The sequence below is a fragment of the Streptomyces sp. NPDC048659 genome (genome assembly GCF_040650575.1).
In the GTDB taxonomy this organism is placed as follows: Bacteria; Actinomycetota; Actinomycetes; order Streptomycetales; family Streptomycetaceae; genus Streptomyces.
Map to the genome: position 1 here is coordinate 1 of NZ_JBEZHM010000023.1, position 57,238 is coordinate 57,238.

A 57,238-nucleotide genomic window follows, 5' to 3' on the forward strand; every position below is an offset into this window, starting at 1 on the left:
GCCACCCGGTACGACAAAACCGCCCAGTCCTACGAAGCCGCCGTCACCCTCGCCTCACTCCTGATGTGGACGTGACATTTGACGACAGGACCTAGCCCGCGCGGTCCGCCTGGTCCGCCTGGTCCCCCCGGCCCTCCCGGTCCTCCCGGTCCTCCTGGCCCTCCGGGAGAACCGGCCCCGGCCCGCTCCCCAGCAGCCGCTCCGCGCGGTACGGCGAGGTGTCCAGCTTCGCGAGGACGCCGACGCTCGCGATGTTGGGGAGGATCAACTGGTAGAGCCGGGCGATCTCCTCGGAGAGGCCGCGGTCGTCCGGCAGGGCCTCGGTGACCAGTTGGACGCCGGTCCAGGCGCCGACGGTGAGGCGGGCGATCTCGGCCGGGACGGCGTGCGGCAGCAGTTCGCCGCGCGCCCCCGCCTCGACGAGGAGGTCCTGGCCCAGGTCGATCCAGTCCGGCCAGCGGGTGCCGAACAGGCTGCGGGCCTTGGGGTCGACGGAGAGCTGGACGGCGGCGCGCAGCATCGGCTCGCGGGGCAGCCGGTGGGCCAGCAGCAGGCCCAGGTCCACCCACTCCTGGAGTTTGTACGTCTGCGGAAGGATTCCCTCGCGGGTGACGGCGCGGGCCAGCACGCCGTGCGCCATCGACTCCTTGGTGGGGAAGTGGAAGTACAGGGCGCCCCGGGTGAGTCCGGTGCGCTCGACGAGGGCCGCGATGGTGGCGGCCTCGTAGCCGACCTCGTTGAAGAGGCTCGCCATGGATTCGAGGATGGACTCCCGCGTGCGGATCGCCCGCTCCTGCCGCGCCACTCGGCCGCCCCCTCCAACTCTTCCGCTGTCTCTTCCGCTGACTCCCGCTCACAAAGGCTCGGTATGTTATCAAGCGTTCGCTCGATGTTCGCACGCGCCTGCGGAACGGATACGCGTGCGGGTGCAGATTCGGGTGCGAATACGGATACAGAGACGGGTGCGGCGCCGGCGGCGGGGGATCCGCCGGCGCCGCGTCCCGCGCGGTCCGTCACTGGTTGACGAAACCGCCGTCCACCGGCAGCACCGTCCCGGTCAGGAACGGGCACCGGTCGCTGAGCAGCCAGGCCGCCGCGGCGGCGATCTCCTCGGGCGCCGCCGTACGGCCCTGCGGGGTCATCGCGTTCACCGTGCTCTCCAGGCCGGGGTTGCGCCGGAACCAGTCCTCGGTGATCTCGCTGCGGGTGGTGCCCGGGGCGACGGCGTTGACCCGGATGCCCTGCTGGGCGTATTCGTCCGCCGCGGCCCGGGTGAGGCCGACGACGGCGTGCTTGGCCGCGATGTAGGGCGCGGCGGCCGGGATGGCCACGAGCCCCGCGACGCTGCTGTTGTTGACGATCGCGCCGCCGCCGTGCCGGAGCATGGCGGCGATCTCGGGCCGCAGGCAGTTCCAGATCCCGCGCACGTTGACGTCCATCACCGTGTCGTAGACCTCGTCGGACATCAGGTGCAGGGGCGTTCGGTCGCCGCCGATCCCGGCGTTGTTGAAGGCCGCGTCGAGCCGCCCGTGGCGGGTCTCGGCGAAGTCGACGGCCCGGGCCGCGTCCTCGGCGCGCGTGACGTCGCAGACGACGTACGCGGCTTCGGCGCCCTTGGCCCGTATCTCCTCGACGAGCGCGGCGAGCCGGTCCTCCCGGCGCGCGGCGAGGACCACCGCCGCGCCCTCCTGGGCGAACACCCGCGCGGCGGCGGCACCGATGCCGCTGCTCGCGCCGGTGACGAGGACGCTCTTCCCGGCCAGGAGACCGGAGCGGTCCGAGTGGGCGGAGGGGACGGAGAGAGAGGAGAGGGCGGAGGGAGCGGTGTGGATGGTGTGGGCGGAGTGTGAAGGTGTGGTCATGCCCGGGTGCCTACCCCGCCCACGGCCTCACTCAGTCCCCACGGTCTCACTCAGTCCCCTCAGTCCCTCCAGTCCCCCCAGTCCCCCTCAGCCCCCCAAGCCCCCCAGCCCCCGCAGGTCCCGCGCGTACTTGGCGACCAGCGGGCGGCCCAGGCTGGGTATGTCCTCGTGGCCGGCCACGGCGCCCGCGCGGACGACGGCGCGGAAGCGGTCGGAGGGGATGACGGAGCCCGGTACGGACTCCTCGGGCGCCCGGAAGCCGTGCAGGATCTGGAGGGCCGTGTACTGCCGCTGGGCCTCCGGCAGGGCGCGCATGGCCGCCTCGAAGCGCACGTACCAGTCGGCGTGGTCCTCGATCCGCTCGACCCGGTGCCCCTCCTCGGCCAGCCAGTCGACGATCCGGTCCAGGGAGACCCCGTCGTCGTTGGGGTTGACCAGGCTGAAGGTGCGGTAGCCGGAGGCGTCCTCGCCCGCTCCGCCGGCGCCGAGGGCGACCACGGCGGCGGCGGTGAAGTCGACGGGCAGGCCGTCGTAGTGGGCCCGCCCGCCGTCCGCGCGGTAGAAGCTGCGCGGCGCGATCCCGGTGGCGAGGACGCTGAACAGCAGGCGGCTGAACATGTCGGGGACGTTGAGCTGTCCCCCGTACCGGCTGTGCGCGAGGATCATGTTGGAGCGGAAGGTCGTGACGGGCAGCCCGCACAGGTCGTGGGCCTCGCGGAGCAGGACCTCGCCCGCCCACTTGCTGGTCGCGTAGCCGCCCGCGTAGCCGCCGTCCACCGCCATCTCCGGGAGCGCGGCGCGCACGTCGGCGGTCTCGTCCAGGGCGGGTTCGCCGGGGCGCGCGGTGGCGACGGCGACGCTGGAGATGTACGTGAAGGGCTTCACGCGGCGGGTGAGCGCGAGCTGGATCAGCTCGGCGGTGCCGACCACGTTGGCCTCGAAGAGCTGCGGGTAGGGCAGCACGTGGTTGACGAGGGCGCCCGCGTGCACGACGGCGTCCACCTCGTCGGCGAGCCGGTCCCAGGTGGCCTCGTCCAGGCCGAGGCGCGGCTCGGCCATGTCGCCCGCCACCACCTCCAGGTGCCCCTCGGCCAGCTCCCCGTAGGTGCGTACGAGCTCGGGGTCGCCGCTGTCGAAGGCGGCGTCGAGCCGGCGGCGGGCCGCGGCGGCGTCCTTGCCGCGGACGAGGGCGATGAGGCGCCCGCCCTCGGGGGCGAGCCGTTCCAGCCACTGGAGGGCGAGGAAGCGTCCCAGGTAGCCGCTGGCGCCGGTGAGGAGCACGGTCCGCGGCGCGCCCTCGGGGCGGGGCAGGTCGCGGGCGCCGTCGAGGACGCGGGCGTCGAGGAAGGCGTCGAGGGTGAGGTCCTTGGCGTGGACGTCGGTGCTGTCCTCGCCGTGCACGGAGGCGAAGGTGGGGCGCTCGGCGGTGGCGCCGCGGCGGGCCTCGATGTGCTCGGCGAGGTGCCGCAGGTCGTAGGCGGGGCTGATCAGCATGTCGACGGGGACCCGGACGCCGAAGGTGTCCTGGAGCAGCTTGGAGAACTGCACGGCGGTCAGCGAGTCGCCGCCCAGGTCGCGGAAGTGCGCGGCGGGGTCGACCTCGGCGAGCGAGCCCGCGATGAGGGCGCGGACGGCGCGCTGGAGGGTCTCCAGGACGGGCCGGTCGGCGCCGGCGGCGCGGATGTCGGCGAGTTCGGCGTCCTCGCGGGCGGCGGTGTCGGCGTAGAGCGCTTCGAGCGGCTCGCCGTACCGCTCGACGAGCCGGGGCCAGAGCAGCTTGCGGTGGTCCGAGAGGAGACCGTTGGCCTGGCTGAAGGGTTCCGTCTCGATGAGGACGTCGCGGGGGATCTCGTACGAGTTGAGGCCGGTCTCCTTGGCGAGTTCCTGGAAGGACTCGGCGAGCCGCTGCCGCAACTCGGGCGCGTCGGGGCCGAATTCGGCTAGCGCCTCGGGGGTGGGGACGACGACTGCGAGCAGATAGGAGCGCTCGCTGTTGCCGTAGACGAAGATCTGGCGGACCAGCGGGCCCGCGGCGAACACGGCCTCCAGGCGGGCGGTGGCCACGAACTCGCCCTGGGAGAGCTTGAGGACGCTCTTGCGGCGGTCCACGATGGCGATCCGGTCGGGGCCGAGTTCGGCGGCGATGTCTCCGGTGCGGTAGTAGCCGTCCTCGTCGAAGAGTTCGGCGGAGAGCTCGGGCTGCTTGTAGTAGCCGGGGATGATGACGTCGGTCTTCAGGAGCAGTTCGCCGCGCGGGTGGGGCGTGTCGGTGCGGAAGTAGCCGAGTTCGGGGACGTCGGCGAGCTTGTAGTCGGTGACCGGCGGGCGCAGCAGCACCCCGTCGACGGAGACTCCGGCGGCCTCGGTGGAGCCGTAGACGTTGTGGAGTTCCAGGCCGAGCAGGGACTCGGTGAAGGCGGTGAGTTCGGCGGAGAGCGGGGCGGAGCTGCTGCTGGCCCAGGTGACCCGGCCGCCCAGGACGTTCTCGCGCAGGTCGGCGCGGACCTCGGCCTCGGCGGCGGCACGGTCGGCTCCGGCGGCGGTGCGGCGCTCGACGTCGGCGCGGAAGCGCTGGTGGAGCATCTCGCACACGCGCGGGACGAGGGAGAGTTCGGTGGGCCGGGCGAGGGCCACGTCCTCGAAGAAGGTGGACAGGTCGCTGCTGGCGGTGAAGTAGCTGGTGCCGCCGCGGGCCATGGTGGCCTTGAGGGAGGAGTGGCCGGCGACGTGGCTCATCGGCGCGTAGTGGAAGGTGACGGCGTACGACTCGTCGAAGAGCTTCGACCAGGCGCCGCCCCACATCGCGGCGGCCAGCCGCTCGGTGTACATGGCGCCCTTGGGGGTGCCGGTGCTGCCGGAGGTGTAGATGAGCATGGCGAGCGGGTCCTCGCCCTCGACACCCTCGTACAGGGGGGCGTCGGGCAGGGCGGTGCCGCGCTCGACGAGGGTGGTCAGCAGGTCGACGGTGACGTCGGGCCGGGTCTCGGCCAGGCGGGCGCGGGCCGTGTCCAGGGCCTCGCGGTGGGTGTCGGCGCCGGGGTGGGCGTCGAAGACGACGAGGCGGCGGACGGACTCGCTCGTGCTCACCAACTCGACGGCGACATCGAGCCGTTCCAGGCTGGCGGCGAGGGTGAAGGGCTCGGTCTCGGCCACGATGGAGCGCAGCTGCGCGGGCGCGGAGCTGGTCTGCAGCGGTACGGAGACGGCGCCGAGGTGGATGCAGGCGAGGTCGAGGGTCGTGTAGTCGCGGCTGGTGAAGCCGAGCAGGGCGACCCGGTCGCCGGCGCCCAGCGGGTGCTCGGGGTGGTGGTGCCACTCGCCGGCCACGGCGCGCACCCGGGCCCACAGTTCGCGGTAGCTGGTGGTCTCGTAGCGGGGCAGCAGCCGGATGGAGACCCGTCCCGTCCCGGCGTCCGTCGCGAGTTCCTTGACGCGCTCGCCGATGGCGGGCCGGTCCGCGTGGCGCTGCATGACAGCCGCCACCACTTGCGCAAGTCGCATTCTGGTTCTCCGCGTCACGTGATCAGGTCGATTCGGGGAATCGGGGGGATCAAGGGGATCAAGGGGATCAGGGATATCGGGGGCAATCAGGGAATGGCCGATCGGACGGCAGGCGGGCGCGCGCCAGTATTCCGGCGGGAATACCGGCGGCCTCGGGGGCCGCCGTACGAATGGCGCCGTGCCGTTCCGTCCGTCACTCGATGCTAGACACAACGGTTCGGGCGTCCCGAGAATCGGCCGACTATCTGTCAGGTCAGCCACGGGTATGGCCGTTGGGTGCCGCCTTCCCATTGCGGACGTGGTAAGAGTGGAGCGGCGCACGGGAAGTGCGTCCCCGATTCCGCCGCGACCGGGTGCCCGTGGGGTGCCCGGCGGACCGCGCGCGGGTCGCTTTTCCCTCACCGCTCCCCTTCTTCTCCCGGAGTGCGCATCGTCATGCAGGATCGTGCCGCGAAAACACGCCGACTATTGATCCGCTCCGCCGCCGAGGTCTTCGACCGGGGCGGATTCGCGGGTTCTTCCATCGGGCAGATCTGCGCCCTGGCCGGGGTCAGCCAGGGCGCGCTGCACTTCCATTTCCGCAATAAGCAGGCGCTCGGCGAGGCGGTCCAGTCGGCCGCCGTCGAGATCCTGCTGTGCGTCACCGGCCAGGTCCCTTCCTGGCATCCGGCGCCGCTCCAGCTGCTGGTCGACACCTCGCACGCGCTGGCCCGGCGGGTCGCCGGGGACCTGGTGCTGCGGGCGGGCTTCGGCCTGGGCCACGACCCGGGCTGGGCGGGCGCGGCGAGCCCCTGGCGGCACTGGCGGGACTGGGTGCGCGGGGTGCTGCAGCTGGCCCGGCGGCAGGGCAGCCTCGCGCCGGGGGTGGACCTCGACGACGCGGTGGCCGCGATCACGGCGGTGATGGCGGGGGTGGAGGGCCTGGAGCGGGACCGGGCCGCCGCCCGGCCCGCGCAGTCGGTGACCCCGTTCTGGCGGCTGGTGCTGCCGCAGTTGGCCGCGGACGGCGTACGGGGCCGGATCGACGCGGCGGGCGGCGCGCGGATCGACCCGGCGGGCGACGCGGCGGGCGGGCCGCCCCGCGCGGGCGGCGACTCACCGTCGGCGCGCCGCCGGCACGACGGGCGGCCCGAGGGCCGTCACGACGGGCGGTACGACGGGCGGCACGCGCCGCACGCCTGTGGCGCGATGACCGACGGTGAGCTGTGCGGGGTGCCCGTGCCCTACAGGGAGCTGAGCGGTTCGGCCTGGTAGGCGCGGTGCAGCAGCGCCAGGAAGTCGGGCGCGTCGGGCAGTTCGGCGGTGCCGATCCGGGTGACCGGGACGCCCGGCGTCCAGGAGTTCATGACGGCGGCCCCGGCGAGTCCGGGCAGGTCGGCGGGGGTGAGCTCGCGGGTCCGCTGGGGGACGCCCAGCAGGTCGAGCTGCCGCCGGACGACGCTCATGGTGATGCCGTCGAGCATCGCCGCCTCGGGCCACAGCACGGTGTCGCCGTCCCAGAAGGCGAGGTTCCAGATGGACGCCTCGCTGAGCCGGCCGCGGCGGTCGGTGAAGGCGACGTCGTCGTGGCCCTGGTCCGCCGCCTGGCGCAGGAAGTAGGTCTTGGCGGGTTCGCCGACGTGCTTGACGGACGGCAGGAACCGCTCGTGCTCGACCACCGCGAGGGACAGCGGGCCTTCGGGGCCGGTCGCGGGCGGGCCGGTGCGGATGAGGAGTTCGGGCCGCTCCTCGGGTCCGGCGACGGTGAACTCGCCGGACGGCAGGTAGGCCGTGGCGGTCAGCGAGACGTCGGCGGGCGCCTGGTCGAGGGCGGCGCGCAGCAGGGCCCGCACCCGCTCGTCGGGCAGGGCCCGCCCGAAGAGCGCGAGCGAGCCGTGCCGCAGGCGCGCCAGATGCAGGTCGAGGGCGCGGATCCGGCCGCCGCGGACCTGGGCGGCGGTGAAGTGGGCGTAGCCGGCGAAGGCGAGCGGCGCGAGATCCGGAGCGTCGGCTTCCTGGTCGTTGCGCCTGGTCGTGGTGGGGTTCGACTGGGTGGTCGTCATGCCGTGCCCAACGACGCGGCCCCGGGCCGGACACCCCTCCGCCGGGGTCGGCCGAGGCCGGCCGGGGCCCCCGCCGGGCGCCGTCAGCGGCCGGTGGCGGCCGAGAAAGTGCGGCCGGGGGCCGGGTCGGGGCGGCCGGTGCCCGCGCGGGCGGCGCGCAGCTCCATCCCGTCCAGGAAGATCTCCAGGCCCGTCTCGAAGTCCTCCTCGGTGGCCCGCAGCGGGGACTGCTCGGCCTTCTCGCCGCCGGGCAGCAACTGCTGCGCCACGTGCTGGATGCAGACGCCCTGGACGTACGACCAGAGCGCGATGGAGCAGGTCCGCGCCAGGTCGGGGGCGTCGGTGAGGTCGCCGAGGGCGTCGACCATCCAGTCGAGGCAGGAGGTGTCGGAGAAGTGCCGGGCGGAGCTGGAGGTGACCAGGGCCCAGGGGTGGGAGCAGTACACCTCCCAGTCCAGCCGGGCGGCGAGCCGCATCGCGTCGCGCCAGTCCGGCGGCGCGGGCTCGGGGTAGGGGTGCTCGTCGCACGCCGCCTGGGTGATGAGGGTGAGCAGCGCGTCCTTGTTCGCCACGTGGCGGTAGAGCGACATGACGCCCGAGTCCAGCTCGGTCGCGAGCCGTCGCATCGAGATCGCGGCGATGCCCTCGGCGTCGGCGATGCGGACCGCGGCTGCCACGATCGCCCCGCGCGACAGGCTCGGCGAACTCACTTGCCTGCCTTGTGTCTTGATGGCCATGCGTTATTATAACCAGCAGCTTGCGTACGACGTACGCAGAAAATTCGCGTACGATGTACGCACGCCGTTCGCCCGCGACGCGCGCCCCCTTTCGCGTACGCCGTATGCAGCGGTCCCGAACCTCTTCGCACCTTCCACTGAAAGGTTGCTCCCCGTGACTTCCCCCGACTTAGTCGCGGAGCGTGCCGACCGACGGGCCTGGCTGGGCCTCGTCATCGTGCTCGGCCCGGTCGCGCTCGTCGCGATGGACGGCTCCGTCCTGTACCTCGCGATGCCGAGCATCACGTCCGCGATCACGCCCAGTACCGACCAGGCACTGTGGATCCTGGACATCTACGGCTTCGTGGTCTCCTCCCTGCTCATCGCCTTCGGCAACCTCGGCGACCGCTACGGGCGCCTCAAGTTCCTGCTGACCGGCGCCGTCGTCTTCGGCATCGGCTCGGCCGGCGCGGCCCTCGCGCCGAGCCCGGAGATCCTCATCGCCTGCCGCGCGCTGATGGGCCTCGGCGGCGCCACCCTGCTCCCCGCCGGCCTCGCCATCATCAGCAACCTGTTCCACGACGCCCGCCAGCGCTCGCAGGCCATCGGCATCTTCGCGGCCACCTTCGCCGCCGGATTCGCGGTCGGCCCGGTCGTCGGCGGCCTGCTGCTCAGCCGCTTCTCCTGGGGCTCGGTCTTCCTCATCAACCTGCCGGTCGTGGTGCTGTTCCTGGTCTTCGCGCCGGTGCTGCTGCGCGAGGTCCGCACCACCAACCCCGGCAAGGTGGACGCCCTCAGCGTCGTCCTGTCCGCCGTCGGCATCCTGCTGGCTGTCTTCTCGGTCAAGACGGCCGCCGCCGAGGGCCTCTCGCTCGTCCAGGTCGTCACCGGCGTCGTCGGCGTCGGGCTCCTGGTGTGGTTCGTGCGCCGCCAGTTCGACCTGGAACACCCGCTGCTCGACCTGCGGCTCTTCAAGGACCGCGTGTTCACGGTGGCGATCCTCACCGGCCTGCTGACCCTGGTCGCCTGGGCCGCCGCCGGCTACCTCAGCGGCATCTACCTCCAGTCGGTGCTCGGCTACAGCGTCTTGGCGGCGGCCCTGCTCGCCCTGCCCGGCGCCGCCGTCCTGACCGTGGTCTGCATCCGGACCAGCACCATCGCCGAGCGGATCGGCACCCGGAACGCGCTCATCGCCTCCCACTTCTTCATGGGCGTCGGCCTGCTCCTCCTGCTGCTGACGACCACCGAGCACGGCGTGGCGGCGTTCATCGCCTCCACGATCATCGCCGGGGTCGGCTACGGCCTCTCCTTCAGCCTGGTCGCCGACACCGCCGTCGCCGCGGTGCCGCCGGAGCGCGCCGGTTCGGCCGCCTCGCTCGCCGAGACCAGCAACGAGCTGGGCAACGCGCTGGGCATCTCGCTGCTCGGCTCGCTCGCGGCGGTCTGCTTCCGCCTGTTCGGCCCCGACGTGGCGGGCACCCTCGACGAGACGCTGGACAAGCCGGGCCTCTCCCCCGCCCTGGTCGCCGAGGCCGAGGAGGCGTTCCTCACCGGTCTGCACGTGGCGGTCGGCGTGGCGAGCGTGCTCTGCCTGGCCCTCGGCGTCCTCGCCGTGCGCTGGATCCCGAAGGAGCGCAAGGACGAGCCCGCCGAGGCGGAGTCGCTCACGGCCGCCCCGTAACGCGTCACGCGTCCCGCGCGGACACTCCCGGCCCTGCGGACCGGCCCCTCGTCGACGGGGGCGGAACGCAGGGCCGAGTCGTGCGCGCGGTCAGCCGCCGGCGGGACCCGAGCGGCCGGGGGCGGGGTCGGGACCGGGGCCGGTCACGAAGCCGATCCCGGCTCCGGAGCCGAAGCCGATCCCGGTGTCGGGGCCGGCCCCGACACCGGCCCCCTGGCCGGTCCGGAAGTCGACCCGGAACGCCTGCTCGCCCTCCTGCGTCCCGACCACCCGCACCGCACCAGGCTCGGGCAGCGGCTCGGCCGTGAGCCAACAGGGGCGGTCGAACTCGACGTAACGCTGGTACGCGGCCTCGATCACGAGGGGCTCGAAGGGCGCCGGGGCCCGCAGGGCGCGCGCCGCCTGGTCGGCCGCCTCCAGCAGCGCGAGTCCGGGCACGTGGTCGACGGGGTGGTCGAAGAGCAGCCGGTCCCCCGGGTCGTTGCGCAGCAGCCAGCGGCCGGGGCGGTCGCCGGCGGCCAGCGCCACCTCCCCCGGGGAGGCGCGCCCGACGAGCCGGGGGTCCACCGGCTCCGGTATCTCCCAGGCGCCCCACTCCAGCTCCCGCCGGGGGCCGCGGAGCCGGGCGTAGACCCGCTCCGATATCCAGGCGAACGTGCTCTCGGCGCGGGCCAGGATACTTGCACCCGAAAGGATCTCGAAGCTCATGTGCAGTGTTCCGGCCGTCCGTCGGCCGGACCCGCCGGCGCGCACCGCGACCCGGACCTCCAGGGCCGCGCACCGCCCGCGGGGCAGCCGCAGACCGGGGGCCACGGACAGGTCGAGGGCGCTGAGCATGGTCTGGTGGGACAGCGGGACGCCGTACGCGGCATGGGCGACGACCAGCCCCGACTGCCGTACGGTCTGGGCGAGTATCCGCGGGTCGTACGGTAAGTCGCCCTGGACCGCGGGCCATCTGACGGCCAGGACGACCTGGTGCTCGGAGCGGCGCTCCCAGCCGGTCACGAGCAGGTGTTCGGGACGCCGCAGGTGCGCGCAGGCGCCCAACGAGGGCGCGGCGGGCGGCAGGGGCGGGCATGGGGTGAGAGTGGTTTCGGTCATAAGTAAATGTAGACCCAAGCAACAGTAAAGGGGAGCCCGTCTCCCCTCCCGGGCTTCCCGGACCCCGTCCCGGACGCCCTCCCGCCCCCGCCGGAGGGGCCTCGCCGCAGACGAACGCCTTGTCAGTTTTGGCGCGAATGTGCGGTCGCCCCGGAAGCGCGCCGTATAAAGAAACCGGACGGAAGTCCTCTTTCTCTGCGGCAGGGGGTCACGGCGCACGATGGGGAACCTGCGGGAACACGGGAGCGCGGGGGTCGGGCGGGGGTCGGCGGGGCTCGATCCGGAGTCCTTACGCCGCCTGTTCGGCTCGCTGCAGCGCAACGGGCAGCGGGTGAAGGCCGAACAGTACGTGCGCGGGCTGCTGTCGGTGGCCGGGCGCAAGACGCTGCGGAGCCTGGCGGCCCAGTTCGACGGGGCCTCGGCGCAGCAGAGCGTGCACCACTTCATCACCAGCTCCCCCTGGGAGTGGACGCCGATCCGGCACGCGCTGGCCCGGCAGGCGCAGCGGACGCTGGCCCCCGAGGCGTGGGTGATCCGCTCGACGCTGATCCCCAAGGCGGGCCCGCACTCGGTCGGCGCCGACCCCCAGCGCACCCCGCTGGGGACGGTCAACGGGCAGCGGGCGGTGGGCACCTGGCTGGCCTCGGAGCGCCTGGCGGTGCCGGTCGACTGGCAGCTGTGCCTGTCCGCCCGCTGGACCGCCGATCCGCTGCGCGAGCGGGCGAGCGTCCCGCCGGACGCCACCGCCTGCGGGGTCGAGGAGGGCGTGCGCCGGGCCGTGGCGGCCCTGACGGAGATCCGCTGCACGGCGAGGCTGCCCGTCGTCGTGGACGTCCCGGAGGCGGACGGGACGGCGGTGGCGCGCTCGCTGGCGGCGACGGGGCTGCCGTTCCTGGTGCGGATCGATCCGGCGGCGCCCGTACGGCTCGACCGCTCCGTGCTGCCCCGGTACGGCGATCTGCAGCGCACGGCGGGCGAGTTGGCGGAGTCGCTGCCCTATCTGCGGCAGCGGGTGGACCCGGGCGACGGGCGGACCACGGCCGCGGCGGTGCCGGTGGTGGTGGCGCGGCCGGGGCGGCAGGCCCTGACGCTGCTCGGCGAGTGGCACCCCGGCGGGCGCCGGCTGTGGCTGAGCAACCTCTCCTCCTCGCTGCTCGTGCCCGCGCTGCGGCTCACCCGGATGCCCCGGGTCGTGGAGCGGGACTCCGCCGAGATAGCGGACGGGGTCGGGCTGCGGGACTTCGCCGGGCGCTCGTTCCCCGGCTGGCACCGGCACATCACGCTGGCCTCGGTGGCCCACCTGGCGGTCGCGACGGCCCGCGACCGGGCCCGGCGCGGGACGGCGGCGGTGATGTCACCCACATCAACGGGACTACCGTTCGGTAACCTGACACTCTCCTCCTGCTCGTGATGGATCACCCCGCCCGCCGCCCCCTACTGTCAGCCCGGGCTCACCCCGTGCTCCTGTTCGATCACCGTGGATGCTCGCGAGCGCGGGCTGGATCAGTAGTGAGGAGATTCATGCTCAGCCTCGACCCGCGTCCCCCCGCTCCGACGCGAGGGACCCACCCCGCCCCCACATCCGTCCCCGGCCTCGCCCCCGCTCCCTCCCCGTCCCCTTTCCCCTTCCCCTCCGGCACCCACGACGCCGTGCTCTCGGAGTTCTCCTCGACGCTCTTCACCTCGCTGTCCCGCAACGACCAGTGCAGGAAGGCCGTCCAGTACCTGCGGGGCCTGCTGGAGACCCCGGGCCGCAAGTCCGTCCGGAACATCGCCGCCCTGCTCGGCGAGCAGGCGTCCGAGCAGAACCTCCACCACTTCATCTCGGCCTCCACCTGGGACTGGATCCCGATCCGCCGGGCGCTCGCCGACCACTGGGTGGACGCCCGCCCGCCGCAGGCATGGGTGGTGCAGCCGGTCATCATCCCGAAGACCGGCCGCCACTCGGTCGGCGTGGACCGGCACTTCTTCCCGACCCTCGGCCAGATGCTCAACGCCCAGCGGGCGGTGGGTGTCTGGGCCGCCTCGGACACCACCAGCACCCCGGTGAACTGGCGCCTCCACCTGCCCCAGGCGTGGCTCAAGGACGACCTGCGCCGCAGCCAGGTGGCGATCCCCGACGACGTCCCCGTGGAGACCCTCAGCGAATCCGTGGTCGAAGCCTGCCTGGAGGCCGTCACCCGCTGGCAGTTGCCCGTGCGCCCCTTCGTCCTCGACTCCTGCGAGGTGCACGCCGTCCCCATCTTCGAGAAGCTGCACGCCACCGGGATGCCGCTGCTCGTCAGCGTCTGCGAGGACCAGCCCCTCACCGTCGCCGACCCCGCGCTGCCCGGCGCCGGGCGCGCCCCGCTCACCGCCGAGCAGATCATGATGACGGCGAAGGACTTGCGGCGCCCGGTCACCCTCGCCTCGCCCGATCCGGGCGGCGCGCCCCGCACCCACTGGGCCGCGACCGTACGGGTCACCGGGCCGGCCCTGCCCGGCGCCCCCTCCGGCCGGGGGGAGGTGCTGCTCCTCGGCGTGGGCGAGGAGGGCGGCCGCTGGCCGGCCAAGCTGTGGCTGACCAACCTGACGGCGGCCCCGCCCGCCTCCCTGGTGCGGCTGACCAGGCTCGCCGACCGGGTGGACCGGGACTTCACCGAGATCGCCGACCGGGTCGGCATCCGGGACTTCTCCGGGCGCTCCTTCGGCGGCTGGCACCGCCACATCACGCTCGCCTCGGCCGCCCACGCGATCGTCGCCCTGGCCAGGAGCGACGCCCACGCGCGCACCGCCTGACCGGCACCGCCACCACAGGCACCACTCCCCCGCACACGAGCACGCACACGAACGCACGCGCGCACGCGCACCGCTTTCCCCGCGACCGGCGGGCCGACGGTTTCCCCACCGTCGGCCCGCCGGTCTCTTCTTGTGCCCGCGCCATTCAACTAGCGCACCGTCACACGCACTTGACATATCCACGGCCACTTGACGGATAGCGCGTCACCTGACGGATACCGCCCCCGTTTCCCCCGGCGCGCCGAAATCCATCGGACGATCGATCACGAGCGGGAATTCGCGCCCTGCCCTTTTCTCTCTCTTCTCTCCTCCGCTCTCCCCCTCTCTCCCCCTCCTTTCTCTTTCCCTTCTTCGCGTCCCGCATCGCCGTATGCCGCCGCGCGATTGGAGAATCCGATGGACGACGCCCTGCTCGACATTCGTTATGAGACCGCGTTACAGCAGCCTCCGTGGGAGGACGAGTCCCACGTGCTCCGGGTACGCAAGGAGCTCGCCACCCTGCCGCCGCTCGTCGCCGACGAGGACGTGCGCACCCTGCGCTCCATGCTGGCCCGGGTCGCGGCGGGCGAGGCCCACATCGTGCAGGCGGGCGACTGCGCCGAGGACACCGCCGAGTCCACCCCGGGCCACGTCGCCCGCAAGGCGGGACTCCTGAACGTGCTCGCCGGGCAGCTCCAGATGGCCACGGCGAGACCGGTCGTCCGGATCGGCCGCATGGCCGGCCAGTACGGCAAGCCGCGCTCCAAGCCCACCGAGCGGGTCGGCGACCTCGAACTCCCCGTCTTCCGGGGCCACATGGTCAACAGCCCCGAGCCCGACCCGGAGTCCCGGCGGCCCGACCCCGACCGGCTGCTGTCGGGGTACGAGGCAGCCCGCCGGGTGATGGCGGGCCTCGGCTGGCTCGACGCCCCCGGCCGCACCCGCATCGGCGCGCCCGTGTGGACCAGCCACGAGGCGCTGCTGCTCGACTACGAGGTCCCCATGCTGCGCCGCCGGTCCGACGGGCGGCTGCTGCTGACCTCCACGCACTTCCCGTGGATCGGCGACCGCACCCGGCAGCTCGACGGCGCCCACGTCGCCCTGCTCGCCGAGGTCGTCAACCCGGTGGCCTGCAAGGTCGGGCCGGACATGACCCCCGAGCAGCTGCTGGCCCTGTGCGAGCGGCTCGACCCGGAGCGGGAGGCGGGCCGGCTCACCCTGATCGCCCGGATGGGCGCCGGGAACGCCGCCGAGCGGCTGCCCTCGCTGGTCGCCGCCGTCCGCGCCGCCGGGCACCCGGTGATCTGGCTCACCGACCCGATGCACGGCAACACGGTGAACACGCCCTCGGGCCTCAAGTCCCGCTATCTGGAGACGGTCGCCCGCGAGGCCGACGAGTTCCGGGACGCGGTCGCCGCCGGCGGCGGGGTCGCGGGCGGGCTGCACCTGGAGACCACCCCCGACGACGTCACCGAGTGCGTGCTGAACCCCTCCGAGGTCGACCTCGTCGGCACCCGCTACACGAGCTGCTGCGACCCGCGGCTCAACCCGGGCCAGGCCCTCTCCGTGGTCTCGTCCTGGTGGACGCCCGCCCACGCGGCCCGGCCCGCGGCCGCGTAGCCGCGCCGGGGACGGCCGCGCGGACCCCCCGTGCCGCCCGGCCGTCCCCGGCCCCCGGGCCCCGAGGACCAAGCCCCAGGCCCTGGTTCCGGCCCCTCCCTCCTTCGCACCCACCCCTCCCCTCAAGGAGAGAACAGCCATGGCGGGCATACCCCCCATCGAGCCGTACGCGCTGCCGACCGCGGACGAACTGCCCGGCAACACCGCCCGCTGGTCCGCCGACCCGGACCGCGCGGTGCTGCTCGTCCACGACATGCAGCGCTACTTCCTGCGCCCCTTCCCCGCCCCGCTGCGCGAGCCGCTGGTGCGCAACGCCGCGCTGCTGCGCGAGCGGGCCGTCGCGACCGGGATGCCGGTGGCGTACACGGCGCAGCCCGGCGGGATGGACGACGGGCAGCGCGGGCTGCTCAAGGACTTCTGGGGTCCCGGGATGCGCGTCGACCCGGCCGACCGGGAGGTGGTGGAGCCGCTGGCGCCGGGCCCCGACGACGAGGTCTTCACCAAGTGGCGCTACAGCGCCTTCTTCCGCTCCGGTCTGCTGGAGTGGATGCGCGAGCGGGGCCGCGACCAGCTCGTGGTGTGCGGCGTGTACGCGCACGTCGGCGTGCTGATGACGGCGGTCGAGGCGTTCACCAACGACATCCAGCCGTTCTTCGTCGCCGACGCGGTGGCCGACTTCTCCGCCGCCTACCACCGGCAGGCGCTGGTGTACGCGGCCGAGCGCTGCGCGGTCGTCGCCACCACCGGGGACGTCCTCGCCCAGCTCGGGGCCGCTCCGGCCGCCCGGACGGCGGGGGCGAGCGCATGAGCACGACGCCCTTCGACCCGCTGGCCGCCGTCCTGGCCGCCGACCCGCCGCCGTACGCCCTGCTGCACCGGCCCGAGAGCGCCGGGGACGGGACCGTGGACGTCCTGCTGGGGCGGATCTCCACCCCCAGGACGCTCGCCGACCTGCCGCTCCCCGAGGGGGCGCCGGAGCCGGGCGACGGTCCCCGGCACGAGCTGCTGACCCTCGTCCCGTACCGGCAGATCACCGAGCGCGGCTTCGCGGCGCCCGACGACGGCGAGCCGCTGATCGCGATGAGCGTCACCGAGCAGGCCGCCGTCCCGCTGGACGAGGTGCTGCGGCGCCTCCCCGACCTGCCGATCGACCTGACGGGCGGCGACTTCGACGTCCCGGACGACACGTACGCGGCGACGGTGCGGCGGGTCATCGCGGACGAGATCGGCACCGGCGAGGGCGCGAACTTCGTCATCAAGCGGTCGTTCGTCGCCGACATCACCGGCTACACCCCGCACAGCGCGCTGTCGTTCTTCCGGCGCCTGCTGCGCGGCGAGTCGGGCGCCTACTGGACCTTCGTCGTGCACACCGGCGAGCGGACCTTCGTCGGCGCCACACCAGAGCGGCACATCAGCGTCCGCGGCGGCAACGCCGTGATGAACCCGATCAGCGGCACCTACCGCTATCCGGCCGGCGGCCCCGTCCTGCCCGAGGTGATGGACTTCCTCTCGGACCGGAAGGAAGCCGACGAGCTGTTCATGGTCGTCGACGAAGAGCTCAAGATGATGGCCCGGATCTGCGCGGGCGGCGGGCGGGTGGTGGGCCCCTACCTGAAGGAGATGGCCCGCCTCGCGCACACCGAGTACTTCATCGAGGGGCACACCGAGCTGGACCCGCGCGAGATCCTGCGCGAGTCGATGTTCGCCCCGACGGTCACCGGCAGCCCGCTGGAGAGCGCCTGCCGGGTCGTCGAGAAGTACGAGCCGGAGGGCCGCGGCTACTACAGCGGCGTGGTGGCGCTGATCGGGCGGGACACTTGGGGCGAGCGGTCGCTGGACTCCTCGATCCTCATCCGCACCGCCGACATCGACCGGGCCGGCCGGGTGCGGATCGGGGTGGGCGCCACCCTCGTGCGGCACTCCGACCCCGACTCCGAGGTGGCCGAGACCCGGGCCAAGGCGGCCGGACTGCTCGCCGCGCTGCGGGAGTCCGGCCCGGCCGGGGCCGCCGGCACCGGGGCGGGCACGCCCGGCTTCGACCACCACCCCGACGTGCGCGCCGCGCTGGAGAGCCGCAACGGCACCCTGGCCGGCTTCTGGTTCACCGGCCACGCCGAGCGGTCCCGGCCGGTGCCCGAGCTGACCGGGCGGCGGGTCCTCGTGGTGGACGCCGAGGACACCTTCACCTCGATGATCGACCACCAACTGCGGTCACTGGGGCTTGAGGTGACGGTCCGTCGCTTCGACGAGCCGTACGCCTTCGAGGGCCACGACCTGGTGGTGATGGGCCCGGGCCCCGGCGACCCGAGGGAGCTGACCCACCCGAAGATCGCCCACCTGCGCGGGGCCGTCGACACCCTGCTGGCCGAGCGCCGCCCCTTCCTCGCGGTCTGCCTCAGCCACCAGGTGCTGAGCCTGCGCCTCGGCCTCCCGCTGGCCCGCCGGGACGTGCCCAACCAGGGCGTCCAGCAGGAGATCGACTTCTTCGGCGCCCGCGAACGCGTCGGCTTCTACAACACGTTCGCCGCACGCAGCGCCGGGGACGAGTTCGACCGCCCTGGTGTGGGGCTCGTCGAGGTGAGCCGCGACCCGGTCACGGGCGAGGTGCACGCGCTGCGCGGGCCGCACTTCGCGTCGATGCAGTTCCACGCCGAGTCGCTGCTCACCGAGGACGGGGTGCGGCTGTCCGGCGGGCTGCTGCGGGAGGTGCTCGGCGCCCGGCGCTGACACCCCGGACGCCGGCGGCCGCGGCGGGAGCTCCCTCACCCCCGCCGCGGCCGCCGCGCGCTCAGCCCGCCGTGCGGGCCATCCACGCCTCGACCTCGTCGGCGGTGCGCGGCAGGCCGGCGGACAGGTTCTCGTGCCCGTCGGCGGTCACCACCAGGTCGTCCTCGATGCGGACGCCGATGCCGCGCCACTCCTCGGGCACGGTCAGGTCGTCGGGCTGGAAGTAGAGCCCCGGCTCGACGGTGAGGACCATGCCGGGCTCCAGGACCCCGTCCACGTACTCCTCGTTGCGCGCGTGGGCGCAGTCGTGGACGTCGAGGCCCAGCATGTGGCCGGTGCCGGCCATGGTGAAGCGGCGCTGGAGGCCGAGCTCGTACGCGCGGTCGGCGGGGCCCTCGATGAAGCCCCACTCGACCAGCTTCTCCGCCAGGTAGCGCTGCGAGGCGACGTGGAAGTCACGGTAGGCGGCGCCCGGCTTCACGGCGTCGAAGCCCGCCTGCTGGGCCTCGTACACCGCGTCGTACGCCTTGCGCTGCACCTCGGTGAAGGTGCCGCTGATGGGCAGGGTGCGGGTGACGTCGGCGGTGTAGAGGCTGTGCGTCTCCACACCCGCGTCGAGGAGCAGCAGGTCGCCGGGGCGGACCGGGCCGTCGTTGGAGGTCCAGTGCATGATCGTGGCGTGCTCGCCGGCGGCGGCGATGGTGCCGTAGCCGACGTGGTTGCCCTCCAGGCGGGCCCGGCGGTAGAAGGTGCCCTCGATCCAGCGCTCGGAGGTGGCGATCGCCTTGGACAGCTCGCGGATGACGTCGTCGAAGCCGCGCACCGTGGAGTCCACGGCCCGGCGCATCTCGCCGAGCTCCCACGCGTCCTTGACCAGCCGCAGGTCGCTCAGGACCTCTTCCAGCTCGTCGTCGCGGTCCTCGTCGGTGGTGACGGCGGCCTCCAGGGCCGGGTCGAGCTCGCGGACGATCCGGGTCGGGACCCCGGTGCCGGCGGCCAGGTCGGCGGCGAGCCCGCGCACATCGCGGCAGGGCAGGCCGAGGACCCGCTCGGACTCGGCGAGCGAGCGGCGGCGGCCCATCCAGAGCTCGGCGTGGTAGCCCAGCCAGAACTCGTCGCTGTCCCGGCCGTCGCGCGGCAGCGTGTACAGGACGGCGTCGTGGCCGCCCGCCTCGCGGGGCTCCAGCACCAGCGCGCACTCGCGGGCCTGGTCGCCGGTCATGTGCACGTAGCCGGTGTACGGGCGGAAGGGGTACGTGTCGTCGTTGGAGCGGACCTTGAGCCTGCCCGACGGGATCACCAGGCGCTCGCCGGGGAAGCGGGCGGACAGCGCCTCGCGGCGGCGGGCCGCGTAGGGCGCCTGCTCGTCCGGCGCGAGGTCGCGCCGCTCCGTGTCGGCCCAGCCCGTGCGCATCAGCGCGGACAGTTCCTCGGAGATGCCGTCGTACAGACCGTTCTTCCGGCCCTTGGCCACGGTGTGTCCCTTCGTCGCGGTGGGTGCTGGTCGTGCCGGGGCGGCGCGGGGCGGGGCGCGCCCCGCCCCCGTTCGCCGGGGCGCGCCCGTGCCGCCGTGCCCGGCGTCGTGGTGGACGGTAGTGGCCCGGGGCGGGTGTCGGGGCCGGAGCGTGCCACTGGCACTGATCGGCCATCGTGGGGCGGGGAGGACCGATAATGCGAGGCATGACGAACGCGCGACTCGGCGAGGCACTGCGGCTGCTCGGCATCGACGAGGCGGCGGTGCGGGTCTATCTGGCGCTCCTGGAGCGGGCGCCCGCGCCGCTGGGCGAGATCGGGAGCGCGGCGGGGCTCGGCGGCGCGGCCCTGGCCGCCGCGTACGACGGGCTGGTCGAGGCGGGGCTCGCGAGCAGCGCCGAGGGCGCCGGGGACGTGGTCGCGCCGGTGCCGCCCGCGGCCGGCCTGGAGATCCTGGCCCGGCACCGGGCGGCGGAGCTGGAGGAGTCGCGGATCGCGGTCGGCGGCGCCTTCGACTCGTTCCGGCGGCACCGGCTGGCCGCGTACAACGACGATCTGGTGGAGGTCGTGACCGGCGAGGCGATCGGGCAGCGGATGCGGCACGCCTGGGCGAGCGCCCGGGAGCAGATCCGGCAGTTCGAGTCGCCGCCGTACGTGCCGCTGGTCAGCGTCACGGAGGACTCGCTGGCGACGCTCGCGCGAGGCGTGCGGCAGCGGGTCGTGTACGCGCGGGAGTCGCTGGAGCACCCCGGGCACCTGAAGGAGGTGATCGAGCCGTGCATCGAGGCCGGGGAGCAGGCCCGGGTGCTGCCGTCGGTGCCGGTGAAGCTGCTGATCATCGACGAGGCGTACGCGCTGGTGTCGCTGTCCATCCGGGAAGCGGACGTGGTGAACACGATGCTGGTGGTGCAGCCGTGCGGGCTGCTGTCGGCGCTGGTGGCGCTGTTCGAGCAGTCCTGGCGGGACGCGCTGCCGTTCCACGGCCACGACTCGCGGCCGGGCGGCCTCGCCCCGTCCGACCGGCGGCTGCTGCGGCTGCTGGCGGGCGGCGCGGGCGACGAGGTGATCGCCCGCGAGCTGGGGATCAGCCGCCGGACCCTGTTCCGGCGGCTGCAGGTCCTGATGGCGCGGCTGGGCGCGGCGAACCGCTTTCAGATGGCGTTGCAGGCGCAGCGGTCCGGGTGGTTGTAGGCGGGGGTGGGGGCGCGGGGCGCGGCGCTGGGCTGGGCTGGGCTGGGCTGGCGTACGGGCTGGGCTGGGCGTACGGGTCGGTCAGGCGTACGGGCCCGTCAGGCGCCGAGCCGGTCAGCCGTCCGGCCCGGCGGCCTCCGGCCCGGCCGCGTCGCGTTCGAGGACCAGGCGGGTGAGCGCGACGCGGCTGGACAGGCCCAGCTTGGCGAAGATGTGGCGCAGGTGGCTGTCCACGGTGTGCGGGGAGAGCGAGAGGCGCGCCGCCGCCTCCCGGTTGGTGAGGCCGTCCGCGACCAGCCGGGCGACGGTGACCTCGGAGCGGGTCAGCCGGCTCCAGGCGAGGGCGGCGAGCGGCGACGGGCCGGGCGCGGCCGGGACGTCCGGGGTCCTGCCGAGGCGGGCGGCGATCCGGTCGGCGTCCCCGCGCGGGCCCGCCGCCGCGAACAGCTCGTGGGCCTCCCGGCTCGCCTCGGCGGCCTCGGTCCCGTGTCCGGCGCGCCGCAGCGCCGCGCCCAGGTCCTCCAGGGCGGCGGCGCGCAGCGGTACGCGGGGGCTCTCCCGGTACGCGTCGGCGGCGGCCCGCAGCGGGGCCGGGTCCCCGGCGAGCAGCCCGCGCGCGTGGCGGGCGGCGGCGGTCAGCGAGGCGTGGCCGGGGTTGCGGAGGGCCAGCGCCCCGACCGCGTCGGCGACGCGCCCGGCGAGCGCGCGGTCCCCGGCGCGCAGGGCGAGCCGGACGGCGCGCGGGGCGGCGCCGGGCTCCCGGGTGAGGAGCGGCGCCCGCTCCGGCAGGCCGTCCAGGAGCGGCGCCAGGGCCTCCAGGGCCCGCTCGGGGCGGCCCTCGGCCTCCCGCAGCAGCGCGGTGCACCAGGCCAGGTCCTCGGTGCGGGACCCGATGCCGTCGGCGTCGAGCCGCCGGGCGGCGGCGAGGCGGGCGCGCGCCGCCGCCGGGTCGCCCGCGTGCAGGGCCAGCCGGGCGAGGGTGGTGAGCAGGGGGACGCCCATGGCGAGGGTGGTGAGCCGTTCGGCGGTCCGCAGGCCCGCCTCGGCCTCGGCGAGGGCGTCGTCGAACCGCCCGCGGGCCAGCCACAGTTCGGCCCGGTGGTAGTGCCACAGGGGCCCTGACCAGGCGGTGCCGAAGCGGTCGGCCTCGCGCTGCCCGTACGCGTAGACGGCGGCGGCCTCGGTGAGGCGGTCGGCCGCCGTCAGGGCGGCGCCGAGCCAGAGGCGGGGGTGGAGCTGGGCGGCCTCGCCGCCGTGCTCGTCGGCGGTCCCGACGGCCTCTTCGGCGAGGGCGACGGCGGCGGCGAGGTCCCCGGCGGCGTGGGCGGCCATGCTGCGGGCGGCGGTGCCGAAGACCGCCGAGGGGTGTTCGGCGGCGCTGCGGGCGAGCCGCACCGCGCGCTCGGCGGCGCGGTCCGCCTCGCCGGGTCCGCCCGCGTTGAGCAGGGCGTGGGCCTGTACGGCGAGCACCCGGGCGCGGACCGCGTCGGGCACACGGGGCAGGGCGAGGGCCCGTTCGGCGCAGCGGACGGCGGCGCGGTCCCGCCCGGCGTGCTTGAGGGCGGCGGCCAGCCCGTACAGCAGCGTGGCCTCGGTCTCGGGGGGCGCCCCGGCCGCGAGCACGGTCTCGCCGAGCTCCCGCGCCTCGGCGATCCGCCCGGCGGCGGCGAGCAGGCCGACTGCCTCGGCGGCGAGCGGCGGGTGGCCGGGGTGGCCGGCGCCGAGCGCGGCGAGGGTGCGCAGGGCCAGGTCGGCGGCGGTGCTCGGGGAGGTGCGGGCGAGCTCGGTGACGGTGGCGCGCAGCGCCTCGACGGCCGGGCCGGTCCAGCGGGAGCCGCCGCGCAGGAGGTGTTCGGCGACCTCGGCGGCGGGGCGGCCCTCGGCCCGCAGCACGGCGACCGCCTCGCGGTGCAGCACCTCGCGGACGGGACCGGGGAGGGCGGCGAGCACGGACTCGCGGATCAGGTCGTGCCGGAAGGCCAGTTCGGGGCCGCTCTCGACGAGCACGTCCAGCCGCAGCGCCTCCTCGGCGGCGGCGACGAGCGCGACGGCCGGGCGGCCCCAGAGCCCGGCGGCCTCGTGCAGCGTGAACGGCCGCCCCAGGACGGCGCCCGCCCGCAGCAGCCGGTGGGCGTCCTCCGACAGCCCGCGCAGATGCCGCCGGACGGCGTCGGGGAAGCCGGGCGGGAGCCCGGGGGCGGGTGGGGGTACGGGGGCGGGCGGGGGTACGGGGGCGGATGGGAGCGCCTGTACGGATGGGAGCGCGGCGGACCCGGCGGACGCGAGCCCGGCAGACCCGGCAGACCCAGCGACGGGCCGCCCCCCGCCCGCCAGCGCCTCCACCAGGAACGGATTGCCCCCGCACCGGTCGGCCAAGGCCAGGAGTTCGGGGTCGGGTTCGGTGCCGAGGAGGTCCCGGCACAGGGCGTGGACCGACGCGGGGTCGAGGGGGCCGGGGACGAGGTGTCCGGCGCCCTCCTGGAGGAGCAGGTCCACGGCGCCGCGCCCGGGGGTGCCGGACGGCGTGGTGCGGGCGGCGAGGAGCCACAGGACGGGCGAGGTGCGCAGCGAGGGGACCAGCAGGCGCAGGGCGAGGGCGGTGAGTTCGTCGGCCCACTGGACGTTGTCGAGGGCGATCAGGAGCGGGCCCCGGGCGGCGTGGTGTTCCAGCAGCCCGCCGATCCGGTCGACGAGCGCGAAGCCGGGCGCGGCGTGGGCGGCGAGCCGGTCGAGCCCGGCGACGGGCCGGGGGGCGCCGTTCCCGAGGGCGCCGAGCAGGGTGCTCAGCGGGGCGGCGTGGTCGAGTTCGGTGGCGCGGCCGGCGGCGGTGGCCAGGCCCCGGTCGGCGGCGCCGGCGAGGGCGGCGGTCAGCAGCCGGGTCTTGCCGATGCCGGGCGGGCCCTCGACGACCAGGCAGCCGCCGGTGTCGGACACGACGGCGTCGAGTGCCGTGCGGACACGGGACAGTTCGGCGTCCCTGCCGATCATGCGTCCCCCGGGCATCCGCGTGTCCTCCCCCGCCTCGCGCCCCACGCTACCGGCCGCCCCCGCCGGGCGGCGCCCGGCTTTCCGGGCCCTCGGTGCCCGCCGGGCGGTTGGCTCGAACACGTATGGCCGGGCGGCCGGTTCGGGTCGGTCCGGGCCGGGATCCGAGATCCCGGGATCACGTGATGTGCGGCCCCGCCCCGGCCCGGGAGGCTGCGTACGCCGCCCCGGACGACCGGGGCGAGGCCCGGGAACGACGAGCGAGGGAGCGGCCGGTGGCCACCGGACAGTACGAGAAGAGCGCGACGGCCCGGGGCGGGACGGGTCCGGCGGGCGGGCGGCGGGCCCGGCTGGTCCTGGCGCTGGTGTGCGCCTGCCAGTTCATGGTGATCCTGGACTCGTCCATCGTGAACGTCGCCCTGCCCTCGGTCCGCGCGGACCTCGGTTTCACCGACACCGGGGTCGCCTGGGTGGTGAACGGCTATCTGCTCGCCTTCGCCGGGCTGTTGCTGCTCGGGGGCCGGGCGGCCGACCTGGCGGGCGCGCGGCGGGTGCTGACCGCCGGTCTGCTGGTGTTCTCGGTGTCGAGCCTCGTCGGCGGGCTCGCGCCCACGCCCGGGGTGCTCGTCGCGGCGCGCGTGGCGCAGGGCGTCGGCGCGGCGCTGACGGCCCCGGCGACGCTCGCGGTCATCCACACCCACTTCACCGAACCGGGCGCGCGGGCGCGGGCGTTCGGCGCCTGGGCCTCCTCGGGCGGCGTGGGCGGCCTCGCGGGCGCGATCGTCGGCGGGGCGTTCACGACGGGGCTGTCCTGGCGCTGGGTCTTCCTGGTCAACGTCCCGGTCGGCGCGCTGCTGGTGGCCGTGGCGCTGACGCGGCTGTCCGCCGCGCGCACGGCCCGCCGGGAGCCGGTCGACGTGCTCGGCGCGCTGACCGGCACCCTCGGGCTGGCCGCGCTGGTCTTCGGCGTCACGGGCATCGCGGACGGGGGCCGGGGCTCGGGCGCGGTCCTCGGCCCGGTCCTGACGGGGGCGGTGCTGCTGGGCGTCTTCTTGGCGGTGGAGTCGCGGGCGTCCCACCCGATGGTGCCGCTGCGGCTGTTCCGGAGCCGGGCGATCGCCACCGGCAACGCGATGCTCCTGCTCTTCGGCGGGATCGCCATCGCCCTGTGGTACTTCACCGCGCTGTTCCTCCAGAACGTCCTCGGCTTCTCCGCGCTCCAGGCGGGGCTGGGCCAGACACCCGCCGCCGTCGGCTTCATGGTGGTCGCCCGGTACGCCTCGGGGCGGCTCGCGAGCGCCGGGGTGCGCGCGCTGGTCCTGGCCGGCGCCGCCTGCTTCGTGGCGGGCTTCCTGTGGCTCTCGGCCGCCGGCCCCGGCAGCGGGTACGCGACCGGGGTACTCGGCCCCACGCTGCTGGTCTCGGCGGGCATCGGCCTGACCTTCCCCGCCCTGATGGCCGCGTCGACGGCCGGCGCCCCCGAGGAGTACGCGGGGACGGTGGGCGGGCTCGCCACCACCGCGCACCAGGTGGGCGGTTCGGTCGGCCTCGCGGTGCTGGCGACGGCCGCGGGCGCGCGAGCGGCCGACGCGGCGCCGGGCACCCCGGCCGCGGCCGCCGTGGCCGCCGGGTACCAGCTGGTGTTCCTCCTCGCGGCGGGGCTGGCCGTCGCCGTCGCCCTGATCTCCCTGCTGGTCCCGGGGCGGCCGGTCCGACGGAAGCCGGCGGAGACGCCCTAGGGTGGGGCGGACCCGCCCGCCGGGTCCGCCCGAACGAACCGCCTTCCGGCCGACGGGTCCGCCCGCCGGGTCCGCCCGACCTCGCCGAAGCCGAAGGAGCCGCGATGCGTGTCGCCCTGTTCCTGACCTGTGTCAACGACACGCTCTATCCGGACACCGGCCGGGCCGTGGTGCGGCTCCTGACCCGGCTCGGCGTGGACGTCGACTTCCCGGCCGGGCAGACCTGTTGCGGGCAGGCCCACTACAACTCCGGGTACCGCCACGAGACCGAGCCGCTCGCCCGGCGCTTCGCCGAGGTCTTCGGCGGCTACGAGGCGATCGTGACCCCCTCCGGCTCCTGCGGGGCGATGGTGCGCGAGCTGTACCCGCGGCTGGGCGAGCGGGCCCGCGCGGAGGGGCGTGGCGGCGCGCTGGCGGCGACGCTGGCGCCGGTGGTGCCGAGGACGTACGAGCTGACGGAGTTCCTGGTGGACGTGCTGGGGGTGACGGACGTCGGCGCCTGGTACCCGCACCGGGTCACCTACCACCCCACCTGTCACGGGGCGCGCGGCCTCGGGCTCGGCGACCGCCCGCTGCGGCTGCTGCGGGCGGTGCGGGGCATCGACCTGCGGGAGTTGCCGGGCGCGGAGGAGTGCTGCGGCTTCGGCGGGACCTTCGCGCTGAAGAACCCGGACGTGTCGGCCGCGATGGGCGCGGACAAGGTGCGCGCCGCCGAGTCCACCGGCGCCGAGGTGCTGTGCGCGGGCGACAACTCCTGTCTGACGCACCTGGGCGGGACGGCGGCCCGGCTGCGGACGCGCCTCCGGCCGGTCCACCTGGCGGAGATCCTGGCGAGCACGGAAGCGGAGCCCCTGGCATGAGCGGCACGTTCGTCGGGATGCCGGCGTTCCCCGAGGCGGCCCGCGAGGCCGTGCGCGACGAGCGGCTGCGCGGCAATCTGCGGCACGCCACCCACACCATCCGGGCCAAGCGGGCCGCCGCCGTCGCGGAGGTCTCCGACTGGGCGGAGCTGCGCGAGGCGGGGCGGCGGATCAAGGACCACACCCTGCGCCATCTGGACCGCTATCTGGAGCGGTTGGAGGCGGCGGTGACCGCCGCGGGCGGCACGGTCCACTGGGCGGCGGACGCGGCGGAGGCCAACCGGATCGTCACGGAGCTGGTGCTGGCGACGGGCGAGACGGAGGTCGTCAAGGTCAAGTCGATGGCCACCCAGGAGATCGGCCTCAACGAGGCCCTGGAGGCGGCGGGGATCCGCGCCTACGAGACGGATCTCGCGGAGCTCATCGTGCAGTTGGGCCGGGACCGGCCCTCGCACATCCTGGTGCCCGCGATCCACCGCAACCGGGCCGAGATCCGGGATACGTTCCGCTCCGAGATGAAGGAATGGGGCCGCCCGGCCCCGGCGGGGCTCGGCGACTCCCCCGCCGAGCTGGCCGAGGCCGCCCGGCTGCACCTGCGGGAGAAGTTCCTGCGGGCCAAGGTCGGCGTGTCGGGCGCCAACTTCATGGTCGCGGAGACCGGCACCCTGGTCGTCGTCGAGTCTGAAGGCAACGGCCGGATGTGCCTGACCCTGCCGGAGACGCTGATCTCCGTCGTCGGCATCGAGAAGACCATCCCGACCTGGCGGGACCTGGAGGTCTTCCTCCAGACGCTGCCGCGCTCCTCGACCGCCGAGCGGATGAACCCGTACACCTCGATGTGGACCGGCACGGCGGGCGACGACGGCCCCCGGACCTTCCATCTGGTGCTGCTCGACAACGGGCGCACCGACACCCTCGCCGACGAGGTGGGCCGGCAGGCGCTGCGCTGCATCCGCTGCTCGGCCTGCCTCAACGTCTGCCCGGTGTACGAGCGGGCGGGCGGCCACGCGTACGGTTCGGTCTATCCGGGGCCGATCGGCGCGATCCTCAGCCCCCAGCTGCGCGGTACGGGCAGCGCCGTGGACGCCTCGCTGCCCTTCGCCTCCTCGCTGTGCGGGGCCTGTTACGAGGTCTGCCCGGTCGCCATCGACATCCCCGAGGTCCTGGTCCACCTGCGCGAACGGGTCGTCCAGGGCGGCCCGGCGGTCCGCGAGGGGAACAAGGTCGTGCTCCGCCCGGCGAAGGGGCACGCCGCCGAACGGGCGGCGATGCGCGCGGCGCGCTGGGCGTTCGACCGGCCTGGCGTGCTGCGCACCGGCCAGCGGCTCGCGGCCCGCACCCGGCGACTGCATCCACGCACACTGCCGGGCCCCGGCCGCGCCTGGACCGAGTCGCGGGAGCTCCCGGCCGTGCCGCCGGAACCGTTCCGGGACTGGTGGGAACGGACCGAGGGCGGCCGGATCGAGAACGGCCGCCCCGAGCGGACCGGCGACGGCCGGACCGGAAGCGGCCCCGAGCGGGCCGGGGAGGAGGAGGCGGAGTGAGCGGCAGGGAGCGTGTCCTGGGCCGGGTGCGGCGGGCGCTCGCGGGGCTTCCGGAGGACTCCGTACCGTACGAGGAGGCCGTCGGGCGCGGCTATCTGCGGCGGCACGGCGAGCTGGACCCCGCGCGGACGGCGGAGCTGCTCGCGGCGAACCTGGCCGACTACCGGGCGCTGGTCCACCGCTGCTCCGCCGACGCGCTGCCCGCGCTGATCGCGGGGCTGCTGGCGGCGCGGGGCGCCCGGACGGTGCTGGTCCCGGACGGCCTCGACCCGGGGTGGCTCGCGGCGAGCGGCGCCCGGCGGGTCGCGGACCGGGCGGAGAGCACCCCGGCGGAGCTGGACCGGGTGGACAGCGTGGTCACCGGCTGCGCCCTGGCGATCGCGGAGACCGGGACGCTGGTGCTGGACGGCTCCGCGGGCCAGGGGCGGCGCCGCGTCACCCTCGTCCCCGACCACCACGTCTGCGTGGTGCGGGTCCCGGACCAGGTGGTGGCCTCGGTGCCGCTGGCGCTGGAGCGGCTGGACCCGGTCCGCCCGCTGACCTGGATCTCGGGCCCGTCGGCGACCAGCGACATCGAGCTGGACCGGGTGGAGGGGGTGCACGGCCCGCGCACCCTGGAGGTCGTGCTGGTCGGGGACGCGCCGGGAGCGCGCTGAGCGCCGCCCGGCGCGCGGGGGCGCCCGTACGGAGCGGGCCGCTTTCCCTTTCGGGTGACGGCTCACGCATCCGGCGGACGATTCCACTCATCCGGGTGTGCAGGGACGTTCCTGCACCGAATACGCCCCGGGGGCGCCCGGAGAATGGGCCGGCCGCCGGGGTGCGCCCGGCGCGCACTCCCCCCGACACCCGGAACAGAGGCGTATCCGCATGACCACCCCCCATGCCCTCGACCGCGTACGCGTCGTCTTCGAGCTCTTCGACGCCGACGGGAACGGGCACATCGAGCCCGAGGACTTCGACCTGATGGGCAGCCGCACCGTCGCGGCGGTCCCGGCGGCGGGCGACGCCGCCACCGCGCGGCTGCTCGACGCCTTCCAGCGCTACTGGAAGACGCTGGAGACCGAGCTGGACACCGACGGGGACGGACGGGTCAGCTTCGAGGAGTTCCAGGCCGTCGTGCTCTCCCCGGAGCGCTTCGACTCCACCGTCGACGAGTTCGCCGAGGCGCTCGCCGACATGGGCGACCCGGACGGCGACGGCTTCGTCGACCGGCCCGAGTTCCTCGCCCTGATGACCGCCATCGGCTTCGACGAGGCCAACATCGAGGCCCTGTTCGACGCCTTCGAGCCCGTCGAGGGCGACCGCATCCCCGTCGCCACCTGGGCCGACGGCATCCGGGACTACTACCGGCCCGAGAAGTCCGGCATCCCCGGCGACCGCCTGACCGACGCCTCGGACCGCTGATGCCCGCCGCCCCGGCGACCGCCCCCACGGTCGGCCTCGCGGTCGGCCGGGGCACCGGCGCCGAACTCGCCGAGGTCTTCGAGCGCGTCCTCCGCGCCCTCACCGCCGCGCTCCCGCACGGCGTCCGGATCGAACGCTCCCCGCGCGTCTACCACTCGTACGTCTCCCTCCGCGACGGGCACGACGTCGAGCGCATCCGCGAGCTGACGGCCGAGGACGCCGACCACTACGAGCGCTTCTGCCGCGAACTGGCCGCGGCCGGCACCCCGGCCGTCTTCCGCACCGCGGTCAACGCCCAGTCCCTGTACCTGGTCCGGCGCAGGCTGCGGGCCGTCAAGGTGGACCTGCTGGGCGAGGGGACGAGCGACCTGCTGCTCGTCCGCGACCAGGCCCAGGGCTTCTACACCGGCGAGAACCGGCACACCCCGGGCGAGGTGGTCCGCACCCTGACGTTCAGCCGGGACGTCACCGAGGCGGTCGTCCGGTACGCCCTGGAGCGGGCCCGCCGGGAGTGGCCGGACGGGGAGGCCGGACGGATCGTCATGGCGTACAAGTTCCACCTCCTCGACGGCGCCTTCGACACGTGGGTAAGCGAACTCGCCGAGCGCCTCGGGGTGCGGATCGAGGTCTTCCAGCCCGACACCGTCAACCGCAACCTGCTGGCCCACGGGCTGCCCGGGCGCACCCTGCTCATCGCCGGGAACGAGTGGGCCGACATCATGCACGTCATGCTGCTCGACCGGTTCGGCTCGGCCCGGCAGGAGAACCGGTGCACGGAGAACGTCTGCCTCGACCCCGGGGCGGCCGGCCTCGTCGAGTACCAGACCGTGCACGGCTCGGCCGACGACCTCGCCGGGCGCGACCTCGTCAACCCGGTGGCCACGGTCCGGGCCGCGGCCCTCGTCGCCGAGCGGCACTGCGGCGTACCCGGCGCCGTCGCTGAGGTCGAACGGGCCCTCGCCGCGCTGGAAGAGCGGGGTGTCGGCACGCCCGACCTCGGCGGCCGGCACACCACCACCGGCGTCGTCGACGCGCTGCTCGACGCTGTCGGCACGCCCCGGCCCGCCGCCCTGGTCGGTGAGCCGTGACGGCCCCCACGGGCACGGCGCTGGTCGTCGTGGACCTCCAGAACGACTTCTGCGCCACCCCGGTGGCCCGGGCCCGCTTCCGCGGCTCCCCCGCCGCCCTGGACGCCGCCGTCACCGGCACCGTACGGGCGGTGGAGGCGGCCCGGCGGCGGGGCGTGGAGGTCGTCTTCGTGCGCTTCCTCGGCGACCCCGCCTTCCAGGGGGAGAGCTGGCGCTCCCGCGACCTGCGGCTCGGCAAGGAGCCCAAGTGCCTGGAGGGCTCGTACGGCGCCGAGTTCACCGGCGTCGCCCCGGCGCCCGGGGAGCGCGTCTTCACCAAGCGGGCCTGCTTCGACGCCTTCCTCGCCGAGGGCTTCGCCGGGCACCTGGCCGCCCGGGGTGTCGGGCACCTCGTGCTCGCCGGGCTGTTCGCGGACGTGTGCGTGGACTCCACCGCCCGCACGGCCTTCCAGAAGGGCCTCCACCTCACCGTCCTGACCGAGTGCACCACCTCGCTCCACCTGCCGTACGACTCCGTGCTCCGCTTCATGCGGGCCGTCTACGGCGCCCGGACCACGACCGCGGACGACGCGGGTGCCTGGAGCGCGCCTTTGGGCGGGGGCGGGGGCACACCCCTGGACGGGGGCGGGGTCCTGCCCGTAGCCGGGACCGCAGCCGGAGCCGAGGCCGAGCGGGCGGCGGCCGGATGACCGCCACGGCCCGGTCCGCCGACCGGCCCACCGACCGCCCCGACGCCGACGCCGACGGCATCGGCGTCGCGGGGCCGGGCGGCGGGGTCTCGGCGGGCGTGGGCCGCACCGCGCTCCTCGTGGCGGCGGCCCGCGCCATCGAGACCCACCGCCCCGACAGCCTCGCCCGGGACCCGCTCGCCGAGCACTTCGTGCGCGCCGCGCCCGTCTCGGCCGACTGGCCGGTCCGCCCCGACCAGGTGCCCGGCGGGACCGCCGACCCGCTCTGGGGCCGCCTCGGCCGCTACTTCGGCCTGCGCACCCGCGTCCTCGACGACCACCTGCTCGCCTCCGCGCGCGCCGGGGCACGCCAGGTGGTGCTGCTCGGCGCGGGCCTGGACTCCCGCGCGTACCGGCTCCCCTGGCCGCCCGGCGCCGCCGTCCACGAGCTCGACACGGCCGGGGTGCTGGAGTTCAAGCGGCAGGTGCTCGACCGCCACGGCGCCGCCCCGACGGCGGACCGCCGTCCGCTCGCCGTCGACCTGCGGGAGGACTGGGAGCGGGCCCTGCTCTCGAACGGCTTCTCGCCCGGCCTGCCCACCGCCTGGCTCGCCGAGGGGCTGCTGCTCTATCTGCCCGCCGAGGCCGAACGGCGGCTCATCGCCACCGTGGACCGGCTGAGCGCGCCCGGCAGCACCCTCGCGTACGAGATCAAGGAGATCGCCGAGACGGCCGCCGTGCGCCGCAACCCCGTGTACACGGCGGCCCGGGAGCGGCTCGGCATCGACCTGATCGCCCTCTTCGACACCCGCCCCCGGCCCGACTCCGCCGGGGAACTCGCCCGCCGGGGCTGGCGGGTGCGGGTGCGCGGCCCGTACGAGTTCACCGCCCTGCACGGACGCGGGCCCCGCCCGGAGCCGGACGACGCCCTCGCGGTCAACCGCTGGGTCTTCGCGACGGCCACCGGTCACCGCCCCGCCCGCGCCGGCGGGAGCTGACCGCTCCCGCCCCCTCGCCGCCGGGGCCCGCCCGCCCGCCGATCGGGCGGGCCCCGGTCCGACCCGGTCGGGGGAACCTGGCCCCCATGCCGTGGCGCGGCCCCGTCCGGGTGGTACGTCGTCGGTCATGCAGCCAGCCGCACCGCCCACGGTCGCCCCGTTCCTCCGCACGGCCGCCGCCTACGCGTGGCGGCTGCTGGTCGTCGGCGCGCTCGTCTACCTCCTGTTCGCCCTGCTCGGGCGCTTCCACGAGGTCGCGGTGGCGGTCTTCCTCGGCCTGGTGGTCACCGCCCTGCTGCGCCCGGTCGCCGATCTCCTCGCGCGGCGGCTGCCCCGCGGGCTCGCCGTGGCGGTGACCCTGCTCGGCGGGATCGCGCTGGTCCTGGGCGTGCTGGCGCTGGTCGGCGAGGCGGTCGCGGGCGAGAGCTCGTCGCTGGTGCGGGAGTTCCGGGACGGCGTCGAGCGGATCGAGCGCTGGCTGCGACGGCCGCCGCTGCGGCTGAACCCGCAGGCGCTCACGGACGTCCAGTCCAAGATCGGCGACTTCCTGTCCAGCCACCGCTCCGCCCTGGTCAGCCAGGCGGTGAGCGGGGCGCACCAGGTGGTGGCGGTGCTGACCACGCTGGCGCTGGCGCTGTTCTGCTCGGTGTTCTTCATCCACTCGGGCGACCGGCACTGGGAGTGGTTCCGGGAGCAGTTGCCGCAGTCCGCGCGCGGCCGGGTGGGCATCGGCGGGCGGGCCGCCTGGCGCACGTTCACCGGCTACACCCACGGGATCGTGCTGGTGGCGGCGACCAACGCGGTCCTGGTCGGGATCGCCCTGTGGCTCCTCGGCGTACCGCTGGCGGTGCCGCTGGCCCTGCTGGAGTTCGGCGCCGCGTTCATCCCGCTGATCGGCTCACCGGTGGCGCTCGCGGTCGCGGCGGTGGTGGCCCTGGCGACGAAGGGCCCGTGGATCGCGGCGGTGGTGATCGCCCTGATCGTGATCATCGGCCAGATCGAGGGCCACCTCCTGCACCCCCTGGTGATGAGCTGGGCGGTCCGCCTGCACCCCCTGGTCGTCGCCGTCTCGGTGGTGGCGGGCTCGATCGCGGCGGGCATCCTGGGCGCGGTGGTGGCGGTGCCGCTGGTGTCGGTGGTGTGGTCGGTCCACACGGCGCTTCGGGATGCGCGCGGGGGATCGGAGGGGGCTGAGGGATCCGCCGGATCCAAGGGCGGCGTCGGGTCCAAGGGCGGCGAGGGATCCGAGGGAGTCGAGGGATCCGACGGATCCGACGGATCCGACGGATCCGAGGGATCCGAGAACGGCCCGGAGCCGGGCGGAGGACGGCCGCCGGGCCGGGGGAAGCCGGGCGAGGGACCGGCGTCCGGCCCGGAGCCGGCCTAGGAAGGCGGTCCGGCGGCGGGCGGCCCGGCGCCAGGCGGAGCGGGGCCGGACGGAGCCGGGCCGGGCGGCCCGGCGTCGAGCGGAGCGGCGTCGAGCGGCCAGGCGCCAGACGGAGCGGGCCCGGGCGGTCCGGCCCCGCCCGCCACCCGCCCGCCCCCCCCGTCAGGCACCCCCACCGCGCCCCGAAGTGGCCAGGCTCAGCACGTTCGCCCCCACCACCGCCCCGATGGCCGCCCCGTCGATCCAGCCCAGGCCCTGGCCGAGGCCGATCCAGCCGACCAGCGCCGCGAGGACCGGGTTGACGCTCATGAAGAGCCCGAACGCGGCGGGCGGCACGTGCCGCAGGGTGAAGAGGTCCACCAGATACGGCACGGCCGAGGCGAGGACCCCGGCGGCGACCGCGTAGCCGAGCGAGGCGACCGTGGGCGGGTGGCGCAGCACCACGTACAGCCCGACCGGCAGGAACGTCACGGCCGACAGCAGCGCCGCCGCCGCGCTCCCCTGGGCGCCGGGGATCCGGCGGCCGACCGTGCGGTTGAGCAGGATGTACGAGGCCCAGCACACCGCCCCGAGCAGCCCGGCCGCCATCCCGACGTAGTCGGTGGTGGGCTGCGGGCGCATCAGGGCGACGACACCAGCCGCCGCCACGACGGCGCAGACCGCGTCGATCCGGCGGCGGGTGGCGGCCAGCGCGATGGCGAGCGGGCCGAGGAACTCCAGGGTCACGCCGAGGCCGAGGCCGACCCGGTCGATCGCGGTGTAGAGGGACAGGTTCATGGTGCCGAAGACGACCGCGAGCAGCACCACCGGCCGCCACTGGTGCCGGGTGAAGCCGCGCAGCGCGGGCCGTCCGACGGCCAGCAGCACGGCGGCGGCCACGTACTGGCGGACCGCGACGACGCCGACGGGCCCGAGGACGGGGAAGGCGAGGGAGCCGGTCGCGGCGCCGATCTGGTTCGACAGGCCGCTGCCGAGCATGGCGGCGACACCGGCGGCGGAGGTGCGGGAGCCGGGCCCGGTGGGGAACGCCGACGCGGCTTCGGCGGCAGGAGCGGAGGACATGAGGCGATGGTCCGCGCCCGGCGTCCTTGCGCAAAATGCATGATCGCGTCAGATCTATACGCTGGGATCATGGATGCGGTCGGCGCCGGCGGGGATACGGGTGGTGCGGGAGGCACGGGTGGTGCGGGCGGCACGGGCGGTGCGGGCCTGGAGCTGCGGCAGCTCCGCTGCCTGGTCGCGATCGTCGACGAGGGCACCTTCACCGACGCGGCCTTCGCGCTCGGCGTCTCGCAGGCCGCCGTCTCCCGCACCCTGGCGTCGCTCGAACGGGTCCTCGGCGTCCGCCTGTTGCGCCGCACCTCGCGCTCGGTGACACCCACGGCGCACGGGATACGAGTGCTGGCGCACGCCCGCCGGGTGCTCGCGGAGGCGGACGAGCTGGTCCGGGAGGCCGCGTCCGGGCAGCGGGTGCTCCGCGTCGGCTACGCCTGGTCCGCCCTCGGCCGGCACACCCCGGCCTTCCAGCGCCGGTGGGCGGCGGCGCACCCGGGGACCGAGCTCCACCTGGTGCGGGTGAACACGGCGACGGCGGGGCTCGCGGAGGGCTCCTGCGACCTCGCGGTGCTGCGCCGCCCGCTGGAGGACCGGCGCTTCGACGCGGCGATCGTGGGGCTTGAGCGGCGGCTGTGCGTGATGGCGGCGGACGATCCGCTGGCCCGGCGGCGTTCGGTGCGGCTGGCCGACCTCAGCGGTCACACGCTGCTGATCGACCGGCGGACCGGCACCACGACGCCGGAGCTGTGGCCGCCGGACTCGCGGCCCGCGACGGAGGAGACGTACGACGTGGACGACTGGCTCACGGCGATCTCCACCGGCCGCCGGATCGGGATGAGCGCGGAGGCGACGGCGGACCAGTACCGCCGCCCGGGGGTGGTCTACCGCCCGGTGCGGGACGCCGAGCCGGTCGCGGTGCGGCTGGCCTGGTGGCGGGACGACCCGCATCCCGCCGCCCCGGCCGTGGTCGAACTGCTCACCGCCCTCTACCGGGGGGTGTGAGTACGCGCGCCCGTACGCCCCCGATGACGAGCGCGGTGCCGCCGACGACGATCCGGGGGCCGGGGCCCGGGCCGTCGAGGACGGTGGCCGTGATCCGGGCGGGGCGGCCGAGCGCGTCGCCCATGTCGACGGCGATGTCCCCGAGTCCGCGCCCGGCCAGGTGGGCGGCGAGGCAGGCGGTGCCGTTGGCGTTGGCGATGTCCTCCGGGACGCCGATGGAAGGCGCGAACAGGCGGGCGGCGAGGGCGCCCGAGGGCTCCGGCGGGGAGTGGACGTAGGCGCCGAGGAGGCCGAACCGGTCGCAGAGCTCCCGCAGCCGGTCCAGGTCGGGCGTGAGCGCGGCGAGGGCGGCGCGGGAGGCGACGGGCACCAGGATCCGCTCCCGGCCGACACCGGCCACCCGCGCGTCCGGCCCGCTCTCGCCGGGCCCGAGGCCGAGGGCGGCCGGGATCAGGGCGCGTTCGGCGGCGGTGGGCGGGCGCAGGGTGACGGGCCCGGGGTCGAACAGGCCGGTGCCCCGGTCGCCTTCGGCGCGGGCGCGGCCGGTGAGGGTGCCGTGCGCGGTGCGCAGGGTGGCGCGGTAGGGCCGGCCGGGGGCGGCGCGCGAGGCGAGCAGCACGAGGGCGGCGACGGTGCCGTGGCCGCAGCCGGGCAGCTCGCCCGCCTCGGTGAAGTAGCGGACGCGGAAGACGGGTTCGGGGCCGGAGCCGGGGACCTGCCGGACGTACACGGCGTGCGAGGCGCCGTGCCGGGCGGGCAACAGGCGACGGGCCTCGTCGTCCATGCCGCCCGTGTCGCCGGGGCCGCCTGTACTGCCCGTACCGCCTGCATCGCCCGTACCGCCCGCGTCGCCCACCTGATGGCCCGTCTCCAGGACGACGGCGGTGGGGCTCCCGCCCATGCCGTCGCGGAGGCAGGCGTGGACGAGGGTGACGTCCGGGCCGTCAGACGGCACGGGCGGTCCGCAGCCGGGCGATGGCGTCGGCCCCGTAGCCGAGCTCCGTCAGGATCGGCTCGGTGTGCTCGCCGACACCCGGCACGGCCCCCATCCGGGCCTCGACGCCGTCGAGATCGGCCGGCGGGAGCAGCGCGGGCACCAGGTCGCCACCGGGCAGGGGCACGTCGCGCCAGCGGTCCCGGGCGGCGAGCACGGGGTGGTCGAGGAAGGCGGCGATGTCGTTGACCCCGGCGTTGGCGACACCCGCCTCGTCGAGGAGGCCGCCCGCCGTCGCCGCGTCGAGTTCGGCGAACCGGGCGGCGACGAGGGCGTCGAGGGGCTCGCGGTGGGCGACCCGCAGCGCGCCGGTGGCGAACCGGGGGTCGTCGACGAGCTCCGGGCGGCCGAGGAACCGCTCGCACAGGGCGGCCCATTCGCGCTCGTTCTGCACGGAGAAGAGCACGTCCTTGCCGTCGGCGGCGGTGAAGGCGCCGTAGGGGGCGATGGTGGCGTGCCGGGTGCCGACGCGCGGGGGCTGGGTGCCGCCGTAGCGGGTGTAGTAGGCGGGCTGGCCCATCCATTCGGCCAGCGCCTCGAAGAGCGAGACCTCGACCGCGCGCGCGACGCCGGTGGTGGCGCGGGTGAACAGGGCGGTCAGGATGCCGCTGTAGGCGTACATCCCGGCGGCGATGTCGGCGACGGACACCCCGGCGCGGGCGGCGCCGTGCTCGTTTCCGGTGAGCGAGACGAGCCCCGTCTGGCACTGGACGAGCAGGTCGTACGCCTTGCGGTCGGCCCAGGGGCCGGTGGTGCCGTAGCCGGAGACCGTGCAGGCGATGAGGGAGGGGAAGCGTTCGGCGAGCGCCCGCGCGCCGAGGCCCAGGCGCTCGGCGGCGCCGGGCGCGAGGTTCTGCACGAAGACGTCGGCGCCGGCCAGCAGGCGTTCCAGGACCTCGCGGCCCGCCTCGCTCTTCAGGTCGAGGGTGAGGGACTCCTTGGAGCGGTTGAGCCACACGAAGTAGCTCGACTCGCCGTGCACGGTGGTGTCGTAGCGGCGGGCGAAGTCCCCCTCGCCGGGCCGCTCGACCTTGATCACCCTGGCCCCGAGGTCGGCCAGCTGACGGGTCGCGAAGGGCGCGGCGACGGCCTGTTCGAGGCTGACGACGGTGATGCCGGTGAGCGGGAGCGCGTCGGGGCGTGCGGTCATGGAGAGACCTCCTGGTGGTGCGGTCCTGGCGCAGCCATGACATTACGCGGTGGGGGCCGGCGCCTCCGCGGGGTAGGCGCTGCCGGAGGCGTCGCAGCGCAGGTCCCAGGTGCCGGCCGTGTCCGGTTCGTGGACCCGGACCAGGACCTTGGTCTGGTCGAGGTCGGCGGCCTTGGCCGCGGTGCAGGCGAGCTGGCTCACGGCGGCCTGCTCCAGGCGCTGGACGGCGACCGGAAGGTGCAGGTCCACCGTGTCGGGGGTGGTCCGGACTGCGGTGACCTCGCCCTTCATCGGCGGCACGAGGGTGACCAGGCCCCGCTCCCGCTCGGCCGCGGTGGGCCCTTCCAGGAGCAGGTCGACGGCCTCCTGCGGGCCGACCGGCGTGCTCGCGGTCCGGGCCGCGTAGCGCAGCCCGTAGGGCCCGACGAACAGCAGCCGCGCGTCCCGGCTCGCGGTGCCGGGCCGGTTGGCGCCGACGGCGGGCGCCCCGGCCGGCTCCGGCCCGGTCGTCGGGACGCCGCAGCCGCTGAGCAGCACGGCGAGCGGGCCGAGCAGCCCGAACAGCGCGCGGGGGGCGAGGAGTCGGCGGAGCCCGGGGGCGCGGGGGGCGAGGAGTCGGCGGAGCCCGGGGGCGCGGCGGCGCGGCCCGGGGCCCGTCCGGGCACGGCGGCGGCTCATGTCGGGTCCTCCGTGCCGCGCAGGGGCAGGGTCACCGTGAACACCGCGCCGCCCTCGGGCGCGTTGGCGGCCGTGAGGGTGCCGCCGTGAAGGCGGACGTTCTCGCGGGCGATGGCCAGCCCGAGGCCGCTGCCCTCGGAGCGGGCGCGGGCCGAGTCCGCCTTGTAGAAGCGGTCGAAGACCTGCGGCAGCACGTCCTCGGGGATGCCGGGCCCGTGGTCGGCGACCTCGATGACGAGCCGTTCGCCGTCGCGGGAGGTCCGGGCGCGTACGACGACGGGGACGCCGCCGTGCCGCAGGGCGTTGCCGACCAGGTTGGCGAGGACCACGTCCAGCCGCCGGGGGTCGAGCACCGCCCGCAGCCCCTCGGGCACGTCGACGGTGACCTGGCCTGGTGTCCAGCCGCGCAGCTGGACGGTCTTGCGGACGGCCTCGGCGAGGTCCACCTCGTCGGGGTGGAGGGCCGCGGCGCCCGCGTCGAAGCGGGAGATCTCCATCAGGTCCTCGACCATCCGGGCCAGTTTGCGGGTCTCGTCGCTGATGAGCAGGACCGCCTCCGCGGTGTCGGGGTCGAGCCGCCCGGAGGCGGCGTCCTCGTCGAGGACCTCGGTGACCGCGCTCATCGCGGCGAGCGGGGTGCGCAGTTCGTGGGAGACGTCGGCGGCGAAGCGGCGGGCGCCCGCCTCCAGCCGCCGCAGTTCGGCGTCGTCCCGCTGGAGGGCGGCGGCCATGGTGTTGAAGGTGCGGCCCAGATCGGCCAGTTCGTCGCCGCCGACGGCGTCGAGGCGGGTGTCGAGGGCGCCGCGGGCGATCCGCTCGGCGGCCCCGCGCAGCTCGCGCACCGGGCGCAGCACCCGGCGGGCGGCGAGCAGCGCCGGGACGACGGCGAGCACGAGGGCGGGCACCGCGCCCGCCTGCGCGGCGGTGACCAGCGCCGCGATGTCGGCGCGCTGCTCGTCGAGCGCGAAGGAGGTGTAGACGGCGAGCCCGGACGGGTCGCCGGCGCCACCGGCGGGGCCGGGGGCGAACAGTACGGGCATCCCGACCGCGAGCCAGGGCCGCCCGTAGCGCTCGTACCGCTGGTAGACCGCCTCGCCTCGGGCGTCCACCGCGGCCCGCAGTCCCGCCGGGAGCTCCGGGGCGTCCGGCTGCCCCGCGACCGGCGGCCCGGCGCGGTAGGCGGCCTGGGCGTGCCAGCCGCGCGAGGCGCCCGCCCGGTCGAGCTGGAGGACGACGTTGCGCAGGTCCTGGGTGGTGGGCGGGAGGGGTACGTCGGGGGCGAGCGAACCGGCCTGGGCGCGCAGGTCGCGCACGGCGGTCTCCTGGGCGCGGTCGAGGATGGCGGCGCGGGCCTGCCGGAAGGTGAGCAGGGCGGTGATCAGGGCGCTGAGGGCGGACACCGCGAGGAAGGCGATGACGAGCCGGGACCGCAGCCCCGGCCGGTGCCGGGGGCGACGGCCGGGGCGGCTGTCGGGGCGGGCGGCGTCGGCGGTGCCGGGGCCCGCCGCGTCGCGGGAGCCTGCCGCGTCAGGCGGGACCACCGCGTCAGGGGAGCCCGCCCCGTCAGGGTTCTCGGCGTCTGGGGAGCCCACGGCGTCGGCGGGGCTCACAGCGGCCCGAACCGGTAGCCGAAGCCGCGCACGGTCTGCACGTACACCGGGTGGCGCGGGTCGTCCTCGACCTTGGCGCGCAGCCGCATCACGCAGGCGTCGACGAGCCGGGCGTCGCCGTAGAAGCTGTGCTCCCAGACCTGTTCGAGGAGCTGCTGGCGGCTGAAGACCTGGCCGGGGGTGGCGCTGAGGAAGAGGAGCAGCTTCAGTTCGGAGGGGGCGAGCACGAGGTCGGCGCCGTCCTTGGCGACCAGCAGCGCGGCCCGGTCGACGGTCAGCGCGCCGTGCGTCTCCGGGCCGCCGGCCGGGCCGCCGCCGCTCCCGGCGGGCGTGCCGTCGGGCCCGCCCGGCGGCTGCGCGACGACCCGGCGCAGCACGGCCCGCATCCGGGCCTCCAGGACCTCGCCGCTGGCCGGCTTGACCACGTAGTCGTCGGCCCCGGCCTCCAGCCCGACGACCATGTCGATGTCGTCGCCGCGCGCGGACAGGATGATGATCGGGATCTGCCGGGTCTCCCGGATCCGCCGGCACACCTCCAGGCCGCTCATGCCCGGCAGCATCAGGTCGAGCAGGACCAGCTCGGGCTGCGCGCGTTCCAGGGCGAGCAGTCCGGTCTCGCCGCTGGCGGCGGTCTCGATCTCGTGGCCGCGGCGGCGCAGCGCGAGGGTGACCCCCTTCCGTACGGCGGGATCGTCCTCGATCAGCAGGACTCGTGTCATGGCTCCGGTGGCTCCGCTTTCCTGTCCGCGATCTTTCCGGGCCCATCGTGCACCCGAAAGGGACCGGAATTCTTGAACAGTGTGCTCGACGCGGATGACGAACCCTTTCGCGTCGTGTGAGCAAACGATGACGGCCGCTTTCCCCGGCATTCCGGCGTGTTTGCGTCGAGGGCATGAACGAAGAAACCGAATGCCCGAAGAAGCCGACGACGAAGACGATGACGGCGCGGTTCGGCCGCGACCGCACCCGGCTCCTCGCCGCGGTGGCGCTCGCCGGGGCGGCGCTGGCGGCGGTCGCGCTGCTGCCGGGCCGGGACACGGGCGCCGCGAAGGCGCCGGACACCCGGTCCGCCCAGCCCGGCGGGGCGTACGCCCCGGCCGGTCCCGAGGCGCCGGGCGAGCTGGACGGGCTGCCCGAGCCGACGGTGGACATGGCGATCGTCCGCGACTCCGAGGACGGGGGGAAGACGGTCAACCTGACCCTGGACGACGGCCCCGACCCGCGCTGGACCCCCAAGGCGCTGGAGCTGCTGGCGAAGCACAAGGCCAAGGCCGTGTTCTGCATGACCGGCCCGAACGCCGCCGCCCACCCCGACCTGGTCAAGAAGGTCGTCGCCGCCGGCCACCGGCTGTGCGACCACTCGATCAGCCACGACACGGCCATGGACAAGAAGCCGGTCGACTACCAGCGCAAGGAGATCCTGGACGCCAAGGCCATGATCGACACCGCCTCGGGCGGCGAACGCATCTGGTACTACCGCGCCCCCGGCGGCGCCTTCACCCCGGAGAGCCGGCGGATCGCCGCCTCGGAGGGAATGCGCAATCTCGGCTGGAACGTCGATCCCAGCGATTACGAACGGCCCGGCACCGAGCGGATCGTACGGGCCGTCAAGAGCCAGCTCGCCAAGGGCCCGACGGTGCTGCTGCACGACGGCGGCGGGAATCGCGCGCAGACGATGGAGGCGCTGGAGCAGTTGCTGCCGTGGTTCGAGGAACAGGGCTATTCCTTCAGCTTCCCGAAGGCCGGCTGAGCCCACCCGAACGACCGCCCATCCCCCTTCCCCCGATCCCCCGTTCCCTGCCCCCCCGTTCCCTGCCCCCCCTTTCCCTCTCCTCCCTTTCCGAAGGAGTCTCGTGCATTCCGTTCCTCCCCCGGCGCCCGTGCGGCCGGGTACCCGTCTGCTCGGTGTCGACGTGCTGCGGGCGCTCGCCGTCCTCGGCATGGTCTGGGCCCACTTCGTCCTGACCGGCTGGCTCTCCCCCGCCGCTCCCGGCACACCGCCAGACGCCACGCTGCTGTGGATCAACGGGCTGCTCGGCACCCGCTCGCGGGAGGTCTTCTTCCTGCTCGCCGGTGTCTCGCTCGCCCTGATGACCGGCGGCCACCGCCCCCGCACCGGCCCCGACCGGCGCACCGACACCCGCAGGGTCCTGGTCCGGTCCGGGCTGCTCCTGCTGTGCGGGCTCGCGCTCGGCTCGTTCGGCTTCGGCGATGTGCAGATCCTGCATTTCTACGCGCTGTGGCTGCTGCTCCTGCTGCCGCTGGCCCGGCTGCGGGTGCCGGTCCTGCTCGGGCTCGCCGGGGTGCTCGCCGTGGCGGCGCCGGTCTTCAAGGTCGCCGCCGAACGGGCGGGCGGCTGGGGCTTCGTCCCCGACCCGATGGATCCCGTGTTCCTGGAACTGCACCACGGCTTCGCCCTCCTCGCGCACCCGGCCGACTGGTGGCCGACCGCGCAGAACGTGCTCTTCGGCCTCGGCGGCGGCTCCCAGGACACCGTGTCCGTCCTGCCGTTCCTCGTCCTGGGGCTGGCGCTGGGGCGGCTTGACCTGCGCTCCGGGGCGACCCGTCTGCGGCTGCTCGCCGCCGGGACGGCCACCGCCGTGACCGCCGTGCTGGCCGGGCTGCTCGCCATGTACCCGCTGGGCGCCGTGGCGGCCGTACGGGCCTACCGGGAGCCGCCGCTGCCCGCCCTCCCGTCCGATGTGCCGCCCCCGCCGCCGCTGGTGCCCTGGCAGCAGCTCGTGACGCTCGGGCACCCGGGACCGGCCGAGAAGGTGCTCAGCGTCACCGAGGGCGTGATGATGCTCGGGCTCATCGCCGCGCTCCTCGGCGGGCTGCTGATCCTGCTGGACCGGCAGCCCTGGCGGGTGCTGCTCCGCCCGCTGGCCGCCTTCGGCGGCATGGCGCTGACCTGGTACGTGGGCCACTTCCTGGTCCTGAAGGCGCTGCCCGTGGCGACGGCGGGCCCCGGCCTGCCCGGCGGCCGGTCGGCGCTGGCCTTCCTGGTCTTCACGGTCCTCGCCCTCGCCGCCTCGGTGCTCTGGCGCCGTCGGCTGCGCCGCGGGCCGCTGGAGTGGCTGATGCACACGGTCACCACCCGGGCCGTGCCCCGGCGCGACCCGGCCCGGCACGCGGTGAGCGGCTCCGGGCGCGGGTCGGTCAGCGTATGACGGCCCCCGCGAGGGCGTGCAGCCGCAGGGCCAGCTGTATCTCCAGGGCGCGGGCCGGGCTCTGCCAGTCGGGGCCGAGCAGCCGGCCGATCCGCTCGATCCGCTGGGCCACGGTGTTCACGTGCACGTGAAGCTCGTCCTTCGTACGGGCCGGGCTCATCCCGCACGCGAAGTACGCCTCCATGGTGCGCACCAGCTCGGTGCCCCGGCGCCGGTCGTAGCCGACGACCTGCCCGATGGTGCGCTCCACGAAGCCCTCGATGTCGCGGCTGTCGGCGAGCAGCAGGCCGAGGAAGCCGAGGTCCTCGGCGGCGGCGCCCTCGCCCTGGCGGCGCAGCAGCCGCAGCGCGTCCACGCAGCGACGGGCCTCCTCGTACGCCGGGGCGACCCGCTCGGGGTGGGCGAGCGGGGCGGTGAGCGGGGCGGAGGCGCCGACGGTGACCGGCTCGTGGAGGGCGCCGCCGAGCTGTCTCGCGGCCCGCCGGGCGAGCTCGGCGGCGGTCTCGCCGGGGCCGAGGGGCAGCAGCAGGACCGTGCCGCCGTCCCGGGCGGAGGCCAGGCCGTGCCGGGTGGCGGCCAGGTGCGAGGCGGCCGAGCGCAGCCGCTGGCGGTCGGCGCTCTCCCGCCCGCCGGGGTCCGGCTCGGCCCCGGCGCCGGCCCGGTCGATGCGGGCGGCGAGCACCACGTGGGGCGCGTCGCTGTCGGTGCGCAGCCGGGCGGCCCGCTCGCGCAGCAGCCGCCGGTCGCGGTCGGGGGCGTCGAGGAGGTCGTCGAGGAGGTCGCCCCGGAGCCGCTGCTCGGCCTCGCCCGCGGAGCGCCGGGCGAGCAGCAGCAGCGAGGTGACGAGGGCGGCCCGCTCCAGGGTGCGCAGGTCGACGGGGTCGATGTCGGGGCTGTCGCGCAGGACGAGGGCGCCGAAGCTCTCGCCTCCGGCGGAGACGGCGGCGATCCAGTCGTCGCCCGCGCGGGTCGCGTGGCCCTCGGCGATCCGGCCGGGCCCCGGCGGCTCCTCGGTGAACTCGACGGCCCCGCCGAGGACTTCGGAGACGGCGGCGGCCACGTCGTGCACCCCGCCGCCGCGCAGGACGAGCTCGGTGAGCCGGTCGTGGACCTCGGAGGCCCGCTCGATGACGCCGCTGTGCTCGCGGATGATGTCGTTGGCCCGCTCCAGCTCGGCGAGGGCGGAGCGGGTCTCGGCGAGCAGGTGGGCGGTGTCGATGGCGACGGCGGCGTGGGCGGCGAAGGAGCCGAGCAGGGCGACCTGCCCGCGCTCGAAGACCCTGGCCCTGCGGTCGGCGGCGAAGAGGACGCCGATGACCTGGCTGCCGAGGGTGAGGGGCACGCCGAGGATCGCGACCAGGCCCTCGTCGCCGACGGCGCCGTCGATGGGCTCGGTGTGCTGGAACCGGGCGTCGTGGAAGTAGTCCTCGGTGACGTAGGGCCGGGCGGTCTGGGCGACGAGTCCGCCGAGCCCCTCGCCCATGCCGAGCCGGAGCTGCTGGAAGCGGGCCGAGACGGAGCCCTCGGTGACCCGCATGTAGGTGTCGCCGCGCGCCGGGTCGTTGAGGCTGAGGTAGGCGACCTCGGTGCCGAGGAGGGAGCGGGCGCGCTGGACGATGGCGCGCAGCACGTCGTCGAGGTCGCGCAGGCCCGCGAGGTCGTTGGCGGTCTCGAAGAGCGCGGACAGCTCGGCCTCGCGGCGCCGCCGGCCCTCCAGCTCGGCCCGGACGCGCAGCGCGAGCTGCTTGGCCTGGTCGAGCCGGGCCAGCTCCTCGGGGCCCGCGCCGCTCGCTCGGGCGAGCAGCGCGGGCCGGTCGTACGCCTCGGTGGCGGCGCCGCGGGCGAGGAGCTCCAGGTAGACGGCCTGTTCGTGGGTCATGGTCACAGGGATACCTGCCGTACGGGGGCTCGCACCAGCCCTGTGGACAACTGCGCGGGGCCGCCTGTGGACGACCGGCGCCCGGCGCGGGCGGCGTTCAGTGGGCGGTCCAGCCCCCGTCCAGGACCAGCGAGGTGCCGGTGACGAACGACGCCTGCGGGGCGCAGAGGTAGAGCACGGCCTCGGCGACCTCCTCGGGTTCGATGAGCCGCTTGAGGGCGGAGTCCTTCAGGAGCACGTCGGCGACGACCCGTTCGGCGGGGATGCCGTGGGCGGCGGCCTGGTCGGCGATCTGGCGCTCGACGAGCGGGGTGCGGACGTAGCCGGGGTTGACGCAGTTGGAGGTGACGCCGTGCGGGGCGCCTTCGAGGGCGGCGGTCTTGGACAGGCCCTCCAGCCCGTGCTTGGCGGCGACGTAGGCGGACTTGAAGGGCGAGGCGCGCAGCCCGTGGACGGAGGAGACGTTCACGATCCGGCCCCAGCCGCGCGCGTACATGCCCGGCAGCGCGCCCCTGATCAGCCGGAACGGTGCCTCCAGCATCACGGTGAGGACGGTGTGGAAGACGTCCGGGGGGAACTCCTCGATGGGGCGGACGAGCTGGAGTCCGGCGTTGTTCACGAGGATGTCGGCGCCGTCCGCCGCGGCTTCGGCGGCGGCGAGGTCGGTGAGGTCGAGGAGGTGTGGTTCGAGCGTCCCGGGCAGGCCCCGGGCGGCGTCCGCCAGCGCGTCGAGTCCTTCGGCGGCCCGGTCGACGGCTCTGACCCGGGCCCCGGCGGCGGCGAGCCGCAGCGCGCAGGCCCGGCCGATGCCGCCGGCGGCTCCGGTGACGAGCGCGGTGCGCCCGGAGAGGTCGAGGGAGACGGCCCCGGGCACGGGTCCGGGCGCGGTGGCCTGGGCCGGTACGGGGCCTGGTGTGGTGGGGGCGCTCATGCTCCGCACCCTATGAACGGCCCCACCGCCGACCGATGTGTCCCCGACCCATAGTTCAGCCCTGGGGGGTGGTGTCGAACCATGTGGGTTCGTCGGCGAGCGCCTGCTCGATCCGGAAGTAGGAGAACCGCTTCATCTCGGGCAGCCGGTCGGTCTCGAACCAGCCGACCTCCAGCGACTCGTCGTCGTTGACCCGGGCCTCCCCGCCGACGGCCCGGCAGCGGAAGGACACGTCCATGAACTGGCACCGGTCGCCGTTGGGGTAGACGACCGGCTTGCGCAGGGTCTGGACGAGCACGATCCGCTCGGTCACGCAGTGCACGCCGGTCTCCTCGTACACCTCGCGGACCGCGCAGGCGGCGGGCTGCTCGCCGGGCTCGACGATCCCGCCGATGACGGCCCACATCCCGGTGTCGGCCCGGCGGCCGAGCAGCACCCGTCCCCGGTCGTCGAAGACGACCGCGCTCACGCCCGGCAGGAACAGCAGCTGGTGGCCCGCGGAGGCCCGGATGTCACGGATGAAGTCAGGGGTGCCCATGGGCCGACCCTAGATCATCTTCCGGCCCCGGACCGGTCAGGCCCCGGCGCCCTTCGCGGCCCGCCGGACGCGCAGGGAGCGGACCGCCGACCAGCCGAGACCGGCCGCGGCGAGGGCGACGAGCAGCGCCTCGGGCAGGGTGCCCATCCGGGTCGCGGGGGTCAGCGAGGAGCGCAGCGGCACCTTCTCGACCAGCACGTCCGGGGTGAACATCTTCGTCTGGGCGACGATCTCGCCGTCGGGGCGGATGACCGCGCTGACCCCGCTGGTGACCGGCACGACGACGCTGCGGCTGTGCTCGACGGCCCGCACGCGGGACATCGCGAGCTGCTGGTAGGTCATCTCGCTGCGGCCGAAGGTGGCGTTGTTGCTGGGGACGGTGATCAGCTGTGCCCCGTGCGTGACGGTGTCCCGCACGGCCCAGTCGAAGGCCGCCTCGTAGCAGGTGGCGAGGCCGACCTTGGTGCCGGCGAGGTCGAAGACGCCGACCTTGTTACCGGGGCCGAAGTCGCGGCGGACCCGGTCGACGTTGCTGTTGAAGAGGCGGACGAAGGAGCGCATCGGGATGTACTCGCCGAAGGGCTGCACGTGCCGCTTGTCGTACTCGGCGACCGGTCCGCGCCCCGGGGCCCACTCGATGAGGGTGTTGCGGAGCTTTCCGGTCTCGGGCGCGATGACGGCGCCGATGACGGTGGGCGCGCCGATCGCCCGTACCGCCTGGTCGATCACCTCGTACGCGTCGGGGTTGGCGTACGGGTCGATGTCGGAGGAGTTCTCCGGCCACAGCACGAAGTCGGGCTGGGGTTCGCGGCCCGCCTTCACCTCGGCGGCGAGCTCCTTGGTGCGGTTGGCGTGGTTGTCGAGCACGGCGCGGCGCTGGGAGTTGAAGTCCAGGCCGAGCCGGGGCACGTTGCCCTGCACGGCGGCGACGGTCGCGGTGCCGTCCTCGGCGGAGTCGTCCACGAGCGGCAGCGCGGCGAGCGCGCCGGTGACGGGGACGAGCACCGCGAGCGCGGCGGCGACGAGCGCGCCCCGCCCGCCGGGCACGGCCCGCCCGCCGGAGGGGCGCCCGGCACCCGAGTCTGAGCCCGGACCGGGGCCGGCCGTCGCTTCAGTCCCCTCGGCCCCGTCCGCACGGTCCGCCCCGTCGGTACTGTCCGCCCCGGCGCGGCGCCGCTCCAGCACCAGCCGGATCACCTCGTACAGGCCGAAGCCGCACAGGGCGACGGCGAAGCCGAGGACCGGGGTGCCGCCCACGGCGGCGAGGGGCAGGAAGACGCCGTCGGCCTGGCCGAAGGCGATCTTGCCCCAGGGGAAGCCGCCGAACGGCGCCCGCGCGCGGGCGGCCTCGCCGAGGATCCAGACGGCGGCGGCGAAGACGGGCCAGGCGGGCAGCCGGGAGACGGCGGCGACGCCGAGGCCCACGGCGGCGACGAACAGCGCCTCGACGCCGGCGAGCGCGAGCCACGGCCCGGGGCCGACCTCCTCGCCGGTCCACACCAGCAGCGGGAGCAGGAAGCCGAGCCCGGCCAGGTAGCCGAGGCCGAAGCCCGCGCGCAGCCGGCGGCCGCGCAGGGTCCAGCCGAGGAGCGCGAAGGCGGGCAGCGCGAGCCACCACAGGGGCCGCGGCGGGAAGCTCAGGAACAGCAGCAGTCCGGACAGGACGGCCGCCGCGGGCCGCCGGAACCGCCGCGGCACCCGGCCTCGTCCCGTGGCGGGAGCGGGTTCGGGCACGTCGACGGGGGTCATGGTGGCGCTCACGTGCCGGAGTCTAACCCCGGCCCTTGTGCCTCCCGCCGGGGCGGGCGGGTCACACGGGGGTCGGCGGGGGTGTGCGCCGGAGCAGGCCGCGGATCGCGCGGACGGCGGCCTCCGCGTCGTCGACGGTCACGGTGAACGTGCGCCCGTCGCCGAGCCGCAGCACCAGTCCCTCGCCGCGCCGGACGACGACGGCCGTGCCTTTCTCGGGGCGCCAGCGGTAGCCCCAGCCGCCCCACTGGCGCGGGGTGACGGAGGGCTCGAAGTCGGCGTCGACCACGTGGGAGAGCGGGATGCGGCGGCGCGGCACGCCGATGTGGCCGCAGCGCACCTCCATGGCGTCGTCGTCGACGCGGACCGCGACGTGCACGAAGGCGAGGGTGCCGAAGAGCACCAGGACACCCGCCGCGACGCAGCCGATCACGGCCATGAGCAGCGGGGCGATGCCGGAGGTCCAGGGGGACTCGACGGCGAGCGTGATGCCGAGCGCCATGCAGGCGGCCCCGGCCACGGCCGGCAGCCACTGGAGGCGGTTGGTGGCCCGGCCGGTCCAGACGGCGGGCGCGGGCGCGGGTCCGGTGGGACCCCGGTGCGAGGAGTGCTCCCTCATGGTGACAGCCTACGCACGTTCCGTGGCGCGGGCCCGTGGGCCGGGGCGTCCGGGGGAAGGGCCCGGCGCGCGGTGGCCGGCGCGGCCGGGAGGAGCTCAGCGCGCGACGGCGGCGGTGCCGAGGAGGCGCCCCTGCGGGTAGGCGAGCGCGGGCGCGGGCAGGGTGCCGGACCGGCCGCTCAGGAGCACGGTGAGGGTGCCCGTCGCGGGGGCGCCGGGGTCGGCCTCGGCGCCGATCCGGCGGAACGCCTGGGCGGCGACGGCGTCGGCGGAGCCGTACAGCTCGACGGGCGGCAGCGCCGAGCCCTCCGGGCGCGCCAGGGCGGCCAGGATCTGCTCGCCGACCAGCTCGTAGTGGGTGCAGCCGAGCACGACGGCGCGGACGTCCTGGGGGGTGCGCGCGGCCGCGGCGGCGACGGCACGGCGTACGCCCTCGGCGTCGTCGTGCTCGACGGCGTCGGCGAGGCCGGGGCAGGGCACCTCGGTGACGGCGGCGCCGTCGGCGAAGTCGCGGATGAGTCCGCGCTGGTACGGGCTGCCGGTGGTGGCGGGGGTGGCCCAGATGGCGACCTCGCCGCCGTCGACGGCGGCGGGCTTGATCGCGGGCACGGTGCCGATGACGGGAATGCGGGGCTCCAGCGCGGCGCGGATCGCGGGCAGCGCGTGGACGGTCGCGGTGTTGCAGCCGATGATCAGCGCGTCGGGCTCGTGGGCGGCGGCGGCGCGGGCCACGGCGAGGGCGCGCCCGGTGAGGTCCTCGGGGCTGCGCGGGCCCCAGGGCATCCCGTCGGGGTCGCTGGAGATCACCAGGTCCGCGTCGGGCCGCAGCCGGCGCACCACGGCCGCCGCCGGGAGGAGGCCGATTCCGGAGTCCATGAGCGCGATCTTCACCCGGTCACCCTAGCCGACCACCCTTGCATCCCCGGCGATCTGGGGCAGACTGCGGCGAATGAGCCCGCTTGCCTGGATCGCGATCGCCTCCCTGGCCGTCTGGGCCTGGCTGCTCCTCGGCCAGGGATTCTTCTGGCGCACGGACCAGCGCCTTCCGGTGCCCGCGCGCCCGCCCGAGGTGTGGCCCCGGGTGGTGGCCGTGGTGCCGGCCCGGGACGAGGCGGAGGTGCTGCCGCTGAGCCTGCCGTCGCTGCTGGCCCAGGACTATCCGGGGCAGGCGGAGGTGATCCTGGTGGACGACGGGAGCTCCGACGGGACCGGGCGGCTGGCGCGGGAGCTGGCCGCGTGCCAGGAGGGGCTGCCGCTGACGGTGGTGTCGCCGGGCGAGCCGGAGCCGGGCTGGACGGGGAAGCTGTGGGCGCTGCGGCACGGGACGGCGCTCGCGCAGGCGCGCGGGCCGGAGTTCCTGCTGCTGACGGACGCGGACATCGCGCACGAGCCGGACAGTCTGCGGCTGCTGGTGACGGCGGCCACCGGGCACGATCTGGACCTCGTGTCGCAGATGGCGCGGCTGCGGGCGGTGAGCCCGTGGGAGCGGCTGATCGTCCCGGCCTTCGTCTACTTCTTCTGCCAGCTGTATCCGTTCCGCTGGATCAACCGGCGGCGCCCGCTGGCGACGGCGGCGGCGGGCGGCTGCGTGCTGCTGCGGACGGAGACGGCGAAGCGGGCGGGGGTGCCGGAGGCGATCCGGCAGGCGGTCATCGACGACGTGTCGCTTGCCCGCGCGGTGCGGGGCGTGTGCGGGCGGATCTGGCTGGGGCTCGCGGACCGGGTGGACAGCGTCCGGCCGTACCCGGGGCTCGGCGAGCTGTGGCGGATGGTGGCCCGCAGCGCGTACTCCCAGCTGCGGCACAGTCCGCCGCTGCTCGCCGGGACGGTGGCGGGGCTCGCGCTGGTCTATCTGGTGCCGCCGGCGGCGCTGGTGGCGGGGGTGCTGTCGGAGGACGCCCCGGCCGCGTGGGCGGGCGCGGCGGCGTGGGCGGTGATGGCCGGCACGTACGTGCCGATGCTGCGCTACTACGGGCAGCCGCCGTGGGCGGCGGTGCTGCTGCCGTTCACGGCGTTCCTGTACGCGCTGATGACGGTGGACTCGGCGGTGCGGCACTACCGGGGGCGGGGCGCGGCCTGGAAGGGGCGGACGTACGCCGGGGCGCGGAAATCCGCGCCGTAGCGCGCATTTCCCGACACGCGGAGTAATGACGGAACGCCACCGCAACACTGGTGTCATCAATTGCGCGCGGAGATCGGCGACGGATGTCGCGGAACCCCTTTGTCGCCGCCGGTTTTCTTTACGTCAACCTGACACCCGACCGGCCGGTAACCCCTTCCGAGCTCGGTGTTTACAAGATCCATACGCCACCGCGCGTCCGTTTTTGTCACGTTCGATCGCATTGGCGGTCGGCGGCCTCTCGGAACCCGTCAATCAACCCTCTTTCCGGGCTCCCCACAGGGCACATCGTGGGCTTACCTTATGAGCCATGACCTCCCCGCGCTCCACCTACGGAGGCGGTTACCACACCGCGCCGTCGTTCCCCGACACCCCGATCTACGACTCCCTCGTCGCAGAGCGGGGCACGCCTCAGATCGCCCCGATCCGAGTGCCCTCCGCGTACGACACCGGCAGCGGCTTCTCCGGAAGCAGCAGCTACCTGCCGGCGCTGCCCGCGGCCCTCCCCGCCCTCCCGGCGGCCCCCTCCCCGCAGCAGACCCCGTCGTACGGCGGTCACGGCGGCGCGTACGGCTACGCCCAGCCCGCGCCCCAGATGGCCCCCGTGCCCCTGCAGCACGCCCCCACCCCGTACGTCCCGCAGCAGCAGCCCGTCGCCCCGCGCGGCTACCCGGGCCCGCAGGCGCCGCAGCAGCCGCGCCCGGCGGCCGGCGGGTACGAGGCGATGCGCCCGGCGGTCGGCGGGTACGAGGCGATGCGCCCGGCGGCCCCGCGCCCGATGCCCACGCAAGCCGCGTACGAGGACCCGTACAACCGCCCGTACCAGGGCCGCGGATACTGACCTCGGCGGCCGGCGGGGCGGCTGGCAGGATGGCCGTATGCCGAATCCTGTCTTGCGTTCCGTCCACGTCCACCCGGTCAAGGCACTGCGCGGGTTCTCCCCCGCGCGGGCGGAGGTCGAGCCCTGGGGACTGGCGGGCGACCGCCGCTGGACCGTCGTGGACACCGCGGGCAAGGTCGTGACCCAACGCCAGCACGCGCGGCTGGCGTTGGCGGCGGCCGGACTGCTGCCCGACGGCGGCGTCACGCTGACCGCGCCCGGCCTCGACGCGCTCACGGTGGAGGTGCCGGACGCCTGCCCGGGCACGCCCACGATCACGGTGGAGATCTTCGGCACGCCCGTGGAGGCGGTCGGGGCCGACCCGGCGGCGGACGCCTGGTTCAGCGCCTACCTGGACAGCGAGGTCCGGCTCGTCCACATGGACGACCCGGCCCGGCGGCGGCCCGTCGACCCGGACTTCGCGCTGCCCGGCGAGACCGTCAGCTTCGCCGACGGCTTCCCGCTGCTCGCCGCCACCACCTCCTCGCTCGACGCCCTCAACTCGCTGATCGCCCAGGGCGACCACGCCGACGAGGGCCCGCTGCCGATGAACCGCTTCCGGCCGAACGTCGTCATCGACGGCACCGCCCCCTGGGCCGAGGACGGCTGGCGCCGCCTCGCGATCGGCGAGGTCACCTTCCGCGTCGCCAAGTCCTGCGGCCGGTGCGTCGTCACCACCACCGACCAGGAGACCGCCGAGCGCGGCAAGGAACCGCTGCGCACCCTGGCCCGGCACCGCAGGGACGGCAGCCGGCTGATCTTCGGGCAGAACCTGGTCCCCGAGCACCGGGGAGTCATCAAGGCGGGCGACCCGGTCGAGATCCTGGACTGACCGCCCGGCAGGTCTCTCCCCGCGGGCTCCCAGCGGACTCTCGGCGCACCCCGGGCGCCCCACCTGCCCCTTTCCCGTTCACCCGTCCGTGCTCGACAGGCGCGGAACCATCCGCCGGGGCACACTCGTTGGAAGAACGGACAACGAGGGGGTGCGGAGCGTGCGTGCAGCCATCGGACTCTGGCGCTGGCGGCGCAATCCCCTGCGCCGGACCACGGACCTGGTCGAGGCATGGCTCGCCTTCACGGCGGTCGTGCTGCTGTGCCTCGTGGTGCCCGGGGCGGGCGTCCTGTCGGGGCTCTCGGCCAACGCCTCGCTCCAGCGCGCCGTCCGCTCGCAGTACCAGGAGCGGGTGCCGACCGTCGCCCGGGTGGTGCGGATCGCCCCGCAGGACCCCCGGGAGCGCGACGCCGAGGCGGCGGGCGAGCAGCGGCTGAGACCCGCCGTGGTGGCCGACTGGACCGCCCCGGACGGCAGCGCGCGCACCGGCACCGTCAACACCCTCCGGCAGCAGGCCCGCCCCGGTGACGCGTTCCCGCTCTGGACCGACCGGACCGGGCGGCCCGTGCCGCCGCCGATGCACCCGGAGACCGCGCGGGCGCACGCCCTCATCGCGGGCCTCACCGTGGCACTCCTCGCGGGGCTCCTCGTGGAGACGGCCCGGCGGCTCGCCGTACACCGCCTGGTACGGCGGCGGTACGCGCGTCTGGACCGCGCTTGGGCCCAGGCCGGTCCCGACTGGGGCCGGACGGGGACGGGCAGCTGACCCGGCCGCCCCGCGCCGTCGCGCGCGCTACGGTGGGGCATCGGAGCAGCGTCGGCGCACGAGGCGGGGGCAGAACACACCCATGGCACAGGGCACGGTCCAGGTGACGCACACCGGCACGTCGCGGTGGCGGCGCCGCACGGGCGAGTACGCCTCCCTCGCCGCCGCCCTGGAGGCCGCGGGCGACGGCGACGTCCTCACCGTCGCCCCCGGCACCTACCGGGAGAACCTCGTGGTCCAGCGGGCCGTCACCCTGCGGGGCGGCGACGGCGGCCCGGTCCGGATCGCGCCCGCCGACGGGGTGCCGCTCACCGTGCGCGCCTCCGCCACCCTGCGGGACCTGCACATCGAGGGGCAGGACGCGGCGGCGCCCGCGCTGCTCGTCGAGGACGGCACCCCGGAGCTGCTCGACCTGCGGATCAGCACCCGCTCCGCGGCCGGCGTCGAGGTGCGCGGCGCGGCCCGCCCCACCGTCCGCCGCTGCACCGTCGACAACCCGGCGGGTGTCGGCATCGCCGTGCTCGACGGGGCGGGCGGCGTGTTCGAGGAGTGCGAGGTCGTCGCCGCCGGCCAGTCCGGGATCTCCGTGCGCGGCGGCGCCCACCCGCGCTTCGAGCGCTGCCGGGTGCACCACGCCTCCGGCGCCGGCATCGCCGTCAACGGCGAGGGCAGCGGCCTGGAGGCGCTCGGCTGCGAGGTGTACGAGATCAAGGGCACCGGCCTGCAGATCGCCTCCCGCGCCACCGCGCACCTCAGCGACTCCCGGGTGCACCGCACCTCCGCCGACGGCATCACCCTCGACACGGACGCGGTGCTCACCCTCTCCGACTGCGACATCCACGACATCCCCGAGAACGCCGTGGACCTGCGCTCGCGCTCGGTGCTCACGCTGACCCGCTCGACGGTGCGCCGCTTCGGGCGCAACGGCCTGTCGGTGTGGGACCCCGGGACCCGGGTGGACGCCAACCAGTGCGAGATCCACGACAGCACGGGCGACTACCCGGCGGTCTGGATCAGCGACGGGGCCACGGCCGTGCTCGACTCCTGCCGGGTGCACGACGTGCCCGACGCGCTGTTCGTCCTCGACCGGGGCTCGCGCGCCGACGTCGTCGACAGCGACCTGTCGCAGGTGCGCAACACGGCCGTGTCGGTCAGCGACGGGGCCACCGCCCAGCTCGACGACTGCCGGATCCGGGAGGCGTCCACCGGCGCCTGGTTCCGGGACCACGGCAGCGGCGGCACGCTGGCCGGCTGCACGATCGACGCCGTGCAGACCGGGGTCATCGTCACCAAGGGCGCCGACCCGACCATCGAGCGCTGCACGGTCACCTCCCCCGCCGAGGCCGGGTTCTACGTCTCCGCCGAGGGCCGCGGCTCCTTCGTCGCCTGCCGGGTCACCGGCAGCGAGGGCTACGGCTTCCACGTCATGGACGGCTGCCGGACCACCCTGCGCAAGTGCCGCACCGAGCGCTGCGCGCGCGGCGGGTACGAGTTCCCCGAGGAGGGGCCCGTCGTCGAGGAGTGCACCAGCGACGAGAGCCAGCTCCGCTCGACCGCGCCCGCCGACGCCGGGGGCGTGCTCACCGCGACCCGGACCGGCGGCCTGCTCGGCACCGTCCCGCCGCCCCGCCTCTCCGCCGCCCCCGGTACGCCGAACACGCCCGCCGCGCCCGGCACTTCGGGTGCCCCGGCCGCGCCGGGCGCGGGGCCGCCGCCCGCCCCGGCGGAGGCCCGCTCCTCGCAGGAGGTCCTCGGCGAACTGGACGCGCTGGTCGGCCTGGACAGCGTCAAGCACGAGGTCCGCACCCTCACCAACATGATCGAGGTGGGCCGCAGGCGCCAGGAGGCGGGCCTCAAGGTGGTGTCCGCCCGCCGCCACCTCGTCTTCACCGGCAACCCCGGCACCGGCAAGACCACCGTGGCCCGCCTCTACGGCGAGATCCTCGCCTCCCTCGGCGTCCTCGACCGGGGCCACCTCGTCGAGGTCTCCCGGGTGGACCTGGTCGGCGAGCACATCGGCTCCACCGCCATCCGCACCCAGGAAGCCTTCGACCGGGCCCGCGGCGGGGTGCTCTTCGTCGACGAGGCGTACGCCCTCTCCCCCGAGGACTCGGGGCGGGACTTCGGCCGGGAGGCCATCGACACGCTGGTCAAGCTGATGGAGGACCACCGGGACGCGGTCGTGGTCATCGTCGCCGGGTACACGGCCGAGATGGACCGCTTCCTGAGCGTCAACCCCGGTGTGGCCTCCCGCTTCTCACGGACCATCACCTTCTCCGACTACGTGCCGCCGGAGCTGCTGCGGATCGTCGAGCAGCAGGCCGAGGACCACGAGTACCGGCTGGCCGCAGGCAGCTCGGAGGCCCTGCTGGCCTACTTCACGGCCCTGCCGAAGGGCCCCACCTTCGGCAACGGCCGCACCGCCCGCCAGACCTTCGAGTCGATGGTCGAGCGGCACGCGGGCCGGGTCGCCGCGCTCGCCGAGCCGAGCACGGACGAGCTGACCCTGCTCTACCCGGAGGATCTGCCCGAACTCCCCTGAGCGGAGGCCGCGTCGGCGCGCTGGCGCGGCAGCGCGGGCGGCAGCCGGTCGAGCAGCTCGGCCCGCGCGGCGGCGAAGCCGGGGTCCGCCTGGTAGTCGGAGTGGCCCAGGATCGGCTCGGGCAGCGGATGTTCGCGGGTCCGCCCGTACGCGACGGGGTCGCGCAGCACCGGCCGGTCCACGGCCGGGCGGCCGTCCTCCTCGGGGACCCGCACCGGCCCGCCGATCGGGTCGGTCGCCCGGTACAGGTTGCTCCAGCAGTGCACCGTGCGGTGCAGCCCGCGCAGCGCGTCGGGGCCGAAGTAGGCCGGGAACCAGCGCCCGTAGAGGCGCTCCAGCGGCGAGCCGTAGGTCAGCAGGGCGACCCGGCCGCGGGTGGCGGGCGGGAGCTGCCAGACGGCCGCGGCGGCGAGGACGCTGCCCTGGGAGTGCCCGGAGATGACGAGCCGGCCGCCGGTGCGGCGGGTCCAGGAGCTCATCCGCCAGGTGAGGTCGGGCACGGCCCGCTCCGCGTAGCAGGGCGGGGCGAAGGGGTGGGCGGCGCGCGGCCAGAAGGTGCCGACGTCCCACAGGATGCCGATGGTGCGCCGCGCGGAGGGGTCCTTGTAGGCGCGGCGGCCCCAGGTGACGAAGAGCAGGAAGCCGAAGCCGATCATCCAGGAGCCCAGCGCCTGGGCGGCGGTCGCGGCCGAGGCGACCGCCGGGTGGGCGCCGTCGAAGGCCCGGCCCGGCACGTTCCCGCTGGCCCATGCGCCGGCCACGGACAGGGCGCCGAGCAGCAGGGTGGCGCCGGAGACCACGCCGACGAGGACGGGGGCGGAGTCGGTGAGGGCGGCGCGGGCGCGCCCGGCGGCGATCTGGCCGGTGCGCAGGTGGTCGAAGACCTCGGGGGCGTAGTCGGCCTCGACGGCCGGGCGCAGGGTCCGGGAGGCGAGCGCGGTGCGGGCGACGAGGACGGCGGCGGGTACGAGGAGCAGCAGCAGGAGGACGGGGATGACGGACGCCTGCCAGCTGAGCAGGACGGGCGGCCCGGTGATCAGCCCGCCGCCGGTGCCGGGGGTGCCGGGGCCGTCGAGCCAGTCGGCGACCCGCTGGGCGACCCCGCCGGACATCACCCCGCCGAGCGCGCAGGCCAGCATGGCGACGGCGGGGCCGCCGAGCCCGTACAGCGCGGTACGGGGGGCGGAGCGCGGGCGGCAGAGCAGCAGGGCGACGACGGCGAGGGCGACGACGAGCCCGCCCTGGACGACGGTGACGGTGCCGAAGACGACGTCGCCGGGCAGGGTGCCGCGGGAGGTCCAGCCGGGCCGGGACCAGCCGGTGTGCAGGGCGGTGGCGGCGAGCGTCAGCAGCGCGGTGGCGGGCAGCCAGGAGACCAG

Annotated in this window: 46 protein-coding genes (1 of these 46 cut by a window edge); 25 read left to right on the forward strand and 21 right to left on the reverse strand. The window is 75.4% G+C overall.

Annotated features, from left to right (window positions below):
• Window positions 1-91: 91 nt before the first annotated feature.
• From AB0C99_RS19085 to car, 3 genes are all read right to left on the reverse strand, one after another.
• Window positions 92-805: a ScbR family autoregulator-binding transcription factor gene (locus AB0C99_RS19085; RefSeq protein WP_362476285.1), complete on the reverse strand. Its 714-nt coding sequence runs from the start codon at window positions 803-805 to the stop codon at window positions 92-94.
• Window positions 806-1,013: 208 nt separating this feature from the next.
• A complete protein-coding gene (locus AB0C99_RS19090) occupies window positions 1,014-1,862 on the reverse strand; it encodes a glucose 1-dehydrogenase (protein WP_362476286.1) in 849 nt (282 codons plus the stop codon).
• An 87-nt stretch (window positions 1,863-1,949) separates the two neighbouring features.
• On the reverse strand, window positions 1,950-5,654 hold the full coding sequence (gene car / locus AB0C99_RS19095; protein WP_362476288.1) for a carboxylic acid reductase: 3,705 nt from the start codon (window positions 5,652-5,654) through the stop codon (window positions 1,950-1,952).
• Window positions 5,655-5,798: 144 nt separating this feature from the next.
• Here car and AB0C99_RS19100 point away from each other — a divergent pair, with 144 nt between their 5' ends.
• Window positions 5,799-6,617 (forward strand): ScbR family autoregulator-binding transcription factor, encoded by an 819-nt coding sequence (locus AB0C99_RS19100; protein ID WP_362476465.1) that lies wholly within the window; start codon window positions 5,799-5,801, stop codon window positions 6,615-6,617.
• Here AB0C99_RS19100 and AB0C99_RS19105 read toward each other — a convergent pair.
• A complete protein-coding gene (locus AB0C99_RS19105; protein ID WP_362476290.1) occupies window positions 6,587-7,405 on the reverse strand; it encodes an aminotransferase class IV family protein in 819 nt (272 codons plus the stop codon). The genes AB0C99_RS19100 and AB0C99_RS19105 overlap by 31 nt on opposite strands.
• Before the next feature lie 83 nt (window positions 7,406-7,488).
• Window positions 7,489-8,115, reverse strand: coding sequence for a TetR/AcrR family transcriptional regulator (locus tag AB0C99_RS19110; protein WP_362476292.1), 627 nt, complete (start codon window positions 8,113-8,115; stop codon window positions 7,489-7,491).
• A gap of 271 nt (window positions 8,116-8,386) precedes the next feature.
• On the opposite strand from AB0C99_RS19110, the gene AB0C99_RS19115 reads away from it, so the two are divergent.
• The gene (locus AB0C99_RS19115) at window positions 8,387-9,802 is read left to right on the forward strand and encodes an MFS transporter (RefSeq protein WP_362476467.1); all 1,416 of its coding nucleotides are present in this window, start codon (window positions 8,387-8,389) and stop codon (window positions 9,800-9,802) included.
• A 90-nt stretch (window positions 9,803-9,892) separates the two neighbouring features.
• Here AB0C99_RS19115 and AB0C99_RS19120 read toward each other — a convergent pair whose 3' ends face one another.
• A complete protein-coding gene (locus tag AB0C99_RS19120) occupies window positions 9,893-10,903 on the reverse strand; it encodes a ScbA/BarX family gamma-butyrolactone biosynthesis protein (protein WP_362476294.1) in 1,011 nt (336 codons plus the stop codon).
• 220 nt (window positions 10,904-11,123) lie between these two features.
• Here AB0C99_RS19120 and AB0C99_RS19125 point away from each other — a divergent pair, with 220 nt between their 5' ends.
• The 5 genes from AB0C99_RS19125 (at window position 11,124) to AB0C99_RS19145 (ending at window position 18,007) form a co-directional block, all read left to right on the forward strand.
• Window positions 11,124-12,314 carry a transposase gene (locus AB0C99_RS19125; protein WP_362476296.1) on the forward strand — a complete coding sequence of 397 codons (1,191 nt, stop codon included), beginning with the start codon at window positions 11,124-11,126 and terminating at the stop codon, window positions 12,312-12,314.
• 239 nt (window positions 12,315-12,553) lie between these two features.
• Complete coding sequence (locus AB0C99_RS19130) at window positions 12,554-13,681, forward strand: transposase (protein ID WP_362476297.1); 1,128 nt, start codon at window positions 12,554-12,556, stop codon at window positions 13,679-13,681.
• 396 nt (window positions 13,682-14,077) lie between these two features.
• Window positions 14,078-15,280, forward strand: coding sequence for a 3-deoxy-7-phosphoheptulonate synthase (locus AB0C99_RS19135; RefSeq protein ID WP_362476299.1), 1,203 nt, complete (start codon window positions 14,078-14,080; stop codon window positions 15,278-15,280).
• 139 nt (window positions 15,281-15,419) lie between these two features.
• Entirely contained in the window at window positions 15,420-16,088 is a 669-nt protein-coding gene (locus tag AB0C99_RS19140; protein WP_362476301.1) for an isochorismatase family protein, read from the forward strand.
• A complete protein-coding gene (locus AB0C99_RS19145) occupies window positions 16,085-18,007 on the forward strand; it encodes an anthranilate synthase family protein (protein WP_362476303.1) in 1,923 nt (640 codons plus the stop codon). The genes AB0C99_RS19140 and AB0C99_RS19145 overlap by 4 nt, the downstream gene beginning before the upstream one ends.
• Window positions 18,008-18,068: 61 nt before the next feature.
• Here AB0C99_RS19145 and AB0C99_RS19150 read toward each other — a convergent pair whose 3' ends face one another.
• Entirely contained in the window at window positions 18,069-19,481 is a 1,413-nt protein-coding gene (locus AB0C99_RS19150; RefSeq protein ID WP_362476305.1) for an aminopeptidase P family protein, read from the reverse strand.
• A gap of 206 nt (window positions 19,482-19,687) precedes the next feature.
• On the opposite strand from AB0C99_RS19150, the gene AB0C99_RS19155 reads away from it, so the two are divergent.
• On the forward strand, window positions 19,688-20,671 hold the full coding sequence (locus AB0C99_RS19155; protein WP_362476307.1) for a helix-turn-helix transcriptional regulator: 984 nt from the start codon (window positions 19,688-19,690) through the stop codon (window positions 20,669-20,671).
• 114 nt (window positions 20,672-20,785) lie between these two features.
• On the opposite strand, the gene AB0C99_RS19160 is transcribed toward AB0C99_RS19155, so the two are convergent.
• Complete coding sequence (locus AB0C99_RS19160) at window positions 20,786-23,674, reverse strand: AAA family ATPase (RefSeq protein WP_362476309.1); 2,889 nt, start codon at window positions 23,672-23,674, stop codon at window positions 20,786-20,788.
• Window positions 23,675-23,931: 257 nt separating this feature from the next.
• Here AB0C99_RS19160 and AB0C99_RS19165 point away from each other — a divergent pair, with 257 nt between their 5' ends.
• From AB0C99_RS19165 to AB0C99_RS19205, 9 genes are all read left to right on the forward strand, one after another.
• Window positions 23,932-25,395 (forward strand): MFS transporter, encoded by a 1,464-nt coding sequence (locus tag AB0C99_RS19165; RefSeq protein ID WP_362476311.1) that lies wholly within the window; start codon window positions 23,932-23,934, stop codon window positions 25,393-25,395.
• Between the two features lie 104 nt (window positions 25,396-25,499).
• The gene (locus AB0C99_RS19170) at window positions 25,500-26,255 is read left to right on the forward strand and encodes a (Fe-S)-binding protein (RefSeq protein ID WP_362476313.1); all 756 of its coding nucleotides are present in this window, start codon (window positions 25,500-25,502) and stop codon (window positions 26,253-26,255) included.
• Window positions 26,252-27,799, forward strand: a complete 1,548-nt coding sequence (locus AB0C99_RS19175) for a lactate utilization protein B (RefSeq protein WP_362476315.1) — start codon at window positions 26,252-26,254, stop codon at window positions 27,797-27,799. The genes AB0C99_RS19170 and AB0C99_RS19175 overlap by 4 nt, the downstream gene beginning before the upstream one ends.
• Window positions 27,796-28,455: an LUD domain-containing protein gene (locus AB0C99_RS19180; RefSeq protein WP_362476316.1), complete on the forward strand. Its 660-nt coding sequence runs from the start codon at window positions 27,796-27,798 to the stop codon at window positions 28,453-28,455. The genes AB0C99_RS19175 and AB0C99_RS19180 overlap by 4 nt, the downstream gene beginning before the upstream one ends.
• A gap of 211 nt (window positions 28,456-28,666) precedes the next feature.
• Window positions 28,667-29,203, forward strand: coding sequence for an EF-hand domain-containing protein (locus tag AB0C99_RS19185; RefSeq protein ID WP_362476318.1), 537 nt, complete (start codon window positions 28,667-28,669; stop codon window positions 29,201-29,203).
• A complete protein-coding gene (locus AB0C99_RS19190) occupies window positions 29,203-30,291 on the forward strand; it encodes an isocitrate/isopropylmalate family dehydrogenase (RefSeq protein WP_362476320.1) in 1,089 nt (362 codons plus the stop codon). Before AB0C99_RS19185 ends, AB0C99_RS19190 begins: the two co-directional genes overlap by 1 nt.
• On the forward strand, window positions 30,288-30,980 hold the full coding sequence (locus AB0C99_RS19195) for a cysteine hydrolase (RefSeq protein ID WP_362476322.1): 693 nt from the start codon (window positions 30,288-30,290) through the stop codon (window positions 30,978-30,980). Before AB0C99_RS19190 ends, AB0C99_RS19195 begins: the two co-directional genes overlap by 4 nt.
• A complete protein-coding gene (locus tag AB0C99_RS19200; RefSeq protein WP_362476324.1) occupies window positions 30,977-31,957 on the forward strand; it encodes an SAM-dependent methyltransferase in 981 nt (326 codons plus the stop codon). Before AB0C99_RS19195 ends, AB0C99_RS19200 begins: the two co-directional genes overlap by 4 nt.
• A 127-nt stretch (window positions 31,958-32,084) precedes the next feature.
• The gene (locus AB0C99_RS19205; RefSeq protein ID WP_362476326.1) at window positions 32,085-33,344 is read left to right on the forward strand and encodes an AI-2E family transporter; all 1,260 of its coding nucleotides are present in this window, start codon (window positions 32,085-32,087) and stop codon (window positions 33,342-33,344) included.
• A gap of 162 nt (window positions 33,345-33,506) precedes the next feature.
• On the opposite strand, the gene AB0C99_RS19210 is transcribed toward AB0C99_RS19205, so the two are convergent.
• Window positions 33,507-34,406 (reverse strand): EamA family transporter, encoded by a 900-nt coding sequence (locus AB0C99_RS19210; RefSeq protein ID WP_362476328.1) that lies wholly within the window; start codon window positions 34,404-34,406, stop codon window positions 33,507-33,509.
• Window positions 34,407-34,475: 69 nt separating this feature from the next.
• Between AB0C99_RS19210 and AB0C99_RS19215 the strand changes: the two genes are divergently transcribed.
• Entirely contained in the window at window positions 34,476-35,402 is a 927-nt protein-coding gene (locus AB0C99_RS19215) for a LysR family transcriptional regulator (RefSeq protein WP_362476330.1), read from the forward strand.
• On the opposite strand, the gene AB0C99_RS19220 is transcribed toward AB0C99_RS19215, so the two are convergent.
• From AB0C99_RS19220 to AB0C99_RS19240, 5 genes are all read right to left on the reverse strand, one after another.
• Entirely contained in the window at window positions 35,377-36,357 is a 981-nt protein-coding gene (locus AB0C99_RS19220; protein WP_362476331.1) for a PhzF family phenazine biosynthesis protein, read from the reverse strand. The genes AB0C99_RS19215 and AB0C99_RS19220 overlap by 26 nt on opposite strands.
• Window positions 36,347-37,546 carry a CaiB/BaiF CoA-transferase family protein gene (locus tag AB0C99_RS19225; protein WP_362476333.1) on the reverse strand — a complete coding sequence of 400 codons (1,200 nt, stop codon included), beginning with the start codon at window positions 37,544-37,546 and terminating at the stop codon, window positions 36,347-36,349. The genes AB0C99_RS19220 and AB0C99_RS19225 overlap by 11 nt, the downstream gene beginning before the upstream one ends.
• 42 nt (window positions 37,547-37,588) lie before the next feature.
• Entirely contained in the window at window positions 37,589-38,224 is a 636-nt protein-coding gene (locus AB0C99_RS19230) for a hypothetical protein (protein WP_362476334.1), read from the reverse strand.
• Window positions 38,221-39,657, reverse strand: coding sequence for an ATP-binding protein (locus AB0C99_RS19235; RefSeq protein WP_362476469.1), 1,437 nt, complete (start codon window positions 39,655-39,657; stop codon window positions 38,221-38,223). Before AB0C99_RS19235 ends, AB0C99_RS19230 begins: the two co-directional genes overlap by 4 nt.
• Window positions 39,658-39,830: 173 nt before the next feature.
• Window positions 39,831-40,553, reverse strand: a complete 723-nt coding sequence (locus AB0C99_RS19240; protein WP_362476336.1) for a response regulator transcription factor — start codon at window positions 40,551-40,553, stop codon at window positions 39,831-39,833.
• 173 nt (window positions 40,554-40,726) lie between these two features.
• Here AB0C99_RS19240 and AB0C99_RS19245 point away from each other — a divergent pair, with 173 nt between their 5' ends.
• Together AB0C99_RS19245 and AB0C99_RS19250 are read left to right on the forward strand one after the other, a co-directional pair.
• A complete protein-coding gene (locus AB0C99_RS19245) occupies window positions 40,727-41,584 on the forward strand; it encodes a polysaccharide deacetylase family protein (protein WP_362476338.1) in 858 nt (285 codons plus the stop codon).
• A gap of 103 nt (window positions 41,585-41,687) precedes the next feature.
• On the forward strand, window positions 41,688-43,004 hold the full coding sequence (locus AB0C99_RS19250) for a DUF418 domain-containing protein (RefSeq protein ID WP_362476340.1): 1,317 nt from the start codon (window positions 41,688-41,690) through the stop codon (window positions 43,002-43,004).
• Here the strand turns inward: AB0C99_RS19250 and AB0C99_RS19255 are convergent.
• The 6 genes from AB0C99_RS19255 to AB0C99_RS19280 all read right to left on the reverse strand — a co-directional run bounded on the left by AB0C99_RS19255 (window position 42,994) and on the right by AB0C99_RS19280 (window position 49,611).
• Window positions 42,994-44,883 (reverse strand): GAF domain-containing protein, encoded by a 1,890-nt coding sequence (locus AB0C99_RS19255; protein WP_362476342.1) that lies wholly within the window; start codon window positions 44,881-44,883, stop codon window positions 42,994-42,996. The genes AB0C99_RS19250 and AB0C99_RS19255 overlap by 11 nt on opposite strands.
• 97 nt (window positions 44,884-44,980) lie before the next feature.
• Entirely contained in the window at window positions 44,981-45,814 is an 834-nt protein-coding gene (locus AB0C99_RS19260; protein WP_362476344.1) for a 3-hydroxybutyrate dehydrogenase, read from the reverse strand.
• Between the two features lie 55 nt (window positions 45,815-45,869).
• A complete protein-coding gene (locus AB0C99_RS19265; RefSeq protein ID WP_362476346.1) occupies window positions 45,870-46,352 on the reverse strand; it encodes an NUDIX domain-containing protein in 483 nt (160 codons plus the stop codon).
• A 36-nt stretch (window positions 46,353-46,388) separates the two neighbouring features.
• Entirely contained in the window at window positions 46,389-48,113 is a 1,725-nt protein-coding gene (gene lnt, locus AB0C99_RS19270; protein WP_362476348.1) for an apolipoprotein N-acyltransferase, read from the reverse strand.
• 49 nt (window positions 48,114-48,162) lie between these two features.
• Complete coding sequence (locus AB0C99_RS19275; protein ID WP_362476350.1) at window positions 48,163-48,720, reverse strand: hypothetical protein; 558 nt, start codon at window positions 48,718-48,720, stop codon at window positions 48,163-48,165.
• A gap of 96 nt (window positions 48,721-48,816) precedes the next feature.
• Entirely contained in the window at window positions 48,817-49,611 is a 795-nt protein-coding gene (locus AB0C99_RS19280; protein WP_362476352.1) for an aspartate/glutamate racemase family protein, read from the reverse strand.
• Window positions 49,612-49,669: 58 nt separating this feature from the next.
• Here AB0C99_RS19280 and AB0C99_RS19285 point away from each other — a divergent pair, with 58 nt between their 5' ends.
• From AB0C99_RS19285 to AB0C99_RS19305, 5 genes are all read left to right on the forward strand, one after another.
• Window positions 49,670-50,842: a glycosyltransferase gene (locus tag AB0C99_RS19285; RefSeq protein WP_362476354.1), complete on the forward strand. Its 1,173-nt coding sequence runs from the start codon at window positions 49,670-49,672 to the stop codon at window positions 50,840-50,842.
• Between the two features lie 307 nt (window positions 50,843-51,149).
• On the forward strand, window positions 51,150-51,680 hold the full coding sequence (locus AB0C99_RS19290; protein ID WP_362476356.1) for a DUF6643 family protein: 531 nt from the start codon (window positions 51,150-51,152) through the stop codon (window positions 51,678-51,680).
• Between the two features lie 37 nt (window positions 51,681-51,717).
• Window positions 51,718-52,551 carry an MOSC N-terminal beta barrel domain-containing protein gene (locus AB0C99_RS19295; protein ID WP_362476358.1) on the forward strand — a complete coding sequence of 278 codons (834 nt, stop codon included), beginning with the start codon at window positions 51,718-51,720 and terminating at the stop codon, window positions 52,549-52,551.
• Window positions 52,552-52,711: 160 nt separating this feature from the next.
• The gene (locus tag AB0C99_RS19300; RefSeq protein ID WP_362476360.1) at window positions 52,712-53,317 is read left to right on the forward strand and encodes a hypothetical protein; all 606 of its coding nucleotides are present in this window, start codon (window positions 52,712-52,714) and stop codon (window positions 53,315-53,317) included.
• An 82-nt stretch (window positions 53,318-53,399) separates the two neighbouring features.
• Window positions 53,400-55,859 (forward strand): right-handed parallel beta-helix repeat-containing protein, encoded by a 2,460-nt coding sequence (locus AB0C99_RS19305; protein WP_362476362.1) that lies wholly within the window; start codon window positions 53,400-53,402, stop codon window positions 55,857-55,859.
• Here the strand turns inward: AB0C99_RS19305 and AB0C99_RS19310 are convergent.
• Window positions 55,829-57,238, reverse strand: the 3' portion of a protein-coding gene (locus AB0C99_RS19310) for a hypothetical protein (RefSeq protein ID WP_362476364.1). It continues 975 nt past the right edge of the window; 1,410 of the gene's 2,385 nt are visible here — the last part of the coding sequence; its start codon lies off the right edge, out of view — the gene reads right to left on this strand; the stop codon is at window positions 55,829-55,831. The two genes, AB0C99_RS19305 and AB0C99_RS19310, sit on opposite strands and share 31 nt — an antisense overlap.

Coding starts and splice junctions, on each gene's coding strand:
- AB0C99_RS19135 (WP_362476299.1), top strand. CDS start 14,078: ATGGACGACGCCCTGCTCGACATTCGTTATGAGACCGCGTTACAGCAG.
- AB0C99_RS19305 (WP_362476362.1), top strand. CDS start 53,400: ATGGCACAGGGCACGGTCCAGGTGACGCACACCGGCACGTCGCGGTGG.
- AB0C99_RS19240 (WP_362476336.1), bottom strand. CDS start 40,553: ATGACACGAGTCCTGCTGATCGAGGACGATCCCGCCGTACGGAAGGGG.
- car (WP_362476288.1), bottom strand. CDS start 5,654: ATGGGAAGGCGGCACCCAACGGCCATACCCGTGGCTGACCTGACAGAT.
- AB0C99_RS19090 (WP_362476286.1), bottom strand. CDS start 1,862: ATGACCACACCTTCACACTCCGCCCACACCATCCACACCGCTCCCTCC.
- AB0C99_RS19125 (WP_362476296.1), top strand. CDS start 11,124: ATGGGGAACCTGCGGGAACACGGGAGCGCGGGGGTCGGGCGGGGGTCG.
- AB0C99_RS19255 (WP_362476342.1), bottom strand. CDS start 44,883: ATGACCCACGAACAGGCCGTCTACCTGGAGCTCCTCGCCCGCGGCGCC.
- AB0C99_RS19265 (WP_362476346.1), bottom strand. CDS start 46,352: ATGGGCACCCCTGACTTCATCCGTGACATCCGGGCCTCCGCGGGCCAC.
- AB0C99_RS19145 (WP_362476303.1), top strand. CDS start 16,085: ATGAGCACGACGCCCTTCGACCCGCTGGCCGCCGTCCTGGCCGCCGAC.
- AB0C99_RS19170 (WP_362476313.1), top strand. CDS start 25,500: ATGCGTGTCGCCCTGTTCCTGACCTGTGTCAACGACACGCTCTATCCG.
- AB0C99_RS19215 (WP_362476330.1), top strand. CDS start 34,476: ATGGATGCGGTCGGCGCCGGCGGGGATACGGGTGGTGCGGGAGGCACG.
- AB0C99_RS19100 (WP_362476465.1), top strand. CDS start 5,799: ATGCAGGATCGTGCCGCGAAAACACGCCGACTATTGATCCGCTCCGCC.
- AB0C99_RS19285 (WP_362476354.1), top strand. CDS start 49,670: ATGAGCCCGCTTGCCTGGATCGCGATCGCCTCCCTGGCCGTCTGGGCC.
- AB0C99_RS19185 (WP_362476318.1), top strand. CDS start 28,667: ATGACCACCCCCCATGCCCTCGACCGCGTACGCGTCGTCTTCGAGCTC.
- AB0C99_RS19225 (WP_362476333.1), bottom strand. CDS start 37,546: ATGACCGCACGCCCCGACGCGCTCCCGCTCACCGGCATCACCGTCGTC.
- AB0C99_RS19190 (WP_362476320.1), top strand. CDS start 29,203: ATGCCCGCCGCCCCGGCGACCGCCCCCACGGTCGGCCTCGCGGTCGGC.
- AB0C99_RS19290 (WP_362476356.1), top strand. CDS start 51,150: ATGACCTCCCCGCGCTCCACCTACGGAGGCGGTTACCACACCGCGCCG.
- AB0C99_RS19115 (WP_362476467.1), top strand. CDS start 8,387: ATGGACGGCTCCGTCCTGTACCTCGCGATGCCGAGCATCACGTCCGCG.
- AB0C99_RS19275 (WP_362476350.1), bottom strand. CDS start 48,720: ATGAGGGAGCACTCCTCGCACCGGGGTCCCACCGGACCCGCGCCCGCG.
- AB0C99_RS19210 (WP_362476328.1), bottom strand. CDS start 34,406: ATGTCCTCCGCTCCTGCCGCCGAAGCCGCGTCGGCGTTCCCCACCGGG.
- AB0C99_RS19230 (WP_362476334.1), bottom strand. CDS start 38,224: ATGAGCCGCCGCCGTGCCCGGACGGGCCCCGGGCCGCGCCGCCGCGCC.
- AB0C99_RS19260 (WP_362476344.1), bottom strand. CDS start 45,814: ATGAGCGCCCCCACCACACCAGGCCCCGTACCGGCCCAGGCCACCGCG.
- AB0C99_RS19155 (WP_362476307.1), top strand. CDS start 19,688: ATGACGAACGCGCGACTCGGCGAGGCACTGCGGCTGCTCGGCATCGAC.
- AB0C99_RS19160 (WP_362476309.1), bottom strand. CDS start 23,674: ATGCCCGGGGGACGCATGATCGGCAGGGACGCCGAACTGTCCCGTGTC.
- AB0C99_RS19120 (WP_362476294.1), bottom strand. CDS start 10,903: ATGACCGAAACCACTCTCACCCCATGCCCGCCCCTGCCGCCCGCCGCG.
- AB0C99_RS19140 (WP_362476301.1), top strand. CDS start 15,420: ATGGCGGGCATACCCCCCATCGAGCCGTACGCGCTGCCGACCGCGGAC.
- AB0C99_RS19200 (WP_362476324.1), top strand. CDS start 30,977: ATGACCGCCACGGCCCGGTCCGCCGACCGGCCCACCGACCGCCCCGAC.
- AB0C99_RS19245 (WP_362476338.1), top strand. CDS start 40,727: ATGAACGAAGAAACCGAATGCCCGAAGAAGCCGACGACGAAGACGATG.
- AB0C99_RS19175 (WP_362476315.1), top strand. CDS start 26,252: ATGAGCGGCACGTTCGTCGGGATGCCGGCGTTCCCCGAGGCGGCCCGC.
- AB0C99_RS19105 (WP_362476290.1), bottom strand. CDS start 7,405: ATGACGACCACCCAGTCGAACCCCACCACGACCAGGCGCAACGACCAG.
- AB0C99_RS19295 (WP_362476358.1), top strand. CDS start 51,718: ATGCCGAATCCTGTCTTGCGTTCCGTCCACGTCCACCCGGTCAAGGCA.
- AB0C99_RS19205 (WP_362476326.1), top strand. CDS start 32,085: ATGCAGCCAGCCGCACCGCCCACGGTCGCCCCGTTCCTCCGCACGGCC.